The sequence below is a fragment of the Bacillus sp. FG16 genome (genome assembly GCF_057809515.1).
In genome coordinates, this window is record NZ_JBMDKC010000035.1 from 1 (window position 1) to 49,612 (window position 49,612).

48 protein-coding genes, 1 tRNA gene and 1 riboswitch are annotated in these 49,612 nt (G+C 35.2%); of the genes, 36 read left to right on the top strand and 13 right to left on the bottom strand.

The features are described 5' to 3' along the window. From ACODS7_RS14615 to ACODS7_RS14625, 3 genes are all read left to right on the top strand, one after another. The coding region (locus ACODS7_RS14615; protein ID WP_488826956.1) for a tail fiber domain-containing protein at positions 1 to 740 on the top strand (740 nt) is incomplete at its 5' end. A gap of 39 nt (positions 741 to 779) precedes the next feature. Beyond that, positions 780 to 1,205 carry a phage holin family protein gene (locus tag ACODS7_RS14620; protein WP_069355143.1) on the top strand — a complete coding sequence of 142 codons (426 nt, stop codon included), beginning with the start codon at positions 780 to 782 and terminating at the stop codon, positions 1,203 to 1,205. Then, positions 1,205 to 2,140, top strand: a complete 936-nt coding sequence (locus ACODS7_RS14625) for an N-acetylmuramoyl-L-alanine amidase (RefSeq protein ID WP_243168844.1) — start codon at positions 1,205 to 1,207, stop codon at positions 2,138 to 2,140. Before ACODS7_RS14620 ends, ACODS7_RS14625 begins: the two co-directional genes overlap by 1 nt. Positions 2,141 to 2,277: 137 nt before the next feature. On the opposite strand, the gene ACODS7_RS14630 is transcribed toward ACODS7_RS14625, so the two are convergent. The 4 genes from ACODS7_RS14630 to ACODS7_RS14645 all read right to left on the bottom strand — a co-directional run bounded on the left by ACODS7_RS14630 (position 2,278) and on the right by ACODS7_RS14645 (position 7,651). After that, positions 2,278 to 3,000 carry a geobacillin-26 family protein gene (locus ACODS7_RS14630; RefSeq protein ID WP_086387065.1) on the bottom strand — a complete coding sequence of 241 codons (723 nt, stop codon included), beginning with the start codon at positions 2,998 to 3,000 and terminating at the stop codon, positions 2,278 to 2,280. Positions 3,001 to 4,530: 1,530 nt separating this feature from the next. Then, positions 4,531 to 4,604, bottom strand: a tRNA-Ile gene (locus tag ACODS7_RS14635). A 445-nt stretch (positions 4,605 to 5,049) separates the two neighbouring features. Continuing rightward, the gene (locus ACODS7_RS14640; RefSeq protein ID WP_069355148.1) at positions 5,050 to 6,738 is read right to left on the bottom strand and encodes a S8 family peptidase; all 1,689 of its coding nucleotides are present in this window, start codon (positions 6,736 to 6,738) and stop codon (positions 5,050 to 5,052) included. An 82-nt stretch (positions 6,739 to 6,820) separates the two neighbouring features. Next, positions 6,821 to 7,651 carry a helix-turn-helix domain-containing protein gene (locus ACODS7_RS14645; RefSeq protein ID WP_373371792.1) on the bottom strand — a complete coding sequence of 277 codons (831 nt, stop codon included), beginning with the start codon at positions 7,649 to 7,651 and terminating at the stop codon, positions 6,821 to 6,823. Between the two features lie 663 nt (positions 7,652 to 8,314). On the opposite strand from ACODS7_RS14645, the gene ACODS7_RS14650 reads away from it, so the two are divergent. Then, on the top strand, positions 8,315 to 8,647 hold the full coding sequence (locus ACODS7_RS14650; RefSeq protein WP_029442057.1) for a DUF1904 family protein: 333 nt from the start codon (positions 8,315 to 8,317) through the stop codon (positions 8,645 to 8,647). Positions 8,648 to 9,107: 460 nt separating this feature from the next. Here the strand turns inward: ACODS7_RS14650 and ACODS7_RS14655 are convergent, their stop codons facing one another. Then, a complete protein-coding gene (locus ACODS7_RS14655; RefSeq protein ID WP_000433006.1) occupies positions 9,108 to 9,734 on the bottom strand; it encodes a LysE family translocator in 627 nt (208 codons plus the stop codon). Between the two features lie 491 nt (positions 9,735 to 10,225). On the opposite strand from ACODS7_RS14655, the gene ACODS7_RS14660 reads away from it, so the two are divergent. From ACODS7_RS14660 to ACODS7_RS14740, 17 genes are all read left to right on the top strand, one after another. Then, complete coding sequence (locus tag ACODS7_RS14660; protein WP_243168845.1) at positions 10,226 to 11,170, top strand: ring-cleaving dioxygenase; 945 nt, start codon at positions 10,226 to 10,228, stop codon at positions 11,168 to 11,170. Between the two features lie 43 nt (positions 11,171 to 11,213). Beyond that, positions 11,214 to 12,191 (top strand): ring-cleaving dioxygenase, encoded by a 978-nt coding sequence (locus ACODS7_RS14665; RefSeq protein ID WP_243168846.1) that lies wholly within the window; start codon positions 11,214 to 11,216, stop codon positions 12,189 to 12,191. Between the two features lie 223 nt (positions 12,192 to 12,414). Further along, entirely contained in the window at positions 12,415 to 13,527 is a 1,113-nt protein-coding gene (locus ACODS7_RS14670) for a response regulator aspartate phosphatase (RefSeq protein ID WP_043935332.1), read from the top strand. Further along, entirely contained in the window at positions 13,524 to 13,655 is a 132-nt protein-coding gene (locus tag ACODS7_RS14675; protein ID WP_016082610.1) for a hypothetical protein, read from the top strand. Before ACODS7_RS14670 ends, ACODS7_RS14675 begins: the two co-directional genes overlap by 4 nt. A gap of 231 nt (positions 13,656 to 13,886) precedes the next feature. After that, entirely contained in the window at positions 13,887 to 14,759 is an 873-nt protein-coding gene (locus ACODS7_RS14680) for an alpha/beta fold hydrolase (protein WP_016082609.1), read from the top strand. Between the two features lie 78 nt (positions 14,760 to 14,837). Beyond that, a complete protein-coding gene (locus ACODS7_RS14685) occupies positions 14,838 to 15,038 on the top strand; it encodes a sporulation YhaL family protein (RefSeq protein ID WP_000449223.1) in 201 nt (66 codons plus the stop codon). A 215-nt stretch (positions 15,039 to 15,253) separates the two neighbouring features. Then, the gene (locus ACODS7_RS14690) at positions 15,254 to 16,105 is read left to right on the top strand and encodes a DUF2935 domain-containing protein (protein ID WP_000554479.1); all 852 of its coding nucleotides are present in this window, start codon (positions 15,254 to 15,256) and stop codon (positions 16,103 to 16,105) included. A 284-nt stretch (positions 16,106 to 16,389) separates the two neighbouring features. Further along, complete coding sequence (locus ACODS7_RS14695; RefSeq protein WP_243168847.1) at positions 16,390 to 17,037, top strand: DUF7018 domain-containing (lipo)protein; 648 nt, start codon at positions 16,390 to 16,392, stop codon at positions 17,035 to 17,037. Positions 17,038 to 17,065: 28 nt separating this feature from the next. Continuing rightward, entirely contained in the window at positions 17,066 to 18,139 is a 1,074-nt protein-coding gene (locus ACODS7_RS14700) for a DUF3994 domain-containing protein (RefSeq protein WP_000865195.1), read from the top strand. 233 nt (positions 18,140 to 18,372) lie between these two features. Then, positions 18,373 to 19,569: an oxalate decarboxylase family bicupin gene (locus ACODS7_RS14705; protein ID WP_243168848.1), complete on the top strand. Its 1,197-nt coding sequence runs from the start codon at positions 18,373 to 18,375 to the stop codon at positions 19,567 to 19,569. 383 nt (positions 19,570 to 19,952) lie between these two features. Then, positions 19,953 to 20,402, top strand: a complete 450-nt coding sequence (locus ACODS7_RS14710) for a helix-turn-helix domain-containing protein (RefSeq protein ID WP_243168849.1) — start codon at positions 19,953 to 19,955, stop codon at positions 20,400 to 20,402. A gap of 97 nt (positions 20,403 to 20,499) precedes the next feature. Then, on the top strand, positions 20,500 to 21,060 hold the full coding sequence (glpP, locus tag ACODS7_RS14715) for a glycerol uptake operon antiterminator GlpP (protein WP_016082605.1): 561 nt from the start codon (positions 20,500 to 20,502) through the stop codon (positions 21,058 to 21,060). Between the two features lie 228 nt (positions 21,061 to 21,288). Beyond that, positions 21,289 to 22,110 (top strand): glycerol uptake facilitator protein GlpF, encoded by an 822-nt coding sequence (glpF, locus tag ACODS7_RS14720; protein WP_001272199.1) that lies wholly within the window; start codon positions 21,289 to 21,291, stop codon positions 22,108 to 22,110. 13 nt (positions 22,111 to 22,123) lie between these two features. Beyond that, positions 22,124 to 23,614 carry a glycerol kinase GlpK gene (gene glpK / locus ACODS7_RS14725; RefSeq protein WP_016082604.1) on the top strand — a complete coding sequence of 497 codons (1,491 nt, stop codon included), beginning with the start codon at positions 22,124 to 22,126 and terminating at the stop codon, positions 23,612 to 23,614. Between the two features lie 133 nt (positions 23,615 to 23,747). Then, the gene (glpD, locus tag ACODS7_RS14730; RefSeq protein WP_243168850.1) at positions 23,748 to 25,430 is read left to right on the top strand and encodes an aerobic glycerol-3-phosphate dehydrogenase; all 1,683 of its coding nucleotides are present in this window, start codon (positions 23,748 to 23,750) and stop codon (positions 25,428 to 25,430) included. Between the two features lie 121 nt (positions 25,431 to 25,551). Then, positions 25,552 to 25,884, top strand: a complete 333-nt coding sequence (locus ACODS7_RS14735; protein WP_000356630.1) for a PadR family transcriptional regulator — start codon at positions 25,552 to 25,554, stop codon at positions 25,882 to 25,884. Beyond that, entirely contained in the window at positions 25,877 to 26,653 is a 777-nt protein-coding gene (locus tag ACODS7_RS14740; RefSeq protein WP_243168851.1) for a VanZ family protein, read from the top strand. Before ACODS7_RS14735 ends, ACODS7_RS14740 begins: the two co-directional genes overlap by 8 nt. A gap of 441 nt (positions 26,654 to 27,094) precedes the next feature. Here the strand turns inward: ACODS7_RS14740 and ACODS7_RS14745 are convergent, their stop codons facing one another. Further along, positions 27,095 to 27,259: a hypothetical protein gene (locus ACODS7_RS14745; protein WP_048565201.1), complete on the bottom strand. Its 165-nt coding sequence runs from the start codon at positions 27,257 to 27,259 to the stop codon at positions 27,095 to 27,097. Between the two features lie 283 nt (positions 27,260 to 27,542). Between ACODS7_RS14745 and ACODS7_RS14750 the strand changes: the two genes are divergently transcribed. Genes ACODS7_RS14750 through ACODS7_RS14760 form a run of 3 tightly spaced genes read left to right on the top strand, consistent with a single transcriptional unit; the run spans position 27,543 to position 29,761 of the window. Then, positions 27,543 to 28,076, top strand: coding sequence for a sigma-70 family RNA polymerase sigma factor (locus tag ACODS7_RS14750; RefSeq protein WP_029442066.1), 534 nt, complete (start codon positions 27,543 to 27,545; stop codon positions 28,074 to 28,076). 4 nt (positions 28,077 to 28,080) lie between these two features. Continuing rightward, positions 28,081 to 28,488, top strand: a complete 408-nt coding sequence (locus ACODS7_RS14755) for a PadR family transcriptional regulator (RefSeq protein WP_029442067.1) — start codon at positions 28,081 to 28,083, stop codon at positions 28,486 to 28,488. Positions 28,489 to 28,495: 7 nt separating this feature from the next. Then, positions 28,496 to 29,761, top strand: a complete 1,266-nt coding sequence (locus ACODS7_RS14760; protein WP_043935328.1) for an FtsW/RodA/SpoVE family cell cycle protein — start codon at positions 28,496 to 28,498, stop codon at positions 29,759 to 29,761. A 6-nt stretch (positions 29,762 to 29,767) separates the two neighbouring features. Here the strand turns inward: ACODS7_RS14760 and helD are convergent, their stop codons facing one another. Beyond that, complete coding sequence (gene helD, locus ACODS7_RS14765; RefSeq protein ID WP_043935327.1) at positions 29,768 to 32,104, bottom strand: RNA polymerase recycling motor HelD; 2,337 nt, start codon at positions 32,102 to 32,104, stop codon at positions 29,768 to 29,770. Positions 32,105 to 32,380: 276 nt separating this feature from the next. On the opposite strand from helD, the gene ACODS7_RS14770 reads away from it, so the two are divergent. Continuing rightward, the gene (locus tag ACODS7_RS14770) at positions 32,381 to 32,626 is read left to right on the top strand and encodes a hypothetical protein (protein ID WP_000417115.1); all 246 of its coding nucleotides are present in this window, start codon (positions 32,381 to 32,383) and stop codon (positions 32,624 to 32,626) included. Between the two features lie 242 nt (positions 32,627 to 32,868). Here ACODS7_RS14770 and prsA read toward each other — a convergent pair whose 3' ends face one another. Together prsA and ACODS7_RS14780 are read right to left on the bottom strand one after the other, a co-directional pair. Beyond that, positions 32,869 to 33,738 (bottom strand): peptidylprolyl isomerase PrsA, encoded by an 870-nt coding sequence (prsA, locus tag ACODS7_RS14775; protein ID WP_029442070.1) that lies wholly within the window; start codon positions 33,736 to 33,738, stop codon positions 32,869 to 32,871. Positions 33,739 to 34,162: 424 nt separating this feature from the next. Beyond that, a complete protein-coding gene (locus ACODS7_RS14780; RefSeq protein ID WP_000172690.1) occupies positions 34,163 to 34,357 on the bottom strand; it encodes a hypothetical protein in 195 nt (64 codons plus the stop codon). A gap of 115 nt (positions 34,358 to 34,472) precedes the next feature. On the opposite strand from ACODS7_RS14780, the gene ACODS7_RS14785 reads away from it, so the two are divergent. After that, on the top strand, positions 34,473 to 34,808 hold the full coding sequence (locus ACODS7_RS14785; protein ID WP_000383657.1) for a DUF1878 family protein: 336 nt from the start codon (positions 34,473 to 34,475) through the stop codon (positions 34,806 to 34,808). 5 nt (positions 34,809 to 34,813) lie between these two features. On the opposite strand, the gene ACODS7_RS14790 is transcribed toward ACODS7_RS14785, so the two are convergent. The 3 genes from ACODS7_RS14790 to ACODS7_RS14800 form a co-directional block, all read right to left on the bottom strand. Beyond that, on the bottom strand, positions 34,814 to 35,371 hold the full coding sequence (locus ACODS7_RS14790) for an HTH-type transcriptional regulator Hpr (RefSeq protein WP_243169083.1): 558 nt from the start codon (positions 35,369 to 35,371) through the stop codon (positions 34,814 to 34,816). Positions 35,372 to 35,669: 298 nt separating this feature from the next. Beyond that, positions 35,670 to 36,032, bottom strand: coding sequence for a YtxH domain-containing protein (locus ACODS7_RS14795; protein WP_000030302.1), 363 nt, complete (start codon positions 36,030 to 36,032; stop codon positions 35,670 to 35,672). A 180-nt stretch (positions 36,033 to 36,212) separates the two neighbouring features. Then, complete coding sequence (locus tag ACODS7_RS14800; protein WP_243169084.1) at positions 36,213 to 36,647, bottom strand: HIT family protein; 435 nt, start codon at positions 36,645 to 36,647, stop codon at positions 36,213 to 36,215. A 563-nt stretch (positions 36,648 to 37,210) separates the two neighbouring features. On the opposite strand from ACODS7_RS14800, the gene ecsA reads away from it, so the two are divergent. From ecsA to ecsC, 3 genes are read left to right on the top strand one after another with little or no spacing between them, the layout of a single operon-like run. After that, positions 37,211 to 37,954 carry an ABC transporter ATP-binding protein EcsA gene (gene ecsA, locus ACODS7_RS14805; protein WP_001292597.1) on the top strand — a complete coding sequence of 248 codons (744 nt, stop codon included), beginning with the start codon at positions 37,211 to 37,213 and terminating at the stop codon, positions 37,952 to 37,954. After that, complete coding sequence (ecsB, locus tag ACODS7_RS14810) at positions 37,947 to 39,158, top strand: ABC transporter permease EcsB (protein ID WP_029442071.1); 1,212 nt, start codon at positions 37,947 to 37,949, stop codon at positions 39,156 to 39,158. Before ecsA ends, ecsB begins: the two co-directional genes overlap by 8 nt. A 13-nt stretch (positions 39,159 to 39,171) precedes the next feature. Further along, complete coding sequence (gene ecsC, locus ACODS7_RS14815) at positions 39,172 to 39,879, top strand: ecs operon protein EcsC (RefSeq protein WP_016082591.1); 708 nt, start codon at positions 39,172 to 39,174, stop codon at positions 39,877 to 39,879. 40 nt (positions 39,880 to 39,919) lie between these two features. Here the strand turns inward: ecsC and ACODS7_RS14820 are convergent, their stop codons facing one another. Next, complete coding sequence (locus ACODS7_RS14820; protein WP_000522756.1) at positions 39,920 to 40,045, bottom strand: YjcZ family sporulation protein; 126 nt, start codon at positions 40,043 to 40,045, stop codon at positions 39,920 to 39,922. 155 nt (positions 40,046 to 40,200) lie between these two features. On the opposite strand from ACODS7_RS14820, the gene ACODS7_RS14825 reads away from it, so the two are divergent. The 7 genes from ACODS7_RS14825 to ACODS7_RS14855 all read left to right on the top strand — a co-directional run. Further along, positions 40,201 to 40,782, top strand: a complete 582-nt coding sequence (locus ACODS7_RS14825) for a TetR/AcrR family transcriptional regulator (RefSeq protein ID WP_029442072.1) — start codon at positions 40,201 to 40,203, stop codon at positions 40,780 to 40,782. A 2-nt stretch (positions 40,783 to 40,784) separates the two neighbouring features. Then, entirely contained in the window at positions 40,785 to 40,952 is a 168-nt protein-coding gene (locus ACODS7_RS14830; protein WP_000783815.1) for a hypothetical protein, read from the top strand. 79 nt (positions 40,953 to 41,031) lie between these two features. Further along, the gene (locus tag ACODS7_RS14835) at positions 41,032 to 41,508 is read left to right on the top strand and encodes a PH domain-containing protein (protein ID WP_000371358.1); all 477 of its coding nucleotides are present in this window, start codon (positions 41,032 to 41,034) and stop codon (positions 41,506 to 41,508) included. Beyond that, positions 41,501 to 42,952: a PH domain-containing protein gene (locus tag ACODS7_RS14840; protein ID WP_029442073.1), complete on the top strand. Its 1,452-nt coding sequence runs from the start codon at positions 41,501 to 41,503 to the stop codon at positions 42,950 to 42,952. The genes ACODS7_RS14835 and ACODS7_RS14840 overlap by 8 nt, the downstream gene beginning before the upstream one ends. 199 nt (positions 42,953 to 43,151) lie before the next feature. Beyond that, a complete protein-coding gene (locus tag ACODS7_RS14845; RefSeq protein ID WP_000625399.1) occupies positions 43,152 to 43,805 on the top strand; it encodes a DUF975 family protein in 654 nt (217 codons plus the stop codon). 567 nt (positions 43,806 to 44,372) lie between these two features. Continuing rightward, positions 44,373 to 44,909, top strand: coding sequence for a TetR/AcrR family transcriptional regulator (locus ACODS7_RS14850; RefSeq protein ID WP_029442074.1), 537 nt, complete (start codon positions 44,373 to 44,375; stop codon positions 44,907 to 44,909). A 172-nt stretch (positions 44,910 to 45,081) separates the two neighbouring features. Beyond that, a riboswitch (cyclic di-GMP riboswitch) is annotated at positions 45,082 to 45,174 on the top strand. Positions 45,175 to 45,235: 61 nt separating this feature from the next. Beyond that, a partial coding sequence (locus tag ACODS7_RS14855) for a SpaA isopeptide-forming pilin-related protein (protein WP_488826976.1) occupies positions 45,236 to 49,612 on the top strand: 4,377 nt, incomplete at its 3' end.

Here is a 49,612-nt window from a genome sequence, read left to right on the forward strand (position 1 = left end):
GTACTAATATTAACATGGAAGCAACAAAAAGTTTTAATGTTATGGCTCATTCTCAAATTTGGCTAGCTTCTAATGAGGAACATTTTTACGATAATAATGCAGGTAAGTTTTATTTTAGAAATAGAAATAAACCATCTGATCAGAATAGTGTCTTAATTGATGATGATAATGCTAATGCTGATATAAGACTAGCATATATACGAGTGAGAGCATCTCATGTTTCGGGATATCAAAATTCTCTTCAAGTTAAGAATTATAACGGTACTGAATTTAGGGATTTGGAATGCCGAAGTCTAACTGTTAATGGGAACTTTTACAATAAATCAACTAAGAATATTAAAGCTAATATTAGGGATTTGCCGTTTGATCCTGTAGAAAAAATTATGGCTTTGCAACCAAGGAGTTACAACTTAAAAACGGAAGTAGAAAAGTTGTATAAGATGAGAGAAGGAAAAGAAGAAGGAGAAGAGCCGTTCACAACAAAAGATATTGTAGCGAATTATGGTTTTATAGCAGAAGAGACCGATGAAATATTCAAATCAGAAGATGGTAAGGCTGTTAATATATATGGAACTTTGGCAATTCATATCGCAGCCACTCAAAAGATGCATATTGAATTGAAAGAAGTAAAGGAAGAAAATAAACAATTAAAAGAGCAAGTTTCAATGCTTATAAATGAAGTATCCACATTAAAAGATTTAGTTCGAAAATTAATAGACGAGAAACCAGAGCAGCCATAAGTTGGTCTATTTTTATTATCTAAAAAAGGAGAGGAAAAGATGGGTCGTATTGATGTATTATTAAAAACTTTTATTGCCACTTTTGGTGGCTTCTGTGGGTATTTTTTGGGAGGATGGGATGCAACATTGAAAATCTTATTGACGATGGCAGTTATTGATTATTTAACTGGCATGATTGCAGCAGGATATAACGGAGAATTAAAAAGTAAAGTTGGTTTCAAAGGCATCGCCAAAAAGGTGGTGCTTTTTCTTTTGGTCGGAGCGGCCGCTCAACTAGATTCAGCACTGGGAAGTAACAGTGCAATTCGTGAAGCGACTATTTTCTTCTTCATGGGTAATGAGTTACTTTCACTTTTAGAAAACGCTGGTCGTATGGGAATCCCCTTACCTTCAGCATTAACAAATGCAGTTGAAGTTTTGGGGGGAAAACAAAAACAAGAAGAGAAAAAGGGAGATGTCCAATAATGGAAATTAGAAAAAAATTAGTTGACTCAAGTAAATATGGTACAAAGTGTCCGTATACAATGAATCCAGAATTCATTACAGTCCACAATACGTACAACGACGCTACAGCAGAAAATGAAGTCTCTTATATGATTCGCAATGATAATCAAGTATCGTTTCATATCGCGGTAGATGATAAGGAGGCTGTACAAGGAATTCCTTTAGAGCGTAACGCCTGGCATACTGGCGACGGTAACGGGAATGGTAATCGTAAATCTATTGGGGTTGAAATTTGCTACTCTTTAAGCGGTGGAGATAGATATTATAAAGCGGAACACAATGCAGCTATCGTTGTAGCTCAACTAATGAAACAGTACAATGTTCCAATTAATAAAGTCCGTACACATCAATCGTGGAGTGGGAAGTACTGTCCTCATCGTATGTTGGCAGAAGGACGTTGGAATAACTTTATTGAAAGAGTCCAAAATGCATACAATGGAGAAGGCAAAGAAAATCCTACGCTTATTTCAACGTCATCAACTAACGGGACAGGTATTGCGTATATTGAGGGCAATGGCATTAACCTTCGTAAAGGCCCAGGCACTGGATACGGGATTATTCGTCAATTAGGTAAAGGTGAGTCCTACGAAGTATGGGGACAATCAAATGGATGGTTAAATCTTGGTGGGGATCAGTGGATTTATAATGATGCATCTTACATTCGTTATACTGGAGAGAGCACATCAATAAGTTCGCAATCAGTCAATAATGGTGTAGGAATAGTTACTGTTACAGCAGATGTATTACGTGTTCGTAAAGGTCCAGGAACTAATTATGGCATTGTAAAAAATGTGTACCAAGGAGAACAGTATCAGTCGTGGGGATATCAAGATGGATGGTATAACGTTGGTACCAATCAGTGGGTTTCAGGTGGATATGTGAAATTGGAAAGGTAAAACATATTATGTAACAGCAAATGTGAAGCCCATGTATATGCTAATTAAATGGAAAGAAGGTCTACTCATGGATAGGGAGGACCTTCTTTTCGAACTATGTTTACTTTTTTTCCTTGTAATTAAACAAATAAGCTGCTTTATATTCTATTAAAGTGGTATCTACAATTATCAGCTTCTTGAAATACTTTATATAAATCTGGAACTGCCCATGCTGCAAGTCCTATAGTAGCTGCTGCTCCAGAAACTACTGTCCAAGGAGTTGGAGTCGATAATAAAGCTATACAAGCTATAGCTACATCTCCTGAAACTTTAGAAAGAAAAGCAATTTCATGAGTCATCAAATTATTTACTGAATTTCTAAAACCATTTAAATCAGCTTTATTATCACTATTTTCAACAGGATTTTTAGCATTTTCTCCAGGAACTCGAAGTAACCATACGTTTTTATTGTAATAAGTATATTCAAACTTACCATCTAAAGAAGAAGCGTGATCTAAAACTTCAATGTCCCAACTTTCACGTTTTTTTCTAATATTTAAAAGGGAATTAGCATGTTGTAAATTAACAGTTTTAGTAGATATAGTATTATCAGCTAAATTTTTAGTTACGATATTTAATGTTTTATTTTTTTTATCATATGTAGAAGTAGAAACTATACGATTATCACTTGCTTCTACTATTTTTTCATTCGTGTCATCCTTTAAAACTTTTAAGTTAGGTTGCTGAGTTTGAATGAGTTGGGTAGGCTTGTTAGAAGATATAGAATGCTTTTCTTCTGCCAATGATAATGTTGGAAGTGAAGTTGTTAATAAGCCTAAAGCCATAGCTGAACTAGCTATTTTTCGGTTTGTTGTATTCATTTAAAATTCCCCTCTTATTTAATTGTTATTTTTTTGCGTTTCCATATATAGGTAACTGACAATTGAGATTTTATCATAGAAATTTTAGAAGAAAACCTCATAAAAAGTCATTTAGTAAAAGACTTTTTATGGTATATTTTATTTGCAAGAATGTGATAGACTGTATATTTGAATGCATGTTGGGATATCAATCAACCTATATCAGTGATTCTTAAAGCTCAGCTATTTTTATAGTAATTAATTTTTCAGGGGTGAGTATATGAATAAAATATTTGGTATAATGGCATTAATTTGTTTGCTTATAGCAATATGTTCTTTTCAATTATATGTATCAGGAGTTGACCTCAAATTTAATTCACATATTTTATTAGGAATTATGGGTGTAACATTATGTTGTACTGCGATATTCGCAATATTTAACAGAGAAAAATTCTTAAAAAAAACACTCATTACAAGTTCAATATTCCTTATAATTCTTATTTGTTATCATGTTGGATTATATGCAAAATAAGAAGTAACAAGTGAAGTTTATGTGTATGTGAAGTAAACTAAAAAGAACATTCCCCTGGCGAGTGTGAGGAATGCTCTTTTTTACATTACAAAGAAATATATATCTAAATTGATTTGCCATGGTATTATATGTAACACGTGGAAGTAATATGAACATGAAAAATAAAAAAACAGCGGATTCTTGACAGGAGTACACTGTTGTGTGATAGAACCATCTATGTGAAGCGATGCTGAATCACTCTTAGTATATGTGACCAAATCTTTGGTGTGATAATTTATTAAAAATAAAAATTAGCGTAAATTTATGCTTATATTTCGGTTTAAATAACCATAAAGGAAAAACATTCAAATGAAGCGTTTGTGTACGTGGGACAGTAGGAAAAGAAAAAGCAAGGATAGTATACACCTTGCTTTTTTCTAAAAGAATGTCTTCTTGAGGGAACCCTCCTTTAATCATCCACAGAAGGATATCAGGCAACCACATGATGAGCACACTAAAGATAATTCCTAGACCTAGCCCGAATAGTAAGGAAGAGCGTATAAAGTAGCTAACGACAATCAAAGTGATTCCTAGTATGAATAGTAATGTGATCAAGCATAATTTATATAACAACCTAGTCCCTCCGATATAGATGCTTATACATTGGAGTATATCGATTTTCAGAAAAGAAGTATATAGTATTTCCGTTCAAATAGCGAAGCGGTAGGAAAAATAACAAAAATTAGTGAGGAAAATAAGCATTAAAAAAGATGAATGTCTGAATAGCATGGAGGTATAGAGGAATATACAGAAAAGAGCATCTCGGATTGAGTGGAGGATGCTCTTCGGGATGAAGAAATGTTGATGTTTCCTCATGTAGTATGAGTCTATGTAGTGAAACGGTGTAATATGCCAGAAAGCAATCTAAGGTGGGTGAACTGGGATGTTTTTTTGTGCCTCAATTCTGGAGGCTTTTTGGCAAGTAGGGATAGAAAAAGCACCTAGTACAGATTTGAATGTGATAGGTGCTTTTTATTAGATGGACCTTGTAGGACTTGAACCTACGACCGGACGGTTATGAGCCGCCTACTCTAACCAACTGAGCTAAAGGTCCAATTTGGAACAACACCCTTTCGAGTGTGTGTTCCTTAGCTAGAGCTGGTAGGAAGTTTTGTTGTCATCTAATACATATTGCGTACACATATAGGATAAACAACATCTTCTAAGCAATTATACCATGCGTATTAAAATGCAAAATGGGCATTTTGTATTTTTTTAAAGGTAAAAATAATTTTTTGTAAAAACCTCTTCTGGTAGGGTATACATTTCCAACATGGTATTTTTTAAGATATTTTAGATAATGTCTTTAATATAGGATTAATCATTTTGTTCAATAAATGGAAGTCTCTAACATATAGATTCAACAACCTTTATACAATCGCCCTGTAAATTAAGTAAATATACCAATTTAAGGAGGAAATTGTAAGCGTTTCTCTGATTACATCCAGAAGTCAGTTTCATCTATATTTTTTGATGTTTTTGTCATAATTTAGAAAAGTTTATTTGATTAGAGTTTCATATTGTCCAGGTCGAGAATCATAATTATAAATAATGAGATAATACGTTCCTTTTTCAGCGGTGTAGGTACTTGCAAGGATATTGTTATTACTAGTAGATGGATAGGATACATATACGGAGGGAGAAGAAGCATGAACAAGAATCCAACTTAATCCAATGTTGTTTTTGTTTTGTACAGAAATTGAAAGATCCATTTTTGAAGGAACATCTATTTTAAATATGTCCTGTGCATCATTTTGATTTAAAGAACCATTAAGAGGCCTATTGAAAGGTAGAGAGTTTGCACTGGCAATATCATTATTAGGCTCGGATTCATAAGAGATAGGTTGGTATGTTTGAAGAGCTTTTCCAGCATTAATTAAACCGCCTGTTAAGACTTTATTCGTTAATGTTGAAAGAGGCGAGGTATTATTCATTATTTTGTTTTTAATTTCGGTAGGGCTATAGGAAGGGTAGGCAGATTGAATCAATGCTGCTACACCAGACACATGAGGAGTTGCCATGGAAGTTCCAGAATAAAATCCATAGGAGTTATTTGGAAGTGTGCTTAAGATATCAGTGCCTGGTGCTGCCACATCTACGGAAGTTTTTCCGTAATTTGAAAAAGAAGATAAAGAGCCTTTGTTGGTAATGGAAGCGACAGAGAGAATGTTGGAAAGGCTGTATGCGGCAGGGTACATAGGTGTTTGATCTGCGTTGGTTCCATTATTTCCTGAAGCTGCAATGAAGAGTGAGTTGGATTGTTGAATGGCATCGTAGAGGGTTTGACTAAATCCGCCACCTCCCCAGGAGTTATTGGTGATTTTAACACCCTTATTTTTAGCATATTCAATGGCTTTAATAGCATTTGAAATAGTCCCACCATTGGTACCTAAAAATTTCAGTGACATTACTTTGACTTGTGGTGCGACACCCGCAACACCAATGGTATTATTTTTTACAGCTGCGATTGTCCCAGCGACATGTGTACCATGGGAATCTCCTGTTCCGTCATATACACTATTATTGTTATTTACAAAATCCCAGCCGTAGATATCATCAATATAACCATTATTGTCATTATCAATGCCATCACCAGGTATCTCATCTGGATTTTTCCAAATGTTATTTTTTAAATCAGGGTGATTAATATCAATCCCTGTGTCGATAATACCGATAGTTATATTTGAGGATCCTTCTGTTTTAGTCCAAGCCTCTTCTACATTAATGTCGATATTAGGTGACCCCACACTACCTTGGATATTTTGACCAATATTTTTTAATCCCCACAAAGAGTTATAATAACCATCATTAGAACTGGCTGCAGGAGATACGATATAATTAGGTTCAGCATATTCAATATTAGGTGATTTATTTAGTGTTTGTATAAGTTCTTTCATGTTAATGTCTGTATGAAATTTGATTAATTGTATTTGAGTTAGCGGAAAAGTATTTTGCACCTCAAATGAAAAATGATTTTGTAGTTGTTTTAAGTTTTCGAGGTTATTAAAATCTTTGAACTTTACAAGAACTTCGTTTTGTTTAAAATTAGTATTTCGCTCAAGTGAATGCATGATGGAATCTTTGACAGATGACTTAGTAGCAGCTTGAACATGTAGAGAAGAGCCAAATGAAAAAATTGATAACCCCAGTGATAGTGTTATGGCAATAAGTTTTTTAATTGTAATCACTTCCTTTTTTGTAGATAGTGCAATGTATGCTTGTTCGCATTAGAAGGTTACAATATCTGGTTATACGGAGTTAGATTTAATGTTAAATTGTCATGAAAGTATGATCAAAATAAAACTTATCCATTAAGTTATTTACAATTCCATTGAAATAAGCGAATTTACCCTTCTTCATTTTTACTCCAGATTTAATTTTCATAACAAACTCTTTAATAGCTTTTAAGCCAATAGTAAGTTCCTGGTCTTTAGTAAATGCTTTATCACCTGTAGAGAAGTTTGTAACTTTATTACACTGTCTTACGACCTTCCACAGTTCTTGAATTGTTTTAGATTCACTGTAAAAAGAGTTGACTAAAGAAATAAAACGTTCTGGCACCCAATGTGCTACGAAATTAGCGTCTTTAATGTTTTCTTCTGAAATATTGCTATTCTCATTACTATTACGTTTGTTTATATTTTTTATATTTTGTTTTAAGGAAACAGGTTTTGTTTTAATGGCAGGACACTTTGTAGGACGTTCACCTTGTGTCTTGTTGGCCACTTCTTCCACAATAGGTTGAATAATAATAGCGTTAGAAGTTTGAAGCATATCTTTTTTACGTTTCATTGCCACCTGTTTAATCATCTCTAGATCCACAAGTTTCTTCATTAAACGTTGTACAGTTTTATATGAAACTTCCATTTTTTCAGCTATTCTGTTTTTGCACAGGAAACTAACACCTACATATTTGCAGCTATAGCGCTTTAAAATTTCAAGTAATGTAATGAGTTTAGATTTTACATCTGTACGCTTAATAGACATACGGATAGTGTCTCTGTATGCACGTACAGTTTTGTTTAGTTCTTCTAATTCTATAAATGGTGATAAGTTACGAAATGACTCTTCACTTGCTATAACATCAATACGGTTTTTCATTATAACGGCTCCTTTGATGAACAAAAAAGCAACGTCACCAATTTGGCAAACGTTGCTTAAGAAACCCTACATGATGTACAATATGTCATGAGAGTATAGCAAGTGTTTACCTGGCCTAATCAGGTGGACGGTATATACAGTGTTGGTAGCACTGTATATACACGCTGTGCTCTTTTGTCGTATTTATTATTTTTGCCCACATTTCGCCCACAAATTTTTCTTTTTCTAACGGTTTTTATCAATAAAGAAAAAATGTGAACGAAACGTAAAGCTTGCTGTTTAAACGTTTTAATCTTTTTATCGTTTATTATCTGGAACTAGATTAAAATCGTTCGTTCTATAAACCGACGTTCCATAATTAATAGTGTGAATAAAGTGGCCTCATTAAGTTTTAAAAGCTTAGTGAGGCTGTTTTCTTTATTAAAAATTAAATGAAATAGTTAAGAAGTACGCATGGGGTTAACGAAGAACGATTAAAATATATCTCACCACTAGAATGGGAGCATATCAACTTTAATATGGCAGATACTTAGAATCGCTTCAGCCTGTATAATAGGCCTAAAAATAAGAGTTGAAACTTGTTTAGCATCTATTTTTGTTAAAAGGTGGGAGAATTGTGCTATGATGTGGGCAAATATAAAACTATCTAAAGGAGGGATTTACATGCCGCATATTGTGTTTCGTGGAATTACTACTGAACAATTAAAACACATAAGCAAGCCATTAGTAGAAGAGCTCGCAGAGATTTGTGAGTGTGGTACGGATAATTTTACGTTGGAACTACCAAGTTCTACGTTTGTATTCAATGGAGAAGAAATAGAAGCGTTTCCTCTTATTGAAGTGAAATGGTTCGAGCGTGGACAGGAAATTCGTGATCGATTTGCCAAGGCCATTACTACATATGTAATGGATTTTGGACTTCCAGAAGTAGAGGTCGTATTTACGGTTTTCACAGAATCAGCGTATTATATTAACGGGAAGCATTGTGCAAGTTAGAGCTATTATAAATGTTTTTGTAACATTTATCCCGCATTAACGGGCAGTAAGACCCCGACCTCAAAATTCAGCGGAAGTAAAGAAGTTAGGTGGGGGATCAACTGTCCGTAAAAGCCCGATTGGTTCAACTAATAATCAGTGGGGGATGAACAAAACCCCCACTGATTAAAGTTTCACTTTATAAGGGATAGAACCACATCGCTATCAAGCTAACTAGACAAAATACCCTCTAAAAAGAGCAAGGCGTTATTCTTTCTGAGAAATCATAGGAAAGGATAACGCCTTTATATCAATTTTAATATAATCGATTCACTTCTTTATAAAAAGTTTGGTTATTTTATTGAAGCTTATTCCACAAACACACCCGTTTGTTCACTTTTTTACTGTTTGAAAGCCATACTTTTTATATTGATTCATTTATTGGAAAAACCGAAAGTTTTAAACTCTCTCTATTACATATTTATTTTTGGAAAAATAGCCTAACTCCAAATACTAATAATACTGTGCCAGTAATACCCTCTATTGTACGGTTCACCTTTTCTTTTCTTAAAAAAGTTCTTAATTGACGTATTAGAGAGATATAAAGTAAATACCATATTGCTGTCAAAGTCGTAAATGTGAATCCCAACAAAAGAAATTGGAAGAAATGACTTTGATTACTCACAATAAATTGGGGTAGAAAACTAAGGAAAAATACAGCCGTTTTTGGGTTTAAGATTGCCGTGGTAAATCCTTGTCTAAAACTTTTAACCGTTCCAATATCCTTAGAGTTTATTTCCACTGAACCTGACATATCTTCTTTTTTAGAAAAGGCACTTTTAATTGACTTTACAGCTAAATAAATTAAATAAAATGCCCCAGCATATTTTATTAATGTAAATAGCATAGCAAATTTCATTAAGATAGCAGAGAGTCCTAGTGTAGCCATTATTGTATGAATCATCATTCCAGATACCGTTCCTAAGACGGTCTTTATACCACCATTTCTACCATGAGAGATAGTGTTTTTTGTAACTAAAGCAAAACCGGGACCAGGCATCATTATAATAAGGAGTGCTGTAAGGATAAATAGCATATAATTTTCCATTTTATGGTATTTCCTTTCTGATTTTTAGTTTCGCTTATAGTATAGCTTTTTTCCTTAAAACATTAAATATAAAAAGTGTGATCAGGATAGTATCATAAACTTTCAAGGAGTTGTAATTGAATTATAGAGGGCTTCACTTGAATAATGTTCTTCTGTAAATGAGCGTTTTAATAGAATGTCAATTACGTAAATAATCAGATTTTACACCCTAAATGTTATTTAACAAAAAAATCTTGAATTCGAGATTTTTTACTTGCTTTTCAATCACTTGAGGTGTAAAGTGATAGTAACGAAAGCGATTGAGTCATATGAAAAACATACACTCAGTTGTTTTCGATTAAAAAACAAAGTAACTTATACAGTAAAAACTAAGATGAATTTACAAAAACATAATTAAGAATAAATTGAAAAGCTAAAAACCATATTAGTTGTGGGAAATATTATTTTTTTAGTTATCACTTGACTAGTAAAACGAAACGGAGGAATAACCAATGTATAAAATTAAAGGGCATCATCACATTTCAAAGGTTACGAAAAATGCAAATGAAAATAATCACTTTTATAAAAACGTGCTTGGCTTACGTCGTGTGAAAATGACAGTAAACCAAGATGATCCGTCAATGTACCACTTATTTTATGGAGATAAAACAGGAAGTCCAGGTACGGAATTATCATTTTTTGAAATTCCATTAGTAGGAAGAACATATCGCGGTACGAATGCGATTACTCGAATTGGATTACTTGTTCCTTCAGAGGAAAGTTTGCATTACTGGAAAGCGCGATTTGAGAAATTTGATGTGAAACATAGTGAAATAACAACATATGCAAATCGTCCTGCTTTGCAATTTGAGGATACTGAAGGTCTTCGCTTAGTACTACTCGTTTCAAACGGAGAAAAAGTGGAGCACTGGGAAACTTGGGAGAAATCAGAAGTTCCTGCAAAGCATCAAATTCAAGGAATGGGTTCTGTGGAAATGACAGTTCGTAGACTTGATAAAATGGCGAGTACACTTACAGAAATGTTTGGTTATACAGAGGTTAGCCGTAGCGAAGAGGAAGCAATTTTTCAATCCATTAAAGGAGAGGCTTTTGGAGAAATCGTTGTGAAATATTTAGATGGACCTACTGAAAAGCCGGGCCGAGGGAGCATTCACCATTTAGCAATTCGCGTGAAAAACGATGCAGAGCTTGCCTATTGGGAAGAACAGGTGAAACAAAGAGGCTTCCAGTCTTCAGGAATCATCGACCGTTTCTACTTTAAAAGCTTATATTTCCGTGAATCAAACGGAATCCTTTTTGAAATTGCGACAGATGGACCAGGATTTACAGTTGATGGAGATGTGGAACATTTAGGAGAAAAACTTGATTTACCACCGTTCTTAGAAGATCAGCGTGCAGAGATTGAAGCGAATTTAGCACCTATTGAAGAGAAGTAATAGGAGAGAAAATATAAATTAAAAAACATTGGAGGAATATAAAATGAACCAATTAAAAGGAATTCACCACGTTACAGCGATTACAAGTAGTGCAGAAAAGAACTATGAGTTTTTCACTCACGTTTTAGGAATGCGTTTAGTTAAGAAAACAGTAAACCAAGATGACATTCAAACGTATCATTTATTCTTTGCAGATGATAAAGGTAGTGCAGGAACAGATATGACATTCTTTGACTTCCCAGGTATTCCAAAAGGAGTACACGGTACGAATGAAATTTCAAAAACTTCATTCCGTGTTCCGACTGATGCAGCATTAGAGTATTGGGTGAAACGTTTTGACCGTCTTGAAGTAGAACATACAGGAATTAAAGAGCAATTTGGTAAGAAAACTCTTTCTTTCGTAGACTTTGATGACCAACAATATCAATTAATCTCAGATGAACTTGATAAAGGAATCGAATCAGGTACACCGTGGCAAAACGGGCCAGTACCATTAGAATATGCAATCACTGGTTTAGGACCTGTATTTATCCGTATTGCAAACTTTAGTTTCTTCAAAGAAGTGTTAGAAAAAGTTTTATTATTTAAAGAGGTTGCGCAAGAAGGAGAATTCTATTTATTTGAAGTGAACAAAGGCGGAAACGGTGCCTCTGTCATCGTAGAACATAATACGGTTCTTCCTGAAGCACAACAAGGTTTTGGTACAGTGCACCATGCGGCATTCCGCGTAGAAGATCGCGCTGTATTAGAAGAATGGATTGAGAGAATCAGTAGCGTTGGACTTCCTTCATCTGGTTATGTAGACCGTCATTTCTTTGAATCATTATATGCAAGAGTTGCACCACAAATTTTATTTGAATTTGCAACAGATGGCCCAGGATTTATGGGAGATGAGTCATACGAAACGCTTGGCGAAAAATTATCTTTACCTCCATTCCTAGAGCCAAAACGTGAAGAAATTGAAAAATTAGTTCGTCCAATTGATACAGTGAGAAGTACGAAGGAATTTATTAAAGAGTAAAAATAGAGATAGTAAGTAGGAGAGCAAGTAGTTTTAGCGAAGTGCTGGAACTGCTTGCTTTTTTATGTGGATAATCATTAAAATGTTTAATCTTTATGAATTAATAAAAGAATTGTCAGTCAATTGTGGAGAAATATTTATTTTTAGGATGATTGGAATTAGTATTTGAATTTTCTGTTATTATTTATGGAAGAGTACATAACAGATGATTAGGAGGGGTTTCATGATTACATCTACTACAAACGAAATATTGACGCAGCTATTGAATGAATGGTATCTAGAAATTAGATCAAGACGTATAAGTAATGCAGAACGTCTAAAACAAGAAATTGATTTTAAACTTACTAAACTAAAAAAAGAGACTGAAGAAGGTTTGCAGGACCAAAATCTATTACTTTATTATTATTTGCTAGAATTTCGATATAACTATTTAATAGATAATCTAGGCTTATCTCAAGAGAGTTTTAACAAGATAGATTCTTTTAATCAACCAACAGATCATTTTTTAACTTATTATTATCACTTTTTTAAAGCAATACATTCTAGTGAGTTAGGAAATTTTCATCTCGCTAAGGAACATTACGAAAAAGCTGAAAGCTTTCTAAAGTATGTTCCTGATCAATTAGAAAAAGCTGAATTTTATTATAAGTTAGCTACATTTCATTATGATATACAACAAGCTTTGGTATCTATTAAACATGCAACGAAAGCAAAGGATATGTATTCAAATCATGATGGATATGAATTAAATGTAGCTTTTTGTGATAATGTTTTAGGCTTAGCCTGTATGAACTTAAAGGAATGGGAATTAGCTGAAGAGCATTTCACAGCTGCTATGGATCAATTTCAAAAGATTGGTGAAGAAAAATTTATTATTATGGTTCGTCATAATTTAGGATGGATGTATTCTACGCAAAATTTATCTGCATTGGCAATTCGTTATCTTACTGAAGTAGTAGAAAAATCTCCCCAACATTATAAATCTCTTTATGTAAAAGCAAAAGAGCATTACAAGTTAAAAGAGCATGAGATTGCAAATAAGCTTATAGAAAAAGGATTGAAGATCTGTAGAGATTCGAAAATTGAAGGATATCAACACCATTATGAAATTTTAAATGCATTAAATCAAGGTGTAAAAGCAGAAGAATTAGAAGTCATTATTCTTAGAGGAATTACGTATTTTGAAAGAGAAGAGTTATATGATTATACTCAGGAGTATAAGGAAAAATTAGCAATAAAATTTTATGAAGAAAACCTTTGGGAAGAGGCAAGTAAGTATTTTTATCTTAGTAAAAAAGCAAGAGAAAAACTTTTTGATAAGGGGGCTTTAAAATGAAAAAAATGGTGATTAAATTATTAGGGATTGTAACAGTATTTACACTGACTTTAGGAGTATATAGTTCAACAAATCATCAAGAAAGTCCAACAATAATGAAAGCTGAACATGGGGATTATGGTGGCTAAAATAGAAAAAGGGATCTCACAATGAGGTCTCTTTTTTCTTTTTAGTTGTAAAAGAATTGACTTACTTTAAATATGTAACTATAATAGTTACAGAATAACCATTAGTAATAGAAATGAGTTATATTTTTTTAGTATAATTGTAACTGTTCCAGTTACAATTAAAAAGAGAACATAAAATAACCAAAAAATGTAAAAACTTTAAATAGCAACAAGAGAAAGGAGACGGGAACTTTGAAACGGTTTAAGTTTTATATGATTAGCGGTATTGTGCTCGTTTTGTTAATTGTTTGTAATTTCGTCGATAAGCCGATTGCGAAGGTTGGAGAAGTGAAAGATACTGTTATGATGAAGCTGAATACGAAAGAGAGTATGGCGCAAATTGATGGGCAGACGATTTATTTTAAACAAATTGGTGAGGGGAAACCTCCGTTACTTATGCTGCATGGGTTTGGTGGTTCTTCTGATGGGTTTAGTGATATTTATCCGGAACTAGCGCGAGACCATACGATTATTGCGGTTGATATTTTAGGGTTTGGGCGTTCTTCTAAGCCAGTTGATTTTCAGTATTCGTTTCCTGCGCAAGTGAATTTATATTATAAGTTAATGAAGAAGCTCGGATACGATCAGTTTGCAGTGCTCGGCCATTCAATGGGCGGAGAGATGTCCCTTAATTTAGCGTATTTATATCCGGATGCAGTGACGCATCTCGTTTTGGCGGATGCTACAGGGATAGAGTCTTTCCAGCAAAAAGAAAGTTATGAAGTACCAGCGCTATCGACGGACTTACAAACTGTAACTGAAATTGCGAAGTATAATAAAAATGAAGTGAAAAATAGTCGTGATGATAAAGAGCATTATGATCAGCTTACGAAAATGAGAGAGCGCCGCATTGCGATGGAAGCAGATAAAATTAAGGTACCGATTTTAATTATATGGGGACGACATGATAAGAGTGTTTCTTGGAAAAATGGTGAACTGTATCATGGGCTATTTGCGAATAGTACGTTTCATATTATTGAAAAAGGATACCACGCACCGTTTCGTCAGGAACCAATTGAGTTTATGGAATATGTACAAGCATTTTTCGCGAAGCATCCACAATAAAAATTTTAAGCATAAATCCACTTCTTTCCTCATAAAGTGAAACTAATAAGGCTTGTCTAAGGAAAGGAATGAAGTGATTTGGAAACTTTACCATGGTGGGTGTATCTTGTGATTGTCGGGATTGTACTAAGTGGCTACATGGTTTTATATACTTCGAAAAAAGAGCAAGATATGGATAATGAGTTTATCGAAAAAGAAGGCGAAGTGTATATGAAGCGCTTAGAAGAAGAGCGCGAGAAACGTAATCAGGATAGTGATAAAGATTCGGTATTGCTTTAATAAAAATTTTGAAAGACTACCACCTAGTAGAATTTTACAACTAGGTGGTAGCTTTTTTTCTTCTGGGGGAGCAGTATATGTTCATCAAGCTAAGGTTATATTAGTTTAATTTTACATGTATAAGAGAGTCATCATAAACTTTTATTGCTGGTATTTATATATATTTTTACTCATAAGAATGGAACTAGCGGGGATTTTACTGGGGGGGATTAACAATGCATAGGGATGAAACTTCATTACATCCTGATACAGGTGTTACATCTGTAATGTTTGTTGAGCGTTCATTAAATGAAATTCGTTTTTGGTCTAGAATCATGAAAGAGCATTCTTTTTTTCTTCGCTTGGGATTTAGATGCGAGGATACTCAACTAATCGAAGAGGCGAATCAATTTTATCGATTGTTTGAACATATTGAACAAATAGCGCATTCCTATACAAATGAAACAGATCCTGAGCAAATAAAAAGATTTAATGCAGAAGTACAACAAGCCGCAACTAATATTTGGGGATTTAAACGAAAAATTTTAGGATTAATTCTCACATGTAAATTGCCAGGACAAAATAACTTTCCACTTTTAGTTGACCATACAAGTAGGGAAGCTGATTATTTTAGAAAACGTTTAATACAATTAAATGAAGGTAAATTAGATGCTCTTCCTGATGCTATTATTAAAGAAAATGTTTTCTTTTTACGGATTATGGCAGACCATGCTAAATTTATTGGCCATCTTCTTGATCCATCGGAAAGAAAGCTTGTAGATACAGCACGGAATTTTAGCAATGATTTTGATGAATTGATGTATCAAGCAATTGACTTAGAATCTATGAAACCACAATCCCAAACAGCGCCTCTTTTAGATCAATTTTTAGATCAAAATCGCGTGTCGGTTGCATCTCTTCGGGATTTTAAGAAAACAGCACGTGATTTAATTGAGCAATGCAAAATAAAGAGCATCATTCATCCATTATTGGCAGACCATGTCTTCCGTGAAGCTGATAGATTTCTTGAAATCATTGATATGTATGATGTTCATCTTACAAATATTCAATCACAACCTAGATATTAGAAGATAAGGAAAGATAGTATTTTTTCCTTAAGCTGAGAAGTTAACAATTTATTGTTAGCTTCTTTTCTTTGCTATTAAAATTTCCTTTTAAGGACTACATAAATCCCTTTGACCAAATATGTAATTCTTTGTAAAATGATATATATATATATATATGGAAAGATTATGAATATACAGGTAATATATGGTCGATAGATTTTAATGAATTATTCGGAGGAAATTTATTAGTTAAGTATATTAACTTGTTTGCACTACATTTTACAAATAAAGGGGTATTAGTAATCATGAAAGCAAAGAAATTAGTAAGTTTAGCGTTACCAGTTATGTTATTGAGTGGTTGTATTACAATTGAAACTGATGGTAAGAAAGCTGAAACAAAGAAAGAAGAGACGCAAAAGGTAGAGAAAGAGAATAAGACTTCTGAAAAAGAGAGTAAGTCAACTGATAGCAAGAAAGAGGATAGCTTATCTGTAGCGAAAGGTGAAGGTACAAACAGTAGTTCATCAAGTAGTCAACAAAGTTCCTCTTCTAATCCTTCAACTGGTAAGGTAACTGGTTCTGATGTTGAAAGGTATAAGGCAGATATCATAAACAGTGCTACTCAAATTGAAGATACAATGAAATTAATTGAAGGAATAGCAGATTCAGACGTAAAATCATACAAACAAAAGAAAAGTGAAGTACAACTAAGTTTAGGTGGAGCAAAGGCAACAACGAAGAAACTGAAGAATTTACAAGCGCCCCCTGAGTTACAGGGAGAACAGGCGAAGATAAAGCAATCGATGGAACTGTATGCGGATTGTTTTCAACTTCTCTTTGATGCATTAGACCAAGAAGACGAGAGTAAAATGCATCAATCATTAAGTAAAGCACAAGAAGGTTCAAAACTGTTTGAAGAAGCAGCGAAGAGTATCGGTAGCAAAACAAACTAAGAGTAAATTACTTTAAGGAGTATGAGGTATGAAAGTGAAGAAACTAATGGCTGCTGTAGTTCCAGTTACATTATTATTAAGTGGTTGTGTTACAGTAAAAGATTCGGCAAGTAAAGAAGCAAAGACAGAAGAAACAAGTAAAGCTAAGTCTTCTGGAACAAAAGAAAAATCAACTAATTCGAAAGAAGAAAGTAAAGATGTTCAAAAGGTTCGAGTTTTAGATGAAGATTATGCACAATATTTATTAGACATTGAACAGGATATGTTAAGACGATTTGATTACTATGATGCATCTGTAAAGGATTTGAGAAACGGAAGTAAATCAAAAGCTGAGGTATTAGATAGTGTTAAAGACATCTATAAAGTATTTGATAAGATAGAGAAGATTTCTGCACCGCCAAAACATAAAGAAGACCAAAAAGAGATTGAAAGAGCTGCAGGTAAACTAAGAGAAACATTCGGTGAAATAGAGAAGTTATTCAACGATAAAGGTTTTAGCTTAGAGACTGATAAGGAAATCTTAAATAAAGCAAATATAAAATTAGAGGAAGCAAAACGTATTTGGAAACCTACATTTGATAAGTTAAGGGCTGAAGTAAAAGGTGATACAACCACGGAAAAATCTACTAGTACAACAAGTAGTTCTACACAGGCAAACCCAACTACTGGCAGTCAGGCTCAAACAGATAAAAGTCAAGCAAAAACTGGGGTATTTGTAGATACAGTTGGTACAAGTGAAGAGTTAGGAATTAGTTATAGCAACATGCAGAAGAACATTAAAGATGGTACTGAGATTATTGGTAATTGGGGTATTGATTACGGCAGTGGCGTAAAAACTACGCTAGTACTAAAAGGTGATAAAACATTTGAGTCTTATGCGAATGGTTCTTATCCGAATAAAGATAACTATTTAACAGGAACATATACGGTGGATGTCCCATCATTCCAGTTATCTTTAAAAGTAACAAAAGCAGTTAAAGACGGTCAAGAAGTAAAGTTAACAAATGATAGTATCATGTATAAATTGCAAAACTATGATGGAAACACATTACAAATTTATCATATGGACGATAATGTTCGTATTCGATATGTAAAACAATAAATAATTGGTGAAAAACTCTGTAATAAATTTTACAGGGTTTTTTATTAGTTTTAATTTAATTTCTTCATTATCTTTTCAGACGCTGTCCATACTAGTATAAGTTGAGAAATGAACAAAACGATAATGATAGGCAGTTGATGTAACTCCATAGTAACTGTAACCATCTAAAGCCCAATTCATACACTATGGTGGAGGATTTTCACCTAATAACCGGATGAAAAAGGGGTGTAATCATGAAGAAACGTACTGTTAATGAAGCGGGAGGGAATGTGCCACAACCAATCCGCAGCGACGGAGCAGGTGCAATTGATTCTGGACCTCGTAATGTTATGCGAGATATTCAAAATCCGAATATGCTTGTTCCACCTATAACGGATGCAGGATTAGTTCCTAACTTGAAGTTTTCATTCTCGGACACTTCTATGATTTTGAAACACGGCGGGTGGTCTCGGGAGATTACTGCTCGGGAACTACCAGTTTCGACGACGATTGCTGGGGTAAATATGAGCTTAACGGCCGGTGGAATACGAGAACTTCATTGGCATAAAGAAGCGGAATGGGCGTATATGCTTTTAGGACGGGCACGCATAACGGCTGTTGATCAAAATGGACGGAATTTTATTGCTGATGTTGGACCAGGTGATCTTTGGTATTTTCCGCCTGGTATTCCGCATTCCATTCAAGGATTGGAACATTGTGAATTTCTACTTGTTTTCGATGATGGACATTTTTCTGATTTATCTACTTTAGCTATTTCTGATTGGTTTGCGCATACGCCAAAAGAAGTGTTGTCGGCTAATTTTGGAGTACCTGAGAGTGCTTTTCATTCTATCCCTTCAGGTCAAGTTTATATTTATCAAGGAGAGGTGCCAGGTTCGCTTGAAAGTCAGGAAGTTCAATCACCGAAAGGGGAAGTTCCTTTAACATTTAAACATGAACTGTTAAAACAAAAGCCAATTAAGACTCCTGGTGGTAGCGTTCGAATTGTAGATTCTACAAATTTCCCTATTTCAAAAACGATCGCAGCAGCGCTCGTTGAGGTTGAGCCTGGTGGAATGAGAGAACTTCATTGGCACCCGAATAATGATGAATGGCAATATTATTTGACAGGGGAAGCGAGAATGACTGTGTTTCTTGGAAATGGTACCGCTCGTACATTTGATTATAGAGCTGGCGATGTCGGATATGTACCGTTTGCGACGGGGCATTATATTCAAAATACAGGTACCGAAACATTATGGTTTTTAGAGATGTTCAGAAGCAATCGTTTTGAAGATGTATCGTTAAATCAATGGATGGCACTGACTCCTAAAGAAATAGTGGAGAGTAATATACATGTTGGCCCGCAAGTAATGGATTCTCTGCGTAAGAAGAAGTGGCCTGTTGTGAAATACCCGGGGTTTTCATATAGTCCGAAAAATGATGAGTAAAAATGAAAATTTGCGTTATTCTTTCTGGAGACTGATAAGAAGGGATGGCGTATTTTTTATGCCTAATCTAGTCTTTATCCCGCTATTTGCCGGGCAGTAAGACCCACCTCAAAATTCAGCGGAATCAAAGAAGTTAGGTGGGGCGCGGGCTGTCCGTAAAAGCCCGATTAGTGAGGGCTGATTAAAGTTTCACTTTATTAGTATCAGTCCCTTGTATTATTGTTCGGGAAATTATTATTGGAGCATAGTATAGGGAAGATACATATAAAAGAGCGCCATTATAAGCTGTAACGTATAAGTTGTGCAGGAAATGCAACAATAACTCGCTTTACTCTTCATCATTTATTTGAACATAATGGGCATAGAGAGGTGATAAACACAGTATGATTTTTAGTGAGCGTTTAAAAGAAGAAAGGGAAAAAAGAAATTGGTCGCAAAATGATTTGGCTGAAAAACTTCATGTGAGCAGGCAATCTGTTTCGAAATGGGAGACGGGAAAGAACTATCCGAGCATTGAAATTATTATTCATTTAAGTGATCTGTTCGGTATTACAATTGATGAACTGTTAAGGAGTGATGAAGAATTGACGCAGAAAATAATTGAAGATAGTAAGCAATTGGCGTATCCAAAATGGAAGGTGTTTTTTGATAGTCTATTTATGATAGGGGTATTTTTGTTTATTGCAAAAATCGTTGTATGGATGCTAAATAAGTTTGCTGGAGCAAGTATTACAATTGTAGTAGATGCGCCATATGTAATGAATCTTTTGCCCCTTGTATTCATGATTATAGGTGGTATAGGTTCCGATAAGTTGAAGAAAATATATAAATAGAGGAAAGATTTGAAAGAAATCCCCAACACTGGCTGTTCTTTTCACTTAAATTGTGTACTATAAAGGATAGGATGACATAAAGAAGGGGACATTTAGAATGGAATTTCATGAACAGAAAATTTTGCCGGCAGTGAGGCAAATTAAAGATTTGGAAAAGCTATTACATAGTTCGTATGAATATATCGTTATTTTAGATATTCATGTCGGCCAATTGAAGAGTGTTATATCACTTGCGAAGCAATATTGTAAAAAGGTGTTTTTACATGTGGATTTAATTCATGGCTTGCAGAGTGATGGGCATGCGACGGAATATTTATGTCAGGAGTTTAGACCGTACGGGTTACTTTCGACAAAGGCCGGCGTAATTATGAAGGCGAAGCAAAAAGGTGTTGTGGCAATACAACGCATCTTTTTAATCGATTCGAGTGCGATGGAGAAGAGCTGCAATCTTTTAGATAAGACGAAACCGGATTATATTGAGGTGCTTCCAGGAGCAATGACGGATATTATCGCTGAAGTGAAAGAGCGTACTGGTGTACCGATTTTAGCAGGTGGTTTTATTCGTACTGTAGAAGATGTGGAAAGAGCTTTAAACGCTGGTGCGACAGCGATTACGACGTCAAAACGCGAACTATGGAAACATTACCAAAAAAAGTGACGAAAATGTGAAAAAATTCTGTTGACACCGCTTTCATAAAAGGTTAACATTATAGACAAGTTAATAAACGTGACGGAGAAAAGAAGAGATCCACATTTCATTGTTTCTATATAAATTTATATAGAAGCGTGCAAAGCTGTGGGTCTTTTTCTTTTGACAAAAACGAATGGCCATTCATTTTACCTCTATCACATTTGGAAGCGTTTAAATTGATTGTGGAGGGATACTATGTCAGCATTTTTAGGAGAGTTAATAGGGACTGCGTTGTTAATCGTACTTGGTGGCGGCGTTTGTGCTGGTGTAAGTTTAAAGAAATCGTTTGCGAAAGATTCAGGTTGGATTGTTATTACAATGGGCTGGGGCTTAGCAGTAGCGGTTGCAGCGTATGCGGTTGGATCAATTAGTGGGGCACATTTGAATCCAGCTTTAACGATAGGACTAGCATTTAAGGGAGCGTTCCCATGGAGTGACGTACCAGGTTATATCGTAGCACAAATGATTGGGGCAATTATTGGGGCAGTTATCGTATATTTACATTACTTACCACACTGGAAAGAAACAGAAGATCCAGGAACAAAGTTAGGCGTATTTGCAACAGGTCCAGCAATTCCGAACACATTTGCAAACCTTTTAAGTGAAATGATTGGAACATTCGTTTTAGTATTTGGTATATTAGCAATTGGTGCAAATAAATTTGCAGATGGATTAAATCCATTTATCGTAGGTTTCTTAATTGTAAGTATTGGTTTATCATTAGGTGGGACAACAGGATACGCAATTAACCCGGCTCGTGATTTAGGTCCGCGTATCGCACACTTCTTCCTTCCGATTGCAGGAAAAGGCGGTTCAAACTGGAAGTATGCATGGATTCCAGTAGTTGGTCCAATTCTAGGTGGATCACTTGCAGGATTATTCCATCAAGTTGTATTTGAAGGAAAACAAAATGCAGCACTTATTTATGTGATTATCGCAACTGTGATTGTACTAGCAATCTCTTATATGACAAGTAAAAAAAGCGGAAGCAATACAAATAGTAGAAAAGTAGCATAAGGGGGAAACCGATATGAAAAAATATATTCTTTCATTAGACCAAGGAACAACAAGCTCACGTGCAATTTTATTCAATAAAAAAGGTGAAATTGTTCATTCAGCTCAAAAAGAGTTTACACAACATTTTCCAAAGCCAGGCTGGGTAGAGCATAATGCACAAGAAATTTGGGGATCTATTTTAGCAGTTATCGCAACTTGCTTAAGCGAAGCAGATGTAAAACCAGAACAAATCGCTGGTATCGGTATTACGAACCAACGTGAAACAACGGTTGTATGGGATAAAACAACTAGTAAACCAATTTATAACGCAATCGTATGGCAATCTCGCCAAACAGCTGAAATTTGTGATGAGTTAAAAGAAAAAGGTTATAGCGAAATGGTTCGCGAAAAAACAGGTCTTTTAATTGATGCATACTTCTCTGGCACGAAAGTAAAGTGGATTTTAGATAACGTTGAAGGTGCAAGAGAGAAAGCTGAAAACGGCGATCTATTATTCGGAACAATTGATTCGTGGCTTGTATGGAAACTATCTGGTGGTAAAGCACACGTAACAGATTATTCAAACGCATCACGTACGTTAATGTTTAACATTCACGACTTACAGTGGGATGATGAGCTTCTAGACATGTTAACAATACCAAAGAGTATGCTTCCAGAAGTACGTCCATCATCTGAAATATATGGAGAAACAATTGATTACCACTTCTTCGGTCAAAATGTACCGATTGCAGGTGTAGCTGGTGACCAGCAAGCAGCATTATTTGGACAAGCTTGTTTCGGTGAAGGTATGGCGAAGAACACTTACGGAACTGGTTGCTTTATGTTAATGAACACAGGTGAAAAAGCAGTAGCTTCTGAGCACGGTCTATTAACAACAATTGCATGGGGAATAGATGGTAAAGTAAACTACGCATTAGAAGGAAGTATTTTCGTAGCAGGTTCTGCAATTCAGTGGTTACGCGACGGAATGCGCATGTTTAAAGATGCAAGTGAGAGTGAAGTATATGCTTCTCGCGTTGAATCAACTGACGGTGTATACATTGTACCAGCGTTCGTTGGACTAGGAACACCTTACTGGGATAGTGAAGTACGCGGCGCTATGTTTGGTGTAACACGCGGTACGACGAAAGAGCATTTCATTCGTGCAACGCTAGAATCTTTAGCTTACCAAACGAAAGATGTATTATGTGCAATGGAAGCAGATTCAGGTATTGAACTGAACACATTACGTGTTGATGGCGGAGCAGTTAAAAATAACTTCTTAATGAAGTTCCAAAGTGATATTCTAGATGTTCCTGTAGAGCGTCCAGTGATCAACGAAACAACGGCTCTAGGTGCAGCGTACTTAGCGGGTCTTGCGGTTGGATATTGGAAAAACCAAGATGAAATTAAATCACAGTGGCATATGGACAAACGCTTTGAACCAACGATGGAAGCGGAAACAAGCGAAGAGCTATATGCTGGATGGAAAAAGGCAATTGAAGCAACAAAAGCTTTCAAATAATCATAAACAGTGTTATAATGGTGACAAGTTAATAATTCGGTAGGAGATTTGGAGAGACCACAACGCGCTATAGAGGCGAAATCTATAGCGGAGTTTGTGGTCTCTTTTTTCGTTATCAAAGGGAGGAATTACCATGAAATTTTCAAGTAAACAACGTAAAGACGTATTAAACGGAGTAAATAAACAAGAGTTAGATGTGATCGTAATTGGTGGAGGTATTACTGGTTCTGGTATTGCATTAGATGGAGCAACACGCGGGTTATCAACAATTGTGTTTGAAATGCAGGACTTTGCAGCAGGTACATCAAGTCGTTCAACGAAGCTTGTACACGGTGGTCTACGTTATTTAAAACAACTTGAAGTGAAAATGGTAGCAGAGGTGGGTAAAGAGCGTGCGATCGTATATGAGAACGGTCCCCATGTAACAACACCAGAGTGGATGTTACTTCCGTTCCATACAGGCGGTACGTTCGGATCATTTAGTACATCAATTGGTCTTCGTGTATACGACTTCTTAGCAGGTGTAAAACGAAGCGAGCGCAGAAAGATGTTTAACCGTGAAGAAACATTAAATAAAGAGCCTCTTGTAAAAAAAGAAGGATTAAAAGGCGGCGGTTACTACGTAGAATATCGTACAGATGATGCGCGTCTTACAATTGAAGTAATGAAAGAAGCGATTGAGCATGGTGCGAAAGCTGTTAACTACGCAAAAGTAGACAGTTTCTTATATAAAGATGGAAAAGTATGCGGTGTACGTGTAATCGATTTACTAGACGGTGAAGTATATGAAGTTTACGGTAAGAAAATTGTAAACGCAGCTGGTCCTTGGGTAGATACACTTCGTGAAAAAGATAACTCGAAAAAAGGAAAAGTACTTCAGTTATCAAAAGGTGTTCACTTAGTAATTGATCAAAAACGTTTCCCACTCGGGCAAGCAATTTACTTCGATACACCAGATAAACGTATGGTGTTCGCGATTCCTCGCGGCGGAAAAACATACGTAGGTACAACGGATACGTTCTATGATAAAGACGCAGCTGTACCACAAATGACAACAGAAGATCGCACATATATCATTAATGCGATTAACTACATGTTCCCAAGCGTGAAAATTACAGAGAAAGACATTGAATCAAGCTGGGCTGGTGTACGTCCGTTAATTTATGAAGAAGGTAAGAATGCATCTGAAATTTCTCGTAAAGATGAAATTTGGACTTCTGAATCTGGTTTAATTACAATCGCAGGTGGTAAATTAACAGGATACCGTAAAATGGCTGAAATGGTAGTAGATTACGTAACGAACTTACTACAAAAAGAAGGTCATAGCGCATATCCGAAGAGCGACACGAAACATATGCCGATCTCTGGTGGGCATGTAGATGGTTCACGCGGATTCCCAGCATTCGTTGCGAAAAAAGCAGACGAAGGTACGAAATCTGGTTTAACGAAAGTACAAGCAGAAGAGTTCGCGAAATTCTACGGCTCTAACGTTGATGTACTGTTCGACTTAGCGAAAAAACATAAAGAAGAAGCGAAAGAATACAACATGCCGCTTGACGTTCTCATCCCACTTGTATACGCAATGGATTACGAAATGACAGCAAAACCAGTTGACTTCTTCGTACGCCGCAGAGGCGCTGTATTCTTCAACATCCACTGGGTATACGAGTGGAAAGAAGCAGTAATCAACTACATGGCTGCGAAACTAGGCTGGAGCAAAGAAGAACAAATGAAATATACAGCTGAACTAGAAAAAGCATTAACAGACGCTGTAATTCCTGTAGATCAACAAGAACAGGCAGCTGCGTTAGCATAAAATAGAGAATCACCTGAAGGGAAGCCTTTAGGTGGTTTTTTCTTTTTTTATGGAATATTCTTCTAACTATATTGCGTAACGACATATGTTGTTATACGATGTATATAAGGTGGTGGTATTGTTGGATAAAGAAATCTTGAAGGGAAGTATAGATATTTTATTGCTTTCTATCATTGCAAAACGTGATACATATGGATACGAAATAGCTCAAAGTTTAAAGGATGCAAGTGAAGATTTGTATAGTATGGGACAGGGAACTTTGTATCCTGCTTTAAAGAGATTAGAGAAAAAGGAGTTTCTTGAATCTTATTGGAATGAATCTGAGAATGGGATGAAAAGGAAATTCTATACTATTACAGATAAAGGGAAAAAAGAATTGCAGAAGAAAGTGAACTCTTGGGAAAGTGTAACAGCATTAATTCAAGCTTGTCAGAAAGGAGTTATTTATGAGTGAATTTGATGAGTATATTAAGTCTATTTTAGCCTATTCAGAACTTAGTGATATTGAACAGGATGAGTTATTTCTAGAAATGTATGATCACTTGAACAGCTTGAAAGAAGAATATATGGAACAAGGTATGAATGAAAAAGAAGCGATTTATAAAGCGATTCAAAGTTTTGGAGAATCAAAAGTTATTGGCGTAGAGATTAATAAATCGGTATACGAAGTTCCTAGGCCATTAAAGGTGTTATCAAAAGTTTTATGTATTCCTTATATAATCATTTGTTTTATTGTCTTTTTAGGAACGTTTATTTCAACTTCTACATTTGACTCTGTTCGCAGTTTGACAGGTGGTGGGACTGTCTATCATCCCATTGAATTTTGGCAGCAATTTTTACATATATCTGATTTAGAAACGTTATTACAACTTTTTGGAATAACACTTTGGCAAGTTAAAGATTTTATTGCACATCCAGGTCCTTGGGGAAACTCAACTTATTGGTTAAGCGTTTTACAACATATAATATTAGTAGTTCCATTCGGATTTTTCGTTCCAGTGCGGATTAATAAAGTGACTAACTATAAGAAAGCTCGTAAGTGGTATGTTATGACCTTTCTTGTTTGGGAGATATTACATTTACTAACTTTGTCTGATGTTTTTGATGTGTGGCGGATTGCTATAAATATGCTCGGTGCGTCGGTAGGATATCTTTTATTTATAATCATAATGCAAATGGATAATAAATTTAGGGTTATGCGAAAGAAGATATTTGAAAATTAGCTCGCTATTCTGTAGTTTAAATTATACAAACTTAATTTGATGGTAATAGAGTATCGCTGAAAACATAGGTACTATATAGTGAGAGGATTTTTTATATTCGTAATAGGTGTTGTTCCTTGTTTAATCCTACTGTTATGAAGCGGGTACATAATCCGTCTTTATTGGTGCTATAAATGATGAGAGCGGCACAGCTGAACTAGAAAAAGTCTAGATCAACAAGAGCAAGCAGCTGCGTTAGCATAAAATAGAGAACCACCTGAAGGAGAGCCTTTAGGTGGTTTTTCTCTTGACTAAAAATAAATAAAATGTGTTACAATGATGATAGAGTATATAGTATGAATTTTGCATAAAATAAAAAAGACAGAAGCCTGAGAAACTTCTGCCTTGTGTAACCTAACTTGCTATTGTGGTGGTAGTAGGTGCGGTTATAAGACAATTACATTAACGTTTTAGCCGAGAACCGCCCTTACCTTTTCCACGAAGTAGGGTGGTTCTCGCTTTTTTGTATACAGAAATTAGCCACGGACCGACGTATCTTCTACCGATGATAACGCCAGTTCCGGTTAGGATACCGTACACTAATTTAATTACAAACATCGCGATCATTTTATCACCTCCCCCCTTTTTTCAAAATGGAAGAGATGATTACCACACCTACTAGTTATAGCTTATTAAGTTACATTTCCATTGTATTATGTTTTAAAATAGGGAACAAGACATATGGATAAAAATTCCTATCTTTAAGCAGAGCATAAGTATCAAGGGACAAGAAGCAAATAAATATACATAAAAAAACGGTATGGACATTACCATCCATATTTTTTTATGTATTTATAAAACTTTTCCATACAGTGCGTCGTCTAATATATGGGAAGGAGGAAATGATGTGGTGGATGAATTAACGATAGAAGCGTTTGAAATAGAAGATAAGGAGGACCTTATCGACGAAATAATGAACAAGTATGGACAAGAAGTCTTACAGCTTGTGTATTCGTATGTGAATAATAAAGAAATTGCGGAGGATTTAACGCAAGATATATTTGTGAAATGCTATAAATCTCTTCATACATATAAAGGGAATTCAAACTTAAAAACATGGCTATGGAGAATTGCGATTAATCATTGTAAGGACTATATAAAAAGTTGGTATAACAAAAAGGTAATCGTTACAGAGGATGAATCTGTGTATATTGGGGTTCAAAATGATAGTGTCGAACAAACTGTCATTCAAAATGCGGAGGATAGTAGGTTGGCTTTGGCAGTAATGAGTTTACCGATAAAATATCGAGAAGTCATTTATCTATTTTATTATGAAGAGTTATCAATTAAAGAGATTGCTACGGTAATAGACGTGAAAGAAAACACGATAAAAACGAGATTGAAAAAAGCGAAGGAGCTTTTGAAGGAAGGATTGGAGGAATAATCAAATGGAAGATCGATTAAAAGGCTTGCGAAAATCAATGGAGAACACAACGTTTAAACATTTGAGTTTTTCTGATCAACATCGAAAGCGGGTGCGCGAAAAAATCAAGCAATCATCCGAAAAGGAAGAAGATATCCTTTTAGCGGTGTTACAACTTCTTATGAATGAAAAAACAGGTTATGAATTGATGCAGTTGCTAAGAGGTAGAGGGATTCAAAAATTCGAAGGTGATGAAGGGTCTCTATACACTTTATTACATCGTTTAGAACAGAACCGCTTTATCCAATCTAGCTGGGATCACGCAGGAGCTAAATATTATCAATTAAATGATAAAGGAAACAAGATGTTGCGAAAGGTAGAGAAAAATGCTATGAAGGCGCGATTTATATTAAAAGGATTAGTACAGGAGTGAGAAAAAATTGAATAAAAAAGGGGAGCATTTTTTAAAAGAAGTTACGAACCATATAAAATCAAAAGAAGCGAAGGACTTGGTGGCAACAGAACTAGACTTTCACTTGAAACAGGCCAAGAATATGTGGGTAGAAAAAGGGTTAAGTGAGGAAGTTGCGGAAGATAAGGCCGTTGAACAAATGGGAAGTCCAATCAAGCTTGGCCAGGAACTTAATAAACTACATAAGCCAAAGGTTGATTGGTTCTTAATTGGTTTATTAGTGGCTGCGATGGGGCTAGGATTTTTGCCAGTTTTAGCTTTTGGATATACGAATGATGTAATAATGAATAAGGTGATATTTGTTATTCTCGGTGTTGTAACAGCTTTTGGGATGATGCTGATTGATTATCGGAAATTAGAGAGAAGGGGAGGGTTGTTTTACACAATCGGAGTACTTATTCTGTTAATGCTATACTGTTTTCCGAACGCTTCGTTGACTGGAGAACCGTTAATAAAAATCGGTCCCATTGAAATTGATTGTTTAATAGCAGTACCGTTCTTTTTTCTAGCGTGGGCTTCTTTTTTCAATAATAGTAGGTTAAAGGTTATGCATCTTGTGGTTTTATATTTATTTTCTTTGTATTTATTTTTGATTGTATCAACCCTTTCGTCAATTTTTGTTTATATGACAATGGTATTCGTTATGCTTTGGTGGAGTAAGTTAGGAAAGAAAACGGCGTTGATTATTACGGTTGTACCCATTTGTTTATTTATTATCAGGGCATCGGTATCCTGGTCTTCAGGATACCACTTAGATAGAATTTTAGGGTATTTAAATCCGGAGAGTGATGCAGGTGGTGCAGGATTTATGTATATACGTTTAAAAGAGGTAATGTCATCGGCTGGTTGGTTTGGTACATCTGGAGATACAAAATTCATCCCTGCTGCGGATACTGATTTTGTATTTGCAAGTTTGACTTACTATTATGGGTATGTGCTTGCGCTAATTCTGGTTTCTGTTCTTTCTCTTTTTGTAGCAAGATTAGTAATCATATCTTATAAAATAAATGACCGATATGGTAAATTGCTTCTCATTGGAGGAATGACTCTTTTTGTAGTCCAGTTTATTTATAACGTGGGCATGATTTTAGGCTTATTGCCGATTGCTGCTATATCATTACCTTTTATTAGTTATGGATTAACACCGACTGTATTCCATGCGCTTTTAATGGGGATTGTGTTAAGTGTATATCGACGTAAAGATATGCCATTTAGAATGAAAAGAACACCTTGATGATTATCAAGGTGTTTTAGTTATTAGTTCAAAACTATCCGAATCAGCCCCAAGCACAAAAGGACTAACTTCGCCAACACTATAAAGTTGCAACTCATGCATCGCGCGCGTACAAGCGGTGTAGAACAATCTACGTACGCTCTCATCACTGTATACATCTTCAGAAGTATCATAAATAATAACAGCGTCAAATTCAATACCCTTTGCTAAATAAGCAGGTATCACGACGATGCCTTGCTCATACTCGGCTGAGTTACTCTTCACGAGTTTAATATTCTCGATATGATGGAGTGCTTCGTATGCAGCGGCGCTTTCAGTTGCGGATTTACATATAATTGCGATCGTGTTGTGATTTTGTTTTTGTAGTTCAGCAACTTTAGCAGTAATATGCTCATGAAGTTCGCTGTAATCAGCTACTTTCGTCACTATAGGTTTCTCGCCGTCACGTTCAAAGGCGTGAATGTCTTTTCCTTCTGGTACGAGATTTCGTGTAAATTCAATAATCGGTTTTGTTGAGCGATAGCTACGAGTTAAGTTAATGCCGTTCGTTTCATCTGGTCCGTATAAGCTAGTAAGTGTATTAAAATTCACTGTTTCACTCGCATGGGCAAATATTGCTTGGTTAAAGTCCCCGAGTACCGTCATTTTTGCGGCAGGGAAGAGACGTTTTAAAAACTCGAACTGGAACGGAGAGTAATCTTGTGCTTCATCTACGAGTACATGTTTAATCGATCTATTCGTTTGGAAGCCTTCAATTAATTCTTTTAAAAGTAAAAATGGAGTCGCATCCTCGTAATATAGATTTCCTTCATCGAGCATGTTCACTGTTAATGAGCAAATGTCATCCCATTCTTTCGGTTTTTCTCCAGTAACCCATGATGCATCTATGAAAAGTTGTTTATATATGCCTGTAAAATTGATAAAGCGCAATGTTTGAACGCCTTTACGAAGAGGCTTCAATTTTTTACGGACAATCATACGTCCGAGTACTTTCGTTTCTTTCTCATAATCATTAAAGGAGTTGTCGTCAAACTCGCCTTTTTTCTGCAAGTATTTATAAGCCTTTTGATATTCATCTTTACTAAGTAATTCAATTTCTTCTTCTACCCAAGGCTTTTTCAGTTCTGCTTTTTCAAGTGCATCTATTTGCTTATTTAGCCAATCCGTTAACTTCTCAATTCGACTATGGAAGCGGAGGGAGGAGTCAGTATTGTAAAATTGCTCTGTAATTTCTTTAGCAGAGGCAATCAGTTTTCCTCTAAATTTCATTCCTCTAAATAGCATGCCTGAAGTTTCAAGAGATTGTCTGTACGCTCTAATCATTTCGAAAAATTGAGTGGATGCTTTAAATCGGATGCTCGTATTTCTAATTTTGTAATTTGCGCTATTTGTTTCAGTTAGCATATATTCTAATTGTTCGTAAGGATCTTCCACATCAAATGACTTACTTAGTCTATGATTTAAATATTCTTGGAATGTTACTTGTTGCATATTTTCTTCACCGAGTTCAGGTAGTACGTTAGATACGTAGCTATTGAACATAGAGTTAGGGGAGAAGAGAATAATTTGATCCGCTTTTAGCCATTCGCGATATTTATATAGTAAGTAGGCGATTCGCTGCAGGGCAGCTGATGTTTTACCACTACCAGCAGCTCCTTGAACGATAAGGAGTCGGCCTTCATCGTGACGGATAATTTCATTTTGCTCACGCTGAATCGTAGCGACGATGCTCTGCATATGTTTGTTTGTACCTTTTCCGAGCGCTTGTTGCAGGATTTCATCACCGATTGTGAGGCTCGTATCGAACATGGAATCAATCTCGCCATTTTGAATAATGTATTGTAATTTTTTCTCCACATTACCGCGAATTACGCCACCTGGTGTGTTGTATTCAGCCGGTCCTGGTGGATAGTCGTAATAAACACTTGAAATTGGGGCGCGCCAGTCATAAATAAGAAAGTTTTCTCCGCTTGCATCAGTAAGGGTAGAAACACCGATATAGATTTGTTCTGCGGCAGGTTCGCCTTCTTCAGTAAAATCGATGCGTCCGAAGTAAGGTGCTTTTTGCATACGTCGCAGCGCGGCAAGTCGATTAAAGGTGTGTTTATGGGTGATTTGTGTAACAGCTAGTGATTGAGCTTGTTGTCTTAAGTTGATAACTGTTTCAAGGTAATCATCAAAAGTATCTGTATTCACTTTAACGTCATCCCAGAAGTGTTTACGGATGTTGATTACTTCTGCCCGGCGTCTGCCAGTTTCGTTTTCCAGCTTATCAATTTGCTGCGTAATCGTTTCGATTACGGTATCCAATCGTTTTTGCTCTAGATCAAGTTTTTTGTTCATACGTAAGCACTCCTTTAAAAGTGAAAAATAGAGGTTGACTGAAGAAAGGTTTTGTTGTAAAATTAAGATACGGATAAATACGTTCTGTGTATTTTAGAAAACGTGTTTCTGTACTAATTTAACATAGTTTCTTAATTTAATCAATAATGATGAGATAAACCCTTGGTTCCACGCGTTGTGAATCAAGGGTTTTTTGTTTTTCTGTAAGAAAGAATTGTGATTTTACCGAGGATGATCTAAGTAAAGCGTAGAAAAAATCAGGAATAGGGGATGCTGATGGAAAAATATTTTGAGGAAGCACATCGTTTTTGTTCTCGTAATAGAAAGCACTTAGAAAAGGATGTTATATGTGGTTGTTTTTATTGTTTAGAAATTTTCCATCCAGAAAAAATTACAGAGTGGTGGGATGATGATAACACAGCAGTTTGTCCGCATTGTGGGATTGACTCTATTATAGGGGAAAGTTCAGGATTTAGAATCACAGAAATGTTTTTAAGTGAAATGCATAAAAGATGGTTTTAGTTAAACGAATGACAAAATAAACTTTCGGTAACGAAGATAGTGTAAAACTAACTAAGATTTTACACTATCCATAAAATGAAAAAGACGTTATCCTTTCTATAGAATCGAAGAGTCAATCATGTAATTTCATTTACCCAATCTGTACACAATTTCCCCCTGGAAGAGGGGACATAAAAAAGCTCGGGCTTAGCCCGAGCTTTTCATTATTTCTTTTCATTATTTCTTTTCATTATTTCTTTTCATTATTTCTTTTCGTCTTTTTTAGCGTCAGCTTTTGGCTCTTCGAAAAGATCTTTTAAATCTTTATCGTCAACTTTTACGTCAGCTTTTTTGATTTCTTTCATCATAAGATCGTTCATGAATTGTGCATCTTGTACTTTTTCTTGAGCTAGTGATTTTTTAATATCAGCTTTTGCTTTATCGAAAGTTGCATCTGCGTGATTATCAGTTACTTTGATGATATGGTAACCGAATTGTGTTTTTACAGGTTCGCTTACTTCACCTTTTTTCAACTTTTGAGCTGCTTCTTCAAATTCTTTTACCATTTTCCCTGGTCCGAAGAATCCTAAGTCGCCACCTTTTTCTTTTGAACCTGTATCTTCAGAGTATTGTTTTGCTAATTCTTCGAAAGATTTACCTTGAGCAAGTTCATCTTTCACTTTTTTAGCAGTTTCTTCATCTTTTACAAGGATATGACTTGCTTTCACTTCTTTTTTATAATCCTCGAATTTTGCTTTTACATCTTTATCAGTAATCGATTGTTCAATCGCTTTTTCTTGAGCTAATTGAGCACGTACACTATTTTTTATAGTTTCTTCTTTAATACCTTGTTGTTTCATTAGTGTATCGAATTGATCACCGTATTGTTTTTTCATTTCATCGAACTTTTTATCTACATCTTTGTCTTCAACTTTGTAGTTTTTAATAAGTACTTTTTCCATAACCATGTTGTTTAGTACTTGTTTACCATGTTGTTGTTTCATTTGCGTGTAGAAATCTTCTTTCGTAATATCACCAGCTTTAGAAGTAACAACTTTTTCTGATGATGATGTTCCACATGCTGATAATGCAATTACACTTGTTGCGGCTAAGGCAAGCATCGCTTTCTTCATTCAATAAACACTCCTACTATTATGTATTTTTAATTTATCCTACACCGATGAACTTTAGTTCATAAGAGCCCGATTAAGTCTCACTGATACTTTTGCTTTTTATATTTGTAAAGCGCGCTTAACAGGGCTTACCGTGGCTGAGGATAAAGTTTTGATGAATGTTATTTGTTCTATAGTATAAGCAATATGTACAAAATTTAATATATCATATTTCGACTCGTTTTCATATTGATAAAGAAAAATTAACCAGTACGTGTCAGATTTTGAAAGTGTACCATATTGGGCGTATGCCGCATATACAGAATAGAGGAGGGGATGGGGATGAATTCTCAACTTATTTTATTACTTGTACTGTTTATTTTATTGGTTATTGTAGGTATAATTTGCTTATAGAGGAAAAAAGTGAGGAAGGGGCTTTCCTTCCTCACTTTCCATGAAATATAATTTCTATATAACTAGAAATTAATAAAATTGTTATACATACATTAATAACCCGAAAGACACCGGGCTGGCGGCTCGCAGCTATTTGTTTTCGTTCACACAGTGTATGTGTCATGAAATTCGTGTAAAATATAACAAGAAGTGCGAATGCGACAAAAACAACTGTTATAAGTGTCATGAGGCGAGACCTCCTTTTGGCTAAAATACATATACATATATTGTATCACACGATATTTTGTTCGTGTTACAAAATTCAGAAATAGAAGACTTTGTGTTAGAAAGTGAGGGAGAAAATGGACGTTGTTAGAAGATTAGAACAAGCTGAATACTACGTAGACCTACTATTTAAAATGATTGATGAAGAGAAGTGTCCATTTTATTCTTTGATCATAAAGAAAAAAGCTCGTAAAAAAGATATTGAACGTATACTAAATCTTTGTGAAAAACTGAACGAGCAATATGTAGTGGAGAAAGCAGAAGGGCTTCTTTTGTTCGATGCGCTGTTAAATCAATTTGAAAAAGCGCTTCCACATCAGCTCGAAGTACACGAAACTGCGGAAGCGCTAGCAAAACAAGGTTTATTTAAGCCGCTTATGAATGAATTCTTAAGCATGATTGCGAAAAAATAAATAGATTATTTCTTAACTAACTTTTGATCGGATTCTGTAAAGTTCTCTTCAATATCTTCTAATGATTTCTCAAAAATATCGATAAAGTCTTGTCCGTAAATATTACGCAGGATTGCAATCAGTTCGATATTTTCTGGGAACTTCCCATAAAAATTACGAAGTGCAAGAGCCCCATTAAATACCGAATTATTTTCAGGATCATACTCTTCCATTAAGCGAAGTAGTAATTCTTCCCCTTTGTCTGTAATTTCAATGTACGTATTTCGTTTATCATCTTCCTTTTTTGAGAATACAAGATAGCCGCGTTCTTCAAGCTTTTTAGAGAAGTTAAACGCTGTTGATACGTGCATAACTCCAAACTTAGCAATCCCAGAAATAGAAGCCCCTTTTAAATGATAAGCGATTGTTAAAATATGATGTTCATTAATATTTAAATCGTAAGGTTTAATCCACTGCTGCCAATCTTTCTCTACACATTTCCATAACGCTTTCGATAATTGAGCAATGCGTTGGCTGAAAATCATCGCTTCTTTTACCGAGTAATCTTTTTCTCCACTTTTCATTTACTCACCCACTTTAACATTCTTTTTCATTACTATCTATTATGCCAGTAAAATAAAAATTAATAAAGTCTTTTTGTAAGAATTGTGAAAATTTTTTAACAAAATGACATTCTATACAAATCATGCATAACTATGGAAGCGTTTTATGAGTCGTGAATACATGCGTTGTCCTTACATGTTAATTGATAACATATATTGTAAATGCATAAAAACACGGCATATCTATACGATATGCCGTGTCAAGGTCAATTTATATAAAAAATATTTGTTATATGCAAAAAACTAAGCAGGAATTTGTTTACGCTTTTTCTGGAACAGCTTCTTGCAGTTTCTCAATTGACTTTTGGATGTCCAAAATTTCTTTCTCAATATGGCGCTTGTTTTGAGAAATATCTTGTTTCCAGTTAGAAAGCGTGTCTTGCATGTCATCTTTTAGTTCTTGAAACACTTCTTTACCTTCTGAAGCAGTTTCAACAATTTGACGCTTTAATAATTTCGTATCAGCTGTAATATCAGCTAAAGTCTTTTTAATATCATTTCCTTTTTCTTTTAACTTGCCGCGCATGTCTTTACCAGAAGAAGGAGTTGAGAAAAGAACGGCTAGTCCAGCAACTGCTCCCCCGCAAATAACACCTGTAATAAAGGATTTAGCTTTTGACATAAAAGGAGACCTCCTTATTTTTTGTTCGTATTCATGATGTGAAAAAATATGCATATCTTTCTTATATGTGCTAGGCACAAACAATCATCCCTGAGCATTTTAGGTGAAGAAACAAGCCATGCGGAATTTGATGACTTCAGGGAAGTGGCTTGTTATGTATTACGCCTTCTTATAGTGTCATTATTTCACACTATTTGCAATTGTACTTGCGATGTTTTGTAAATTTTCCATAGTGTATTCATTTTGGTGTGATTTCCAAACAGCACCGAAACCATTTTTTTCACCGTAGCGTGGAATTAAATGAAGGTGGAAGTGGAACACAGTTTGTCCAGCTTTTTCACCGTTATTGTTAAGTAGGTTAAAGCCAACTGGATTAAACTCTGCTTTAATCGCATTTGAGATTTTTGGAACGACAGAAAAAATGTGTGATGCGATTTCTGGCGTTAACGCAAAAATGTCTTGTTTGTGAACTTTCGGAATAACAAGAGTATGTCCTTTTGTTACTTGACTAATATCTAAAAATGCAAGCACATGTTCATCTTCGTATACTTTTGAGCAAGGGATTTGCCCGTCAATGATTTTACAAAAAATACAATTGTCTGCTGTATGATTCATTGATCTCATCCTTTCAAATATCCTTAGCCGTATTTTACCATAATTACATAAGAGAACAAACACGAAAAACAGGAAGCTGACTCAGCTTCCTGTTTTCTGAAGAGGGATTGAAAAAGCATTATCGTAATTTACGTTTCGCAGACACCTCATTTATTTAAGAAATGCACGGTAAATCGGCTAAAGTTTCTGCCGTAGACACCCCATTTTCAAGTGAAATGAATTGCAATCTTTTTTTAAAATGAAATTGTTTATTTTTTAAAACAGTATATGCTCTTTCGGAGACACCCCGTTTCGAAAATGAAACAAATAATCTGGTTATGTGTAAATTTCATTGTCCAACATGGACACCCCATTTCATGATGACTTCACTATGTTGTTGTACTCATCAATTGGTGGTTGCTTTTTCAATGTGTTCCTTCTTCAATAATTATGATGTCCGCTTTCGGGAAAATATATGCTAATAAATTTAAATTTTTTTTTTGAGTACATGGATACTATGTAGTACAGCATAATTTTTGGTAAGATGAATATAGAATGAATACTAATGAAGAAAGTGGTGTCGTATGAGCGAGTTATTGCGTGTAGAAAATGTTACAGGAGGATATACGAAACGACCTGTATTAAAAGATGTTTCGTTCTCTGTTAATAAAGGCGAACTTGTCGGCTTAATCGGTTTAAATGGAGCTGGTAAAAGTACGACGATTAAACATATTATCGGTTTAATGGAACCGAAAAAAGGAACTGTCACAATTAATGGGAAAACAATTCGTGATGATATGACAGCGTACCGTTCTAGCTTTTCATTCATTCCAGAAACGCCGGTATTATATGATGAATTAACGTTAGAAGAGCATTTGAAATTAACAGCGATGGCGTACGGCGTTGATGAAAAACAATATGAAGAACGTGTAGGACAACTATTACATGAATTTCGCATGAAAAATCGTTTAAAATGGTTTCCATCTCATTTCTCAAAAGGGATGAAACAAAAAGTAATGATTATGAGCGCGTTTTTAGTTGAGCCATCTCTTTACATAGTAGACGAACCTTTCGTTGGATTAGATCCGTTAGCAATTCAATCTCTTCTTCAAATGATGGATCAAATGAAAAAGAGTGGAGCCGGTATTTTAATGAGCACACATATTTTAGCGACGGCAGAGCGTTATTGTGATTCGTTCATTATTCTGCATCAAGGTGAAGTAAGAGCGAAGGGAACATTAGCTGAACTGCAATCACAGTTTAATATGCCAGGTGCAACGTTAGATGATATTTACATCGCGCTAACAAAGGAAGAAGATTATGAATAGCGCAGCGTTATGGAAAGAACGATTTCGTCACTTTCTAAACGAAGTTCGTACATATAGTAAATACGTATTTAATGATCATTTGAAATTTATTTTCGTGTTCATCATCGGTGCGGGAGCGTATTATTACCAGCAATGGTTACAAACGTTAACATCTTCCTTTCCAACTGCGCTCGTAATGGCAGTATTAATTGGACTCGTGTTAACAGCTGGATCCATTCAAACGTTATTAAAAGAAGCGGATCTCGTTTACTTACTGCCAGTTGAAGAAAAGTTAAAACCTTACTTCACCAAGGCATTTCTTTTTACATTTATGATTCAGTTATACATAATCGCAATCGTAGCAGCTGCGCTTGCTCCGTTATACTTCCAACAAATGAAGCAAACAGGTGCTGGATACATTTGGATCGTCCTCGCATTTGTCATTGTAAAAGCGTGGAATTTATTTGTAGCGTGGGAAAAGTCATTTTTAACAGATCAAAATATACAAAGGGCTGATTGGTTTATTCGTTTTATCTTAAACGGTTTATTTGTATATTTCCTTGTAGAACGTACTTCAGTTCTTTTCATTGGCGGAATCGTTCTGCTCATGGTGTTATATCTTGCTATCATGCATCAAATGGTAAAAGGAAAGCCGCTAAACTGGGAGTATTTAATTTCTGAAGAAGGTAAGAAAATGATGCTGCTGTACCGAATTGCGAATATGTTCGTTGATGTACCAGCATTAAAAGAAAGAGTATCTCGCCGAAAATGGCTGGATTTCATTCTGTCGATAATCGGCGAAAAGCGTACATATTTATACTTATATACGAGAACGTTTTTAAGATCAGGTAACTATTTTGGATTATATGTGCGTCTGCTCGCTCTTGGAGGAGTTATTCTTTACTTCATTCCATTTTTATATGGACGATTTATCGTAAGTTTTATCTTCCTATACTTAATCGGCTATCAGCTATTAACTTTATGGAAACATCACCGCATGAAAATTTGGCTTGATTTGTATCCAGTAAAGGTAGATGAAAAGAAGAAAGATTTTCTTACTTTATTAAATGCGATTCTAATCATCGGGAGCGTAATCTTTACAGTTATATTTGCACTAGCAACGAAAGATTTCATGATGACAGGAATTTTACTTGTCGTAAGCATATTATTTAGTATCGGTTTCGTTTACCAATACGGGGCGAAGCGCATTGAGCGTTTAAATTGAAAGGAATGAACCTATGATTACATACGAAGAGAAGGTTATAAAAGAATTGGAGCAGTGGAAAGCTACATTCATGAAAGATTCTTCTATGATGACACGGTTCTCCAAAAAAGTGCAGACGAAAGTGCAACAGCTCATTCCGGCGAAAGTACAAAAAGTGCTAACAGAGACGATCCGGATGATGGTACAAACAATTAGCGCCGGGTCAAACTTTATAAAGCCGAAGCTAAAAGAGACGACATGGTCACTGCAAAGACGTGACGATGAAGTTCGTAAAAAAATGGATGAGTACAAAAAAATAGCAGCGGCAGAAGGAGCAGGGACGGGAGCTGGTGGTATTCTCCTCGGTCTTGCTGACTTTCCGCTTTTACTCGGCATTAAAATTAAATTTTTATTCGATGCAGCAACATTGTACGGATTTGATACGAGCGACAAAGAAGAGCGCCTTTTTATCCTTCACGTTTTCCAGCTTGCCTTTTCAAGTGACGACCACCGAAAAGAAATATGGAAAGCAATCGAAACATGGGATACAGAAGAAGAAAATCATATGGACTGGGAAAAGTTCCAAACAGAGTACCGAGACTATATCGATTTAGCAAAAATGCTTCAGCTCGTACCCATAATCGGTGCCCCGGTCGGCGCGTATGCGAACTATCAATTATTGCAAAGACTTGGGGAAGTAACGATGAATTGTTATCGTATGCGGTTGCTGAATAGGGATTAAAAAGAAGGCGTCCTACATGTGTAATGTAGGACGCCTTTTCTTAGAAGCTAAGTCCGATATAGCTAACTCCAACTATAATCAATACGATAAAAAGTACAATGATTAATGAAAATCCGCTCTTGCCAGCTTGTCCCGCTTCACCGCCGCCATTACCACCAAGTCCCATATGATATCCCCCTTATTGTTATATGTTGCTTTTACTTTATAACTTTCTGTATTTTCCAATAAACCCCTTCTGTAGTACTAACTAAATTGAAAATCATTTCGTTTTGTTTTATAATTTACTTACCGACCGGTAAGTAAAAATAAGTGAGGTACAGTATGACGAAGAATTTACAAACATCGCAGAACATTGTAGAGGCATCATTTAAACTTATGGCAGAACATGGCATTGAGAAGATGAGTCTTTCCATGATTGCGAAAGAGGTAGGTATTTCAAAACCGGCTATTTACTATCATTTTTCTTCTAAAGAAGCGTTAGTTGATTTTTTATTTGAAGAGATTTTTTCTGATTATCATTTTGCAAATTACTTCGATAAAGAGCAGTATACGAAAGAAAACTTTGCAGAAAAGTTAATCACAGATGGTTTACATATGCTCTCTGAGTATGAAGGGCAAGAAGGAATACTACGCGTTATCAATGAATTTATCGTAACTGCATCGCGAAATGAAAAGTACCAGAAACGTTTATTTGAAATACAAGAGGATTTCTTACATGGTTTCCACGATTTATTGAAGAAAGGCGCGAGACTGGGCGTTGTGTCACAACATGAAACGGAAGAAAATGCTCATACGCTAGCACTCGTGATCGATAATATGAGCAACTATATGCTCATGGGATTCCAGTTAAAGTATAAAGAAATTTGGATTCGAAATGTGAAAAACGTAATGAAGGAGGAGTAAAAATGAAAATGCAAAAAAACTGGTGGCTCGGTTTTCTTGGATTTATTGGGGTTTATAAAATACCAGGTATGATTGAAGCTTTTCAAGCGGATGGAAGTTGGATGAAGTTAATCGGTTTCATTTGGTTACTTTGGTTCGGATATTTTATTCCAGAGAAGAAAGAAGATTAAATTTCAATTTTCTGTAAAGTTATGTAAAATGTAGATTAAGAGTATTCATATATTAGATTACTAGATTTGGAGTGGTTACATGGATCCATTGAAAAATGAAATTCACCCTGACATGGTCAAGGTGTGGAAAGTTCGTGCTGTAATTGAAGAAGGGATCGGTATACTCGTCATTTTAGCTTACCTTTTCCTTATGATAAAGTTTGATTGGTGGGCGTGGATTTTGTATGTGATGATTGGGCTAACAGTTGTGTTCGCACCATTTTCGTACTTCTTATTCCCGAAACTACGTCAACGTTATTACAGCTACCAACTAAATGAGGAAGAGCTTGAAATTCAGCATGGTCTTTTTGTCGTAAAGCGCGTATTAGTACCGATGATTCGTGTACAGCACGTAACGATTGAACAAGGTCCGATTATGAGAAAATATGGCTTAGCAGAATTACACATTTCAACGGCAGCAACTTCTCACAGCATCCCAGGCTTAACGATGTATGAAGCAGAAATGTTGAAAACGAAAATCGCAGAATTAGCGAAAGTGAGTGATGAGGATGTATAAGAGGCAGCATCCAATCACGATGTTATTAGAATTAAAAATAACAGATTTTATACCACTCATTATTTTCATGTTCAGCTTAAACGGAAAATTTCCGTTTTGGTATTTAATTCCCGCAGCATTTGGTTTACTCACCGTTTTTTCAGCATTTGAAAAATGGTATTACACAACATATTGGGTTGAAAATAACGTATTACATGTGAAAAAAGGTCTCTTCGTGAAAAAGGAGAGCTACTTAAATAAAGAACGTGTTCAAACGATTAATACAAGTTCTAACGTGCTCTATCAAATGCTCGGTTTGAAAAAAATTCAGATTGAAACAGCTGGTGGGGGCGATGAAGCAGAAGTTAGCTTAGCTGGTATTACGGCAGAAGAAGCGGCGGAGCTTATTGCTTTGCTAAATGAGCCAACTCCAGAAGTGAAAGCAGAAGGAACGTTAGACGAAGCAACAGAAAATACAGTAGAAAAAGAAATTGTTACAGAAGAAAAACAAGCGACAGAGTATAAATTAACTTGGAAAGAGATTTTATTAGCATCTGTTACATCTGGTCAATTTGGACTATTATTCTCTTTAATCTTTTTCGTCTATCACCAAGTAGATGAGTACATTCCGAAATGGATAGAGAATGGCGTAAAGTCGTATGTAATGGAACATGATATATATGGCTGGATTTTCATGGTAGCTATTTTGCTCGTTCTTTCGTGGGTTATATCTACAATTGGCTACGCGTTAAAACATGGTAACTTCACAGTAAATCGAAAAAATGATGAAGTCCGTATTTCGCAAGGGTTACTGGAAAGAAAAGAACTCGTACTAAAATTGCACCGTATTCAAGGTATTACGATAAAAGAAAGCATTTTACGCCAACCATTCGGTTATTGTGCTGTGCAAGTAGAAGTAATTCAAAGTAAGGGAATGGATGACGAAAAAGAAAAAGTTACGCTGCATCCAATTATTCGAAAAGATCGCGTGCAACAGTTACTCGCACATTTACAGTTACCATATGAACTGAATACAAACATTATTTCATTACCAAAAGCAGCATTGCGCCGCTATCTCATTGATAGTTTCATTTTCTTCGCTATGTTAGGAATCCCGCTTACTGGAATAAGTATATACTCTGAAAAGCACTTCATCATGTGGGCATTAATTCCGCTCGCGATCCTCATCTTTACACTTGGATACGCAACATTTAAAACAAATGGTTACAGTGTTAACGGAGAACAAATTACACTTGTCTATCGTAGCGTCGGAAAATATACAGGACTTATTAGAAGAAGACATGTCCAATCAATGGAGAAGACACAATCATATTTCCAGCGCCGAGCGGATTTATGTACGTATAAGTTTTCTAGTGCATCATCTAGTTATAAAATAGAGCATACGAGAGTAGAAGACGCGGAGAGAATGCAGGATTGGTATAAGAAGAGAATGAGTGAGGAATAATTTGAGAAAGCTTGCCTAGTCTGAAGGGCAAGCTTTTTTGTTATAGGGAAAAGAGTCGTTTAATCCATATATTAGTACAACTACAGCAAACATGTATCAATACGCATGAAAAAAGGTAATATGCTTCTGTTTTGGGGAATATGTGGAATTTTTGATGTAAATGGTATACAAAAATACAAATAGTATTAGGAGGTTATATATGATAAGTCAGTTGAAAAGAGAAGCACTTGATGCATTAAAAGGAAGATGGGGATTAGCGGTAGGGGCAACTTTATTAATTGGAATCCTTATTGGAGCTGTTGAAATGCTAACAACAGGTATTTTCTCGATATTTTGGGGTTGGGAAGAGGCAAGTGATTCACTTACAGTAAGTATTATTGTAATGCTTGTTATTGGTCCATTAACAATAGGTGCCTATTATCTTGTTTTAAATGCAATTCGTGGGACTGATGCTCGCATTGGTCATATATTTAGATGGTTTAGCGATGGAAGTAAGTTGATGAAGTCGTTTTTAACATATTTACTAATGTATGTATACTTGACTCTATGGACATTACTTCTTATTATTCCAGGTATTATTAAATCATTTTCTTATTCTATGACATATTTTATTTTGAATGATCATCCAGAATATACAGCGAATCAAGCGATTACTGAGAGTCGTCATATGATGAATGGACATAAAATGGATTACTTTTTACTATGCTTAAGTTTCTTAGGCTGGTTCATATTAAGTATTCTTACTATAGGAATCGGTTTCTTATGGTTAGCACCTTATTTCTACGCGACATCAGCCGCATTTTATGAAGAGATTTCAAAAGAATATTATAAAAAAGAAGGCACTACTTTCTAATAAAACACATAAACCATCTGTTCCCTATATTCTTTAGGGGGTAGGTGGTTTTCTTTTTTGAGGACTTTGTCTAAAAAATAGGTAAGATTATTTTTAGGAAAAATAAAAGGAGCAACATAAATGAAATATACTTGTCCATGTTGCGTATATAAAGTGAAACTTTAATCAGTGGGGATTTTGTTCATTCCCCACTGATTATTAGTTCTCACCAATCGGGCATTTATGGGCAGCCCGCCTCCCGCCTAACTCCTTTGTTTTAGCTGAATTTTGAGGTGGGGGTCTTACTGTCCAGCAAATAGCGGGATAAAGTAATAAGAAGGACTAAATCGGTAAATTTTATTAATGGATATATTAGGAATGAATATGAAAGTATAGATGTATAGTCAATGTTGTGTATTTGATGTTATCATATTGAATGATATGGAAATTTTTAATAGAATAAGTAACTAAAAATTCAAAGGTAATGAAGCTTTTGTTGTATAAAGAAAATACTTAGTAGTAATCAACAATATTAAAAATAAGATTCGTATTTATATAAATTTAGTAGAAATGGGGTTTTAAAAAGGAATGAGTATCAGCATAACGCGGCAAAAGATTTTGGCGGCCGCTTCTCAAATTGTGCAATGTAAAGGGGTTGCTAAATTAACCTTAGAAGCAGTGGCAAAAGAGGCGGGTGTAAGTAAAGGTGGATTATTGTATCACTTTGCAAATAAAGAAGCTTTAATAGAAGGTATGATAGTCAGAGGGATAGAGGATTATGAGGGCGCTATTTACAATAAAGTAGCGGAAGACTCAGAGAGGAAAGGGAGATGGGTTCGCTCTTTTGTAGAGGAAAGATTAAGTAATGAGAGAAGAACAGAAGAGTTGTCTAGTAGTATGATGGCAGCATTCATGTTAAAACCTGAATTACTTGAGCCATTACAACAATCATTTCAGCAACTGCAAAAGAATATAGAAAACGATGAGATAGATTCAGTATGTGCAACAATTATTAGATTAGCAGCAGATGGATTATGGTATTCGGAATATTTAGGGGTTGGCAGACTAAGCCCCGAGTTAAGAGAAAAAGTGATTCAAGCTCTTATTGTTAATTCGTATAAATAGAATATACGAACTATATAATGTGAAAACAATTCACCATTACTTATTTAATGTAGTGGTGAATTGTTTTTTTTATTAGAAAAATAGAACAATTTTATAGAGTATTGAATTATAACCGTCCAGACGGTATAGTAATATTTGGTTTAAGAGGAAAATGAAACAAAAAAAGAATAAAAGATATTTTTAGCACACTATTCGAAAGGATAGGCCGCAAAGCTTAGAGTCTACGGTAATACATATTGGTTACTAAGATCGTCTGGTTGCACATTTTTGATGCAACCGGACGGTCTTTTTTTTGTTATATAAATATAAAAAAATAGGAGGGAACTATGCAAATGAAAAGTACTAAAAGGCATATTTCAATGGTTTCATTAGTTTTTCTAGTATTATTTTCAGTGCTGAATGTGTGGGCTCCAGTTATTCAAGCTGCTGTGATGAAAAGTCCAGTGGACGAAATTAATATTTCCCGTACTGATGGCACGACATCTGAACCGTATCAAGCCTCAGATGGTATGAAAGTAGAAGTGAAGTGGTCAGCTAAAGAAAAAATAAAAAGTGGAGATCAATTCACAATTGATATGCCAAAAGAGTTTCGAAAAGACCTTATGAATATGAGTTTTCCTTTAAAAGATGCTGAAGGAAAAACAGTTGGTACATGTGAGATGAAAAAGGGCCTATTAACATGTACTATGGGTGATTACGTAGAAGGAAAGAATAACATTAAAGGTTCTTTATTCGTAGAATTCTACTTTGGTCTAGAAGCATATGATGGTGTTAAAGAAATTCCATTAGAATTTAACGTTGATGGTCAAATCGTCAATAAAGAAGTAAGTGTAAATAATACGACAGAGAGACCGAAGCCACAGCCCAATACGGAAAATTTATTGAAATGGGGTTCTTATAATCAAGAAGATCCTTCAATTGCTGATTGGCTTGTATATGTAAATGCAACTGGAACAGAAATGCAAGATCTTAAATTAACAGATACATTAGGACCTGGGCATGAGTTAATTACAGACAGCGTAGTATTAGAAGAGGCTGTATTTGAAGATGGTTATGCACCAACAAATATTAAGCCAGCAGATTTATCTAACATTAAAATTAATGCAACAAAGACTGGATTTACAATTGAATTTCCAGACAGTTCAAAAGGCTATATTTTAAGATATAAAACAAAGGTTACAAATCCTGCTGCAAAGCCTCATAAAAATACAGTGAAATTAGAAGGCAAAAATATTAAAACTGAAGAAAAAGTAGGACAAGTATTCGTAAGTGGTGGGGGAGGATCCGGTTCAGGTGACGATAATCCACCTAGCATTGAAAAAAATATAGTTGATGAGATTGGTAAGTCTGTAGAACATCAGCAGTTAACACAAATGGATCAACCTATTCAATATCAAGTTGGTACACATATACCGAAAGATCCGCCTAAATACACATCTATGGTAATTAGTGATGATTTAGAAGATGTTTTAGAAGTATTAGAGGCAAAGGTGTATGATCAAAATGGCCAAGATATTACTTCTAAAGGAACATTAAAGATAGATAAACAAAAAAGTGAAGTAACATTTACATTTGGTGAGAGTTTTGACTATAAGTCATATGAAGACCAGATAATTAACCTTAGTATTAAGGCGAAAATTAAAAATAATGCAGACTTATCTTCTTACGTAGATAAGAAGATTCCTAATAAAGCAGAATTACATTTTGATGATAAAACATTAACATCAAAAGAAGTAACCATTACGCCGCCTGAAGCTCCAAAAGACGGTACAGTATCAATTCATAAAATAGATGCTGAGGATTCGAATAAAGGGTTAAAAGGTGCCGAATTTGAAGTTCGAAATAGTGCAAATGAAGTTGTTGCAAAACTGAAAACGGACGAAAAAGGTTTTTCAGTACCTCAAACTTTAGCTCCTGGGACGTATAAAGTTTATGAAACAGTAGCGCCAGAAGGATATCAAAAATTAACAAGCCCAGTAGAGGTTACACTTCAAGCTGGAGAAACAAAAACAATTGAAATTAAAAACACTATGCAAAAGGGTCAAATTGAAGTAAAGAAAATTGATTCGGAAAATGGTGAAAAACCATTAGCAAATGCAGAGTTTGATATAGTAAAAGACGGTGTAGTAGTCGAACATATTGTTACAGATAAAGATGGTAAGGCAATCTCTAAACCGTTAGCACCAGGAAAATATATTTTAAAAGAAACAAAAGCACCTGAAGGCTACCAATTAAAAGAAACAGAGTTCGAAGTAAATGTAACAGGGGACGGCATATTCCCAATACAAGTGGAAAATGCAATGGTAGACAAAGGTAATATAGAAATTACAAAAGTGGACAAAGAAAACGGGGCAGTATTAGCCGGTGTCGAATTTGAAGTCCAAGATGAGAAAGATGGCGTAGTAAGAAAAGTAGTAACAGATAAAGATGGAAAAGCAAACGTTTCAGATCTATCAGTAGGAAAGTACAAATTAGTAGAGACGAAAAGCTTACCAGGTTATAAAAAGCTAACAGAACCAGTACCATTTGAAATAAAAAAAGGTATGACAAAAGCTTTAGCAATAAAAGTAGAAAATGAGCAGTTAGACAAAGGTTCAGTAGAAATTACAAAAATAGATAAAGATAGTCAAAAAGTATTAGAGGGCGTAGTCTTCGAAGTGCAAGATGAGCAAGGCAAAGTAGTAACAGAAGTAAAAACAGATAAAGATGGTAAAGCAAAAATCTCTGATTTATTAGTAGGAAAGTACAAATTAGTAGAGACGAAAAGCTTACCTGGCTACAAAAAGCTAACAGATTCAGTATCATTCGAAATTACAAAAGGTATGACAACAGTCCTATCATTGAAAGTAGAAAATGAACAGTTAGATAAAGGTTCAGTAGAAATTACAAAAGTAGATAAAGATAACAAAAAAGCATTAAAAGGTGTAGTCTTTGAAGTGCAAGATGAAGCTGGAACAGTAGTAAAGGAAGTAAAAACAGATAAAAATGGTAAAGCAAAAATCTCAGATCTATCAGTAGGAAAGTACAAATTAGTAGAGAAAGAAAGTTTGCCAGGCTATAAGAAACTAACAGATCCAGTATCATTTGAAATCAAAAAAGGCATGACCGAAGTTCTATCATTAAAAATAGAAAATGAAATGGTAGATACGGGAAATATAGAGATAACAAAGATAGATAAAGATAATAAAGCACCGTTAGCGGGAGTAACATTCATCGTCCAAGATGAAAAGGGTAATGAAGTTACAAAAGTAACGACAGATAAAGATGGAAAAGCAAATGTTTCAGATTTACCTGTAGGAAAGTATGAATTAGTAGAGGTAGAAAGTTTACCTGGTTATAAAAAGCTAGAAAAACCAGTATCATTTGAAATCAAAAAAGGCATGACCGAGGTTCTATCATTAAAAGTAGAAAATGAAATGGTGGATACAGGGAATGTAGAGATAACAAAAATAGATAAAGATAGTAAAGCTCCATTAGAAAATGTTGTATTTGAAGTACGTGATTCAAAAGGAAAAGTAGTTGCGAAAGTAACGACGGATAAAGAAGGAAAAGCAAACGTTTCAGATTTACCTATTGGGAAGTATGAGTTGGTGGAAGTAGAAACACCGGCAGGATACAAACCACTAGAAAAGCCAATTTCATTCGAAATTGAAAAGGGTAGAGTAACAGCGCTAAAGCTAACAGTAGAAAATGAATTAGTGGATACAGGAAATGTAGAAATTACAAAAGTAGATAAAGAAAATAAAGATGCTTTAGCTGATGCAGTATTTGAGATTCAAGATGCAGCAGGACAAGTAGTCGCTAAAATAACGACAGATAAAAAAGGACAAGCACAAGTTACTAATTTATCAGTCGGCACATACAAGTTAGTAGAAGTAAAGGCACCAAAAGGGTATAAACAATTAGTAGATCCGATTACTTTCCAAATTGAAAAAGGCATGACAAAATCTCTTGCTTTAACAGTAGAAAACGAAATGTTAGACAAGGGAAATGTAGAAATCACAAAAGTAGATAAAGATAGCCAAAAAGTATTAGAAGGCGTAGTCTTCGAAGTTCAAGACGACAAAGGCAAAGTAGTAACAGAAGTAACGACAGATAAAGAAGGAAAAGCAAACGTTTCAGAGCTATCAGTAGGAAAATACAAATTAGTAGAGACGAAGAGCTTACCAGGTTACAAAAAGCTAACAGAACCAGTATCATTCGAAATCAAAAAAGGTATGACGAAAGTTTTATCATTGAAAGTAGAGAATGAACAGTTAGATAAAGGTTCAGTAGAAATTACAAAGGTGGACAAAGAAAGTGGCGCAGTATTAGCGGGCGTAACATTCGAAGTGCAAGATGAAAAAGATAAAGTAGTAACAAAAGTAAAAACAGATAAAGAAGGAAAAGCAACAATTTTCGATTTATCAGTAGGAAAATATAAGCTAGTAGAGGTAGAGAGCTTACCAGGATATAAAAAACTAGCGAAACCAGTATCATTCGAAATTAAAAAAGGAATGACAGAAGTCTTATCACTAAAAGTAGAGAATGAACAGTTAGATAAGGGTTCAGTAGAGATTACAAAAGTAGATAAAGACAGTCAGAAGACATTAGCAGGCGTAGTCTTTGAAGTTCAAGATGAAAACGGTAAAGTAGTAACAGAAGTAAAAACAGATAAAAAAGGTAAAGCAAAAATCTCAGACTTATCAGTAGGAAAGTACAAA

Coding starts and splice junctions, on each gene's coding strand:
- ACODS7_RS14630 (WP_086387065.1), bottom strand. CDS start 3,000: ATGAATACAACAAACCGAAAAATAGCTAGTTCAGCTATGGCTTTAGGC.
- ACODS7_RS14795 (WP_000030302.1), bottom strand. CDS start 36,032: ATGTCAAAAGCTAAATCCTTTATTACAGGTGTTATTTGCGGGGGAGCA.
- ACODS7_RS14625 (WP_243168844.1), top strand. CDS start 1,205: ATGGAAATTAGAAAAAAATTAGTTGACTCAAGTAAATATGGTACAAAG.
- ACODS7_RS14675 (WP_016082610.1), top strand. CDS start 13,524: ATGAAAAAAATGGTGATTAAATTATTAGGGATTGTAACAGTATTTACA.
- ACODS7_RS14820 (WP_000522756.1), bottom strand. CDS start 40,045: ATGGGACTTGGTGGTAATGGCGGCGGTGAAGCGGGACAAGCTGGCAAG.
- ACODS7_RS14755 (WP_029442067.1), top strand. CDS start 28,081: ATGGAAGATCGATTAAAAGGCTTGCGAAAATCAATGGAGAACACAACG.
- ecsC (WP_016082591.1), top strand. CDS start 39,172: ATGATTACATACGAAGAGAAGGTTATAAAAGAATTGGAGCAGTGGAAA.
- ACODS7_RS14740 (WP_243168851.1), top strand. CDS start 25,877: ATGAGTGAATTTGATGAGTATATTAAGTCTATTTTAGCCTATTCAGAA.
- ACODS7_RS14695 (WP_243168847.1), top strand. CDS start 16,390: ATGAAAGCAAAGAAATTAGTAAGTTTAGCGTTACCAGTTATGTTATTG.
- ACODS7_RS14745 (WP_048565201.1), bottom strand. CDS start 27,259: ATGATCGCGATGTTTGTAATTAAATTAGTGTACGGTATCCTAACCGGA.
- ACODS7_RS14650 (WP_029442057.1), top strand. CDS start 8,315: ATGCCGCATATTGTGTTTCGTGGAATTACTACTGAACAATTAAAACAC.
- prsA (WP_029442070.1), bottom strand. CDS start 33,738: ATGAAGAAAGCGATGCTTGCCTTAGCCGCAACAAGTGTAATTGCATTA.
- ACODS7_RS14780 (WP_000172690.1), bottom strand. CDS start 34,357: ATGACACTTATAACAGTTGTTTTTGTCGCATTCGCACTTCTTGTTATA.
- helD (WP_043935327.1), bottom strand. CDS start 32,104: ATGAACAAAAAACTTGATCTAGAGCAAAAACGATTGGATACCGTAATC.
- ACODS7_RS14665 (WP_243168846.1), top strand. CDS start 11,214: ATGAACCAATTAAAAGGAATTCACCACGTTACAGCGATTACAAGTAGT.
- ACODS7_RS14770 (WP_000417115.1), top strand. CDS start 32,381: ATGGAAAAATATTTTGAGGAAGCACATCGTTTTTGTTCTCGTAATAGA.
- glpK (WP_016082604.1), top strand. CDS start 22,124: ATGAAAAAATATATTCTTTCATTAGACCAAGGAACAACAAGCTCACGT.
- ACODS7_RS14825 (WP_029442072.1), top strand. CDS start 40,201: ATGACGAAGAATTTACAAACATCGCAGAACATTGTAGAGGCATCATTT.
- ACODS7_RS14655 (WP_000433006.1), bottom strand. CDS start 9,734: ATGGAAAATTATATGCTATTTATCCTTACAGCACTCCTTATTATAATG.
- ACODS7_RS14790 (WP_243169083.1), bottom strand. CDS start 35,371: ATGAAAAGTGGAGAAAAAGATTACTCGGTAAAAGAAGCGATGATTTTC.
- ACODS7_RS14835 (WP_000371358.1), top strand. CDS start 41,032: ATGGATCCATTGAAAAATGAAATTCACCCTGACATGGTCAAGGTGTGG.
- ACODS7_RS14620 (WP_069355143.1), top strand. CDS start 780: ATGGGTCGTATTGATGTATTATTAAAAACTTTTATTGCCACTTTTGGT.
- glpP (WP_016082605.1), top strand. CDS start 20,500: ATGGAATTTCATGAACAGAAAATTTTGCCGGCAGTGAGGCAAATTAAA.
- ACODS7_RS14845 (WP_000625399.1), top strand. CDS start 43,152: ATGATAAGTCAGTTGAAAAGAGAAGCACTTGATGCATTAAAAGGAAGA.
- ACODS7_RS14690 (WP_000554479.1), top strand. CDS start 15,254: ATGCATAGGGATGAAACTTCATTACATCCTGATACAGGTGTTACATCT.
- ACODS7_RS14645 (WP_373371792.1), bottom strand. CDS start 7,651: ATGAAAAACCGTATTGATGTTATAGCAAGTGAAGAGTCATTTCGTAAC.
- ACODS7_RS14830 (WP_000783815.1), top strand. CDS start 40,785: ATGAAAATGCAAAAAAACTGGTGGCTCGGTTTTCTTGGATTTATTGGG.
- ACODS7_RS14710 (WP_243168849.1), top strand. CDS start 19,953: ATGATTTTTAGTGAGCGTTTAAAAGAAGAAAGGGAAAAAAGAAATTGG.
- glpF (WP_001272199.1), top strand. CDS start 21,289: ATGTCAGCATTTTTAGGAGAGTTAATAGGGACTGCGTTGTTAATCGTA.
- ACODS7_RS14840 (WP_029442073.1), top strand. CDS start 41,501: ATGTATAAGAGGCAGCATCCAATCACGATGTTATTAGAATTAAAAATA.
- ACODS7_RS14700 (WP_000865195.1), top strand. CDS start 17,066: ATGAAAGTGAAGAAACTAATGGCTGCTGTAGTTCCAGTTACATTATTA.
- ACODS7_RS14670 (WP_043935332.1), top strand. CDS start 12,415: ATGATTACATCTACTACAAACGAAATATTGACGCAGCTATTGAATGAA.
- ACODS7_RS14705 (WP_243168848.1), top strand. CDS start 18,373: ATGAAGAAACGTACTGTTAATGAAGCGGGAGGGAATGTGCCACAACCA.
- ACODS7_RS14660 (WP_243168845.1), top strand. CDS start 10,226: ATGTATAAAATTAAAGGGCATCATCACATTTCAAAGGTTACGAAAAAT.
- ACODS7_RS14850 (WP_029442074.1), top strand. CDS start 44,373: ATGAGTATCAGCATAACGCGGCAAAAGATTTTGGCGGCCGCTTCTCAA.
- ACODS7_RS14785 (WP_000383657.1), top strand. CDS start 34,473: ATGGACGTTGTTAGAAGATTAGAACAAGCTGAATACTACGTAGACCTA.
- ecsB (WP_029442071.1), top strand. CDS start 37,947: ATGAATAGCGCAGCGTTATGGAAAGAACGATTTCGTCACTTTCTAAAC.
- ACODS7_RS14800 (WP_243169084.1), bottom strand. CDS start 36,647: ATGAATCATACAGCAGACAATTGTATTTTTTGTAAAATCATTGACGGG.
- glpD (WP_243168850.1), top strand. CDS start 23,748: ATGAAATTTTCAAGTAAACAACGTAAAGACGTATTAAACGGAGTAAAT.
- ecsA (WP_001292597.1), top strand. CDS start 37,211: ATGAGCGAGTTATTGCGTGTAGAAAATGTTACAGGAGGATATACGAAA.